Raw genomic sequence first — 41,160 nt, 5'->3', positions numbered from 1 at the left:
GCAGCATCTTAAGTAATGCGGCTCTGCGTTCAGGTGAATAGTACGGCACGACCAGTCTCTTTCCGCCCCCGATATGCTTTTTTTGGAAAAACCGGAGAGGCGACAACTATCCTGACACCGGGGGCTTATCGCGAAATCAGTTGGACACACCTACAGGCGGGCACGTGCGGTTTTAGCCATTGGGGAAATGAAGATGAATGAGGATTCGTGTGACATCAACGACGTTACCCATGCCGCTTCAGACCTTATTGCCTTTGGGTGCCATTTAGGCGCAACCCAATTGTACGACAGCTTCGCGCAACTAAGATTTAGCGAGATTGTTGTTGGTTTTGCGAATAAAGTTATCGGGGCAGTTAATGATGGCATTGTTAGTGCCAAGCAAGGGTTGCAAGCACTTAAAGAGGAACACGCCGACTTATCAAATAAAACATTGTTCTACGCCCAGAACGGTGTGGGTGCTGCGGCGGGGATTATGCAGATTCAAACAGGCGCTATCGTAATTGCGAGCACGCGCGGTGGAGCCATGCCATTAGGTGTACTTTATTATGCGCATGGCGCAAACAACGTTTATGAAGGGGTAGGAAATATCTACAATGGCCCGACCGAGCCAGCGTTAGTGGGACCTATCCGAAAAGGTTACCAAGCTATTTCTGGCGACACTTCCACCGGAAATACACGCTATTACCTTGTAGACCTCAGCCTTTCGGGAATAGGAGTTTTTTTTCCTGTCCGCAAGACTGGCTCGATAGAGCTTTTCAACCGAGACCCCTTAAATTATGAGCGCGCATTTAAAAGCGCGGGAAAGCTAGCACTTTCACTTGAAATACTGGCCGACATGATTACGATCAAAAATATCAAAGACGCCCCAGACACCAAATAGTATTCAGACAGATTTCATTGAACGTTTATGGAGAAAAATGTAGGCAATCACAAATCCCGAGCCCCCAACAATTCCGCGATAAAAGTTTGAAAACATGGGCGACTCGCCAACGACAAGATCATACATCTGAATAGCTACCTCCGCGCAGAACACAGAAGACATGAAGCTAAAACAACAGACAACCAGCCACGGGGTTTTCCGAATAAGAAAAGGGCGCTGAAGAACTTTAAGAATCAATTCGAAAAACAAATAACGAAAATTCAAAATCAACAAGAAAACAAATAACACAGCCCTGACAATATACCCGACAAATTCATCTAGCTGGAGCATTTTTTCAAATTCATACACCAACAATACTGCATAAAAAGCCGAAATAGCGAAACTTGCGAAACACAGCTTTATAACAACATACACCTTTACTAAAATCCCCATCAACAAGAACCACCTTAGCCTATATTGCTAGCATTCAGAATGCACAGCCCACACTTTGATCCCAAAAACACAAAAAACGTCTAACAATATACATACTCACAAACCATCGAGCGCCACACAAAAAACATCATCATTACACACTCATACTTTCCTTACACCGCTATGCGAATCATCCTACGAAATTTTCCTAGCGCCTAAAAAAGCCCTAAAAAACAAATAAACCCTAATAAGGGCCACCCATAAAAATCGATACACGAGCAAAAAAAATCCGACACCCAAACAGGTATCGGATCATTCAAAACTCACAAAAATTGAACACTTACACCAATCAAAAGTTAGCAGGCGTATTCGCACTAATTATCTCAGCCTCATCCGCCCCGATATTCCGGAACTTATGCGGCAACGTCGTCGGAAAGTAATACCCATCCCCGGCATTCAAAACACTCACCGACCCATCCACCGTCAACTCAACAGTCCCGCGCGTAACAAGCCCACACTCTTCACCTTCCGCGTGAACAATCGGCTCTTCCCCGGAGCTCGCGCCCGGTGCGTATTGCTCGCGCAGCAGGCGCATCTGGCGGCTTGGGACCGAGGCTCCGATCAGCAGCAGGCGCAGGCCGTGGCGGCCGAGGTCGGGTTGTTCGTTGGCGCGGAAGACGTATTGGTGTTCGCGTGGGGGCTGGTCGAAGGTGAAGAAGTCGGCCAGGGACATCGGGATGCCTTCGAGCAGCTTTTTCAGTGAGCTGACGGAAGGACTGACGCGATTCTGTTCGATCAGGGAGATGGTGGCATTGGTCACGCCGCTACGCCGGGCCAGCTCGCGCTGGGAGAGTTTGTAGCTTTCGCGTACTAGTTTGAGTCGAGAACCCGTATCCATGACTGCCTTATGTGAGAACGACTTAAGGGCGATGGGGGTGGGTGGCGGGTGCCGCGCAGGTCGCGCGGATCACGTTGCTCCCGTGTCCCGGAACCGTGAAAGGCGGCTATTAAATCACGTTTGGTGGTGTTGCTCAGCAGGTTCGATGGATGGTGGGGAAATCGCTACAACGTGCTGATCGTCGGTTTCACCATCGCCGCCCTGGTGCCGGTGCTCGCGCCCACCCTGTTCAAACAATTACCCGAATGGTCGCAGCCGTTCCTGCACAGCAGCGTGGTCACCGCCTGCCTGGTGTCGGTGCTGCTCAATGCCGCGCTCAATGGCGTCAGCGCGCCCGAAACCACCGCCGGTAAATCTGCCTCGCACATCCTCTGACTGGAGCCTGCCCATGACTCAACTTCAAAACATCCTGATTAAAAATCCGCTCGCGGTGATGACCGGTCTGCGCGGCCCGCGTGCCCTACCCGCGTTTGAACCGGTTCACGCCGCAGTTGGCAAGGATCGCTGCAAGGTCAGGCATGGTCGAGTTGCTGCTGTGCGGCGTCACCACCTGCGCCGATCACCACTACCTTTATCACGCCCACGGCAGCACCGAGACCGGTGACTTGCTGTTAGATCTGGCAGATGAGTTCGGTCTACGCTTTGTGCTGTGCCGAGGCGGTGCACTGGAGTCAGCCAGCGCTCATCCGGGCCTCTCGAAAACCGCGCTGCAACCGGAAAGCCTTGAGCAAATGGTCGGCGACATCGAGCGACTGAAATCGCTGTATCACCAGAACACGCCGGATGCGATGCGCCGTGTGGTGATCGCGCCAACTACGCCGACTTTCTCGCTGCCACCGACCTTGCTGCGTGAACTGGCCCATACCGCACGCGGGCTCGGTTTGCACCTGCACACGCACTTGTCCGAAACGCAGAACTACGTGAATTTCTGCCGCGAAAAATACAACTGCCTGCCCGTAGAGTTCGTCGCCGAACACGAATGGCTCGGCCCCGACGTCTGGTTTGCCCACGCCGTGCACCTGCAACCCGGCGAAATCCGCCTGCTCGCGCAGACCGGCACTGGCATATCCCACTGCCCGGTGAGCAATGCGCGCCTCGGTAGCGGCGTCGCACCCGTGGTGGCGGGCGAACCGATCACGGTGAAATACAGCCTGGTCGGCGGCCGTGTGGTGGTGATGGACAACGGCGTGATTCCGGGGCTGGATATCGAACACATGCGCACGGAGGCGTGGGAAGGCGTGCAGCAGTTGATGAATGTTGACGATTGGCCTTGTGCCCACCGAGTAATCCTGTAGGAGCTGGCTTACCAGCGATGGCGGACTGTCAGTCAAAGCAATGTCAACTGACCCACCGCTATCGCTGGCAAGCCAGCTCCCAAAAAAGCAGGTGCATTAGCCGCTTCCCGATTTCTCGACTAAAGTTACTCCCGCATCGGACAGAGCCCCTGCCAGCCACACCGGGCTCTTGATCAAGGAGAGACTGATGACATCGCGCCCCAACTTCGAACAGACCTACCGCACCTGGTCCAGCCCGATCCTGCTGGAACTGAAAAAACGCGAACACCAGATGGCGCCGGTCGAGCGTCAGGCACTTGAGAATGTATTAGTGGAAAGAAGGTTGCTGGACATTGGCAACCCCGACGGTATTGAGCGCCGTCAGGGCAAGTCAGGATCGTGAATCTGCCAGGTGTGAGGCGCAGCATTTAAGCACGATTGGCGCAGCACACCTGTGGCCGTCATTTGAAGCGCATGGCTCAGATCGGAGAAATTGTCGCGAGCAGGCCGATCAGAATGGTCAGTACCAAAAATCCACCCAGAAAAAACGCCATCTTGTTCATGTTGCTCTCCTCAATGCTGAGTTTGCGGTGCACTGGACGCTTCGGGATGAAGGACTGTCGCGAGTGCCCGAACTGCCGGGGCATTTTGAGCGGATGACTGAGCTGGTTACAGAGGCAGATAAAGCAGAAAAATACGGATCAGATGAAGATCTGATCCGTTTGAGCGATTAACCGACATTCAGATCGGCACACAAAGGTCCCGTTTCGTCATGGTTGATCTAGAGTCATTGCCGTCGCATGAAGAACAACAAAAATCCAGGAGTGCAAATGACTGACCTGAACTTGCAACCCAATGTCGCCGAATCCCTGCGAAGTTGGCACGAGATGATTCGCACCGGCGACTTGAGTGCGCTGCCCGGACTGCTTGATCCGCAAGCCGTGTTCCGCTCGCCGATGGCGCACACGCCCTACCCCGGCGCACCGGTGGTGGCGATGATTCTCAACACAGTGTTCGAGGTGTTCGAAGACTTTGAATATCACCGAGAACTGGCGACCGCGGATGGGCTGAACGTGATTCTGGAGTTCAGTGCCAAGGTTGGCGCTAAAGAGCTCAAAGGCATCGACATGATTCGTTTCGATGAACACGGGAAGATTGTCGAGTTTGAAGTGATGGTGCGACCGTTGAGTGGGTTGCAGGCGTTGGGCGAAGAGATGGGACGGCGGGTTGGGGCGTATCTGGCAACCGCAAAAGCCTGAGCACACAACAACCCGGCGGCAGTTAAAGGTTTGGACCACAAAAAAACCCACTGACCGTCGCCGGTTCAGTGGGCTTTGTGTGTCAGGGTTCTAGTTACAGAGCCATGTCACGTGCAGCGTTTTCCTTCGGTGCAGCAGCCTTGTCAGCGGCAGCCTCTGCAGCCGGAGCCACAGCCTGACCGATCACTGGAGGCGTCGGCAGTTCGAGGATCTTGGCGGTGTAAGCCCACTCTGCAGCCACTTTGGCTGGATCGCTGTTCAGCTGAGTGCCGTAGCTTGGAACGATCTGGTGCAGCTTGGTTTGCCATTCTGGGGTGGCGACTTTGTCTTTGAAGACTTTCTGCAGCACGCTCAACATGATCGGTGCAGCGGTCGACGCGCCTGGCGATGCGCCCAGCAGGCCGGCGATGGAGCCGTCTTGTGCAGCAACGATTTCGGTGCCCAGTTTCAGCACGCCGCCAGCGGCTTCATCACGCTTGATGATTTGCACGCGTTGGCCGGCTTGCCACAGGCGCCAGTCTTCGGCTTTGGCGTTCGGGAAGTATTCCTTCAGCGAGTTCATGCGGTCTTCATCCGACAGCATCAGTTGGCCAGCAAGGTACTCGACCAGCGGGTATTCCTTGATGCCGACCTTGGTCATCGGCCAGATGTTGTGGGTCGTGGTGCTGGTCAGCAGGTCCAGGTACGAACCTTCTTTCAGGAACTTGGTGCTGAAGGTGGCGAACGGGCCAAACAGCAGGACGCGTTTGCCGTCCAGGACACGGGTGTCCAGGTGCGGCACGGACATTGGCGGAGAGCCAACCGACGCTTTACCGTAGGCCTTGGCCAAGTGTTGCTCGGCGATGGTCGGGTTTTCAGTCACGAGGAACGAACCACCCACCGGGAAGCCGCCATACTCCTTGGCTTCTGGAATGCCCGACTTCTGCAGCAGGTGCAGTGCACCACCGCCGGCGCCGATGAACACGAACTTGGCGTCGGTTTCGGTTTTGGTGCCGTCTTTCAGGTTTTTGTAGCTGACGCGCCAGGTGCCATCGGCATTCTTGGTGATGTCCTCGACTTCGCTCGACAGTTTCAGATCGAAGTTAGGCTTGGTCTGCAGGTGCGCAGCGAACTGGCGGGTGATTTCACCGAAGTTCATGTCGGTACCCAGCGGGCTCCAGGTGGCCGCGATTTTCTGGTTCGGGTCACGCCCTTCCATCATCAGCGGGACCCACTTCTTGATCACAGCCGGGTCTTCGGAGTACTGCATGCCGGCGAACAGCGGGCTTGCTTGCAGGGCTTCGTAGCGCTTTTTCAGGAACTTGATGTTGTCATCGCCCCACACGAAGCTCATGTGCGGCGTGGTGTTGATGAACGAACGAGGGTTCTTCAGCACACCTTGCTGAACCTGCCAGGCCCAGAACTGACGGGAGATCTGGAACGCTTCGTTGATCTCGACCGCTTTGGGAATCACTACTTTGCCGGTTTCATCTTCCGGGGTGTAGTTCAGCTCAGCCAGAGCCGAGTGACCGGTACCGGCGTTGTTCCAGCCGTTGGAGCTTTCCAGGGCGACGCCGTCAAGACGCTCGACCATTTCCATCGACCAGCTTGGTTCCAGCTCGTTGATCCACACACCCAGCGTGGTGCTCATGATGCCGCCGCCGATCAACAGCACATCAACTTTCTTTGCCTCTTCCGCCTGAGCGGACGACAGCCCCATCGACAAAGCCAGCCCTAGCAAGGCTGTGTTCACTTTCTTAAACATCCGTTGCACCTATGATAAAACGCCTTCCGCCCGCCGCTGTTATCTGCATGCGATCCGCTTTGATGACGCTCAGGCTGGCGTCGCAGATTCCGGCACACTTCAATTTTGACGGGTGGGCACACAAGGCCGACATGCTGCATCGACCTCAGTTAATGTCCCTTCTGAACTGACTTTTTATCATTATTGGCTTCAGCTACTTGAGCGACAGGGATTCCGTCAGCCCGCCCGAAGGCAAGCAAACTGAATAAGGTCAAACCAAGTCGGCGCGCAGAATATCACGTCAGGGCAAACCCGGGCGTCTGTTCCTGACTTGATAGTCTTTTGTGCTCAGGGACTTATCGGCCGTCTGATACTGAACATGACACCGGTGAGGGCCAGTGATTGTGGGTGGGGCGCGGGCGTTCAGGTGTTGATGTTGTGAATACGCCCGTGTTGACACAGCAAAACCCTGTGGGAGCGGGCTTGCCCGCGAGGGCGTCAGTCCAGCCACCTCACGGGCAGGGCTCTACCCCACTGTCATAACCGAAACCGATCCACCGACTGCGCCAATTGTCCCGCCAGCGTCGACAGTTCATCCGTGGTGTCGGCGGTTTGCCCGATCACCCGGCTATTGCCCTCGGACATTCCCGCAATCATTTCCACTTGATGGGCAATCTCATTGCTGGCCTGGCTTTGCTCGCCAATGGTGCGGGTTATGTCGTTGACCAGTTGCGTGGTGCTCAACGTCGCCTCAAGGATCTCGCGGATCGCGCGCTCGACATCGGCCGTCACCGCCATCCCCTTATCGACCTGAGCCACACCGGCCTCCATGCTGCTGACCGCCTCACGGGTGCTGTGCTGGATGCGCGCAACCATTGTGGCGATTTCCTGGGTGGAGGCGCTGGTCCGGGCAGCAAGGTTGCGCACTTCGTCAGCCACCACCGCAAAGCCCCTGCCCTGTTCGCCTGCCCGAGCGGCTTCGATTGCGGCGTTGAGCGCCAACAGATTGGTCTGATCGGCAATACTCTTGATCACCTGGATGATATTGAAGATGCCCTCGGAGTCCTGATCCAGGGTGCGGATGACCTGCGCCGACTGCTGCGCAGAGCGGGCGATGTCGTCCATGTCACTGACCACTTGATGAATCACACCGCCCCCCTCCTTGGCCAGGGCTTCGGCCTGATTGGCCATGCCCAGTGCGCGTTGGGCATGACGAGTGATTTCCTCGATGCTTGCGGTCATCTGGCTGGCCGCTGCGGCCATGGTCCCCGCGGCGACACTTTGTTGCTGGCTGCTGTCGGCGACCTGATGACAGCCGTGGCTCAACTTCTCGCTCATGCCGCTGACGCCGTGGGCGTTGCGCCGCACCACATCAATCATGTCGCGTAGATCCCGCTGCATGGTCGCCAGCGTTCGGATCAAGGCACTGGCCTCGTCCTTGCCGGTCGGTTCGGCAATCGGCTCGCTGAGGTTGCCGTGGGCGATACTTTCGGCGATACGGCTGGCGGATTTCAGTGGCCCCGTGATGCTCAACATCACCCAGCGCCCCTGCACCAGCAGCAACAACAGACTGGCAACCAGCACCGCTGCGAGCGCGAGATTGGCGTTGCGGATCGCCGCCTCGGTGCCCTCGGCGGTTTGCCGGGTATTGGTTTCGATCAGCTCGCTTAAAGCCGCCATTTGCGTTTCGAGCTGACTGAACGCCGTGTTGAACGTCCCGAGTTCCTGCTGCGCCGCATCCGGGCTGTCGAGCGCCAACCCGACAATCCGCTCACCCGCGTTGATGTACGTATCGAGACTCGGTTTGACCTGCTCCAGTGCGCTACGCAGGGTCGGGTTGATCGGCAATTTGAGGTTCTCATCGAGCACCTCACGAAAATGCCCGGCATGTTCATTGATCGAATCGCGCACTTCGGCCGCCGTGTCGGCACTTTTGCCCAACCCCACCAGCATTGCCGAATAGACATCGGCGCGCAGGGCGTCGTGCATCATGTCGGCCTCCATGTGGTTACGCAGCGCACTCATGCTGACGGCATTGTCGCTGACCGCCGACGCCATTCGCAGGTTGCCGATGTAACTGACCAGACTCACGATCAAGGCTGTCAGCAGGCTGGTCGCAATCAGCAACACCAAACGCAGTTTGATCGACACTTTCCAGTCCTCCCCGGGCACGCGTAAATGCGCTCGTCAGGGTTTGAGTTAAGCCTATTTGCGCGCGAATGCAGCCAGCACGCTGCCAACTGACGAGGCCGATGAAAAACACTGGCAAACGCTCAGGATTGTTCACCGCACGGAACTCCCTCCCACTGCGCCCCTCTCACACTATGTAGTACTTCCCTTTTGCTTCGCGCTTGTGGAGGAATACCGTCATGCGCAAGTCAGTCCTCATTTCTTCTTTACTTTTGTGCCTGCCCGTCGGTTCGGCGCTGGCCCGCGTTGATGCGGGTGATGTCGCCACCTCGGCAGGTGTCTCCGCGTCGCTGTACTCGACCTTCAAGGATCACAAAATGGTGATTCCGGCCCGTGACGACTTGTCTGCATTTGTCGCCAGTGGCGGGGCCATTCGTGGGGTTTATCTTGAGTCGGTGCTGCAACAGGTTCGCCAGGACAATCCAGGCATCAACGCCAGCGATGAAGACCTCGCCAACGCGATTCTGGTGCATTACGAAGGCCTGAATCAGTAGCTGCCTGGGATGAAGCGGCCGATGGATGGCACCTGACAGCGCATAGGCAAAATTGTCCGCCGGCCTCTATCATGGAGGCCATGACGACTTCTGCGCCGTTGCGCTCACCCTGCCCGCCCGGCGCCTGCATTTGCGGGCGCGATCCGTTGCTGGAGACGCCCGGCTCGGATTTGCGCATCCTGCGCCTGACCCGCGAGGAAGAAAAACGCTTGCTCGCGCGACTGGAAAGGCTCAAAGACCTTGCCGATCTCAAGCACCTGCAACAACGCATGTATGAGCAACTGGGTATCCGCGTCGAGGTCGTGCCCGGTTTCAACGAAGTGCGGACCATGCGCGGCATCGCCATTCACATCGATGAATTACCCGGCCTGTGCCGCAAGACCCGGCAGGCAATCCCGGCGGCGATTCGCCGGGGGTTGGAGAGTCACCCGCAAATCGCTTTCGAACTGCTCAACGCCCACGACTTGCTGCGCGACACCTGATCGTAGCTTCATGCCGCCCCGTTTATGCATCTGGGCGGGACCGGATTTGGCTTTGGTCTATTGATTGTGCGTCAGGCCACACCCTTGGCCTGCTGCTCCAGGTGCACCTGCAAATCGGGATCGATCTGCAACGCCGCCGCCAGTTCGTCCAGATAACGGCGTTCGGCGTCTTGCTGATCGTCCACCAGCATCACGCTGGCCAGGTACATTTCGGCGGCCACTGCCGGATCGCCCTGCGCTGACTGGGCCACTTCAGCGGCATCCAGTGGTTTGGCGACTTCGGCATCCAGCCATTGCTGCAATTGCGGATCATCGGTGTGTTTGCCGATTTCGCTGCCGATCATTCGTTTTTCAGCTTCGTCGATGCGCCCGTCAGCCTTGGCTGCCGCGATCAGTGCGCGGAGCACGGCATGGCTGTGCTCTTCAATGTCTGGCCCGGCGAGCAGGTTGGCCGTTTGTGGCGTTTGTGATGGCGCGGCGCTGGCCTGGCTGCGTTGCCAGGCTTGATACGCCTGGTACGCCATCATCCCCAGCGACGCCAGCGCAGCGTAACGGGTGCCGCCGGAACGGCTTTGAGTACCGCCCCCTGCACCCAGCGCGCCACCCAATGCGCCGCCCAAACCACCAGCGCCACCGCTCCCCAGCAAGCCACCGAGCAAACCGCCCAACCCGCCAAGCCCGCCGGCCGCTGAGCCTGCGCGGGTACCCGAGGAGTCCGCGCCGCCAAGCAGACCGCCCAGCAACCCACCGAGGCCACCCAGACCATCATCGGCCGAGGTGCCACTTTGTTGTCCCGCCGAGGCTCGGCCTCGCAGCAGTTGTTCAAGCAAATCACTGGTGTTCATGACGTCGTCCTCAGGCATAGGGATTGACTGCGTCTGGCAACGATAGACCGCTGCGGCCATTGCGCCAACACCGTTGGGCTGCTGCCAAATACGCTGGCAGATTTCGCCCGCGTATTTTTTCCGCGGCCAGCTAAGATTCAAGGAGGGTGAACCTTATCCCGGCCAGACCGGTCGATAGCTGCAACCCCGACCCGGTTTGCCGGCGCCCTTTGCCCGAGGGTGGTACCCGGCTTGCTTCACTTTCTGGAGAACGCCCCCGTGATATCGACCGTCCACCTTGCCAGGCTCAAGGCCTGGGGCGCCCATGGTTTTACCGCGACCGGCGTGGTCACCGCGTTCCTGGCCACCCTTGCGCTGCTGGAAAATCAGCCAACCCATTGCCTGATGTGGCTGGGTGTGGCGCTGATCGTCGACGGCCTCGACGGCGCGCTCGCACGCAAGGTCAATGTGCAATCAGTGTTGCCCAGCTTCGACGGTTCGATCCTTGACCTGGTGATCGATTACCTGACGTACGTCTTCATTCCGGCACTGTTTATCTATCGCTATATTCCCCTGCCCGATTACACGCTGCTGCTGACGGTGTCGCTGATTCTGGTGTCGTCGCTGTTCTGTTTCTGCAACGTAAACATGAAGAGCAAGGACAACTATTTCGTCGGTTTCCCCGCCGCGTGGAATGTGGTTGCTCTGTGCCTTTACATAATCGGCCCCGGCCCGTGGATCACCTTGGTGACCGTGATCGGTCTGGCGCTGCTGACGGTGACGCGGATGAAATTCCTGCACCCGTTTCGCGTACGCCGGTTCATGCCGATCAACATTGCGGTGACGGCAATCTGGCTGCTGTGCAGCCTGTCACTGGTGCTCAATCACCCGGTGATCAATCCGATGGTGATGGCTTTGTGGCTGCTGATGTCGGCTTACTTTCTGGGGATCTGTATCTGGCGGACGGCGCTGGAGTGGCTGGATCGATCCCCTGTGAAATAAGCCATTGCACACGGTGGGCGCGGGCTTGCCCGCGGATGTGGTGGGTCAGTCCAAGATGTTTCGACTGATTTACCGTATTCGCAAGCAAGCACGCTCCCACAGGGGAAGTCGCTTGAACGCGGACTAGCGTTTGGTAATGACCACTTCCAGATACTCACTCGGCACCACCAGCGAGTCCTCCCCCGCCCGATTCGACCGGTTGAGCAAATCCGCCAGATCACTCTCCAGCGCCTGACAGCTTTGCGGCGGTAGCGCTGCGAACGCTTTGTGCATCGGCCCATACCAATGGCGAAAGATGTCGATGAAGTGCGCCGCCGAGCGATAGCGAAAATTGAAGGTTCGGCGAGTCACCTGCACCACAAAATCGTGATCATCGAAGTGCTGGTGCAGCCACGCCTCCGTGCCCCAGTTTGACGGCGACTGGGCAATCGCTGGCGGTGGCAGATGGCGGCCCAGGGTTTTGAACATTTGGCCAACGAAGCCTTCCGGCGTCCAGTTCGCCAGGCCGATCCGCCCGCCCCGGCAACAGACCCGCGCCAGTTCGGCGCCGGCCTTGGCTTGATCAGGAGCGAACATGACCCCGAATGTCGACAGCACCGCGGCAAAACTGCCGTCGGCGAACGGCAATGCTTCAGCGTCAGCGACCTGAAACGTCACCTCCAGATGCTCGGCCCGGGCGCGATCCTGTCCACGTTCAAGCAGTGCCGCGACGTAATCGGTCGAGGTCACCAGACAGCCCCGGCGTGCCGCCGCCAGCGTCGCATTGCCGTTGCCGGCAGCAACATCCAGCACGGCTTCATCGCAGCGCAGGTCGCAGGCCTCAGCGAGGTTCTCGCCAACGATTTGCAACGTGGTGCCGATCACGGCGTAATCACCACTGGCCCAAGCGACTTTTTGGCGTTCCTTCAAAGCAGTCAGATCAATCGGGTTACCCATGAAGTCGAACTCCGCTAGAAGTGAGTACCGGCATCATTCGGCGGTGGTCGGGTCGATAACCGTCACTACCCGCGCCACGCTGTTGGCCGGGAATCCACCGAGCCTGGCGTGCTCGCGCACCTGTGCTTCATCGCGGGCGATGTACACGCAGTAGATTTTGTCGGCCGTGACATAGCTTTGCAGCCACTGCACCTGAGGCCCGAGTTCGCGCAACGCCTGACAGGACGTTTGCGACACGGCTTTGAGTTCTTGCTCCGACAGCTTACCGGCCCCTGGAATCTCGCGTTCAATCACGAATTTCGGCATGGCAACCTCGCGTTCTTATTGTTGTTCGGATTCATTGGCAGGGCCTACAGCCGCCCGGCTCGACTACTATCGCGCCGAGCCTGTCCGACGTCTTTGCCGATCGTCCGGCAAGCCAGCAAAACAGGGGCTTTGCCGATGAGTGGTGGGAATCTGTCAAGGCATTGAAACACCTTCGGCCTTGCCAGCATTCAAGGATCGGTTTCTGATGCTCAATCACCTTCGCAATGGACTGAAGCGATGTCACGGCGTCTCGATTGGCTAGCTCGGCACCTGCACCACCGCGCCACCTTTCCTGAAGGCCAAGGCAACGGTGACGAGGCCTGCCTGATCGCCCTCGACGGTGAACGTCTGGGTGGCGGTGCGGCACAAACTTACCGGGAGGCACCATGACACTGCTGGAATCCGTCACCCAAGTGTGTACACGTCTGGCGCCAGGTGGCTGGCATTCGCTGATGCTGGCGCATGGCCTGGATATTCTCGCCGTGCCGCTGGATGCCGAACTGAAAAAACCACTGACCGTCGACCGCTCGCTGGCCGGCTTTGCGGATTTCTCCTCTGGCGGCAGTCGTGCGATTGAAGCTGCGGCACCGGCCCGCAGCCTGCTTTATCACGCACTGGCCTCGCCACAAGTCACGCTCGACGAAACCGGAAAAGCGCTGCAGATTTTTCCAACCGCAGGCGAAGTTGAGAGCGTTCTGGACTATGTCTACGGCATCCGCCCGCCAACACTCGATGACCTGCAACAGCGGGCTCAGGGTGCGCCATTGGCGCTAGTCGCGTTTGCCAGTGAATATCGCTGCGCTGGCGACACCGTCAAAGGCGAGCATGCAGACCTGTGCTTCTCTCGCACGGGCATTGCCCGTGTGGGCACCGACCCCGCGCTTTATGACGCCAGATTGCGCAGCTTTATGCCTTCCGTGCATGAAGACGCACATGGCATCCGGGTAATGCCTGTACGCTACAGCGCCTACATCGCCATGCAACTCAAGGGCGACGCCGAGCGCTTCGGGCCGATGGACTTCCAGGCGGATGTCGACCCCGGGCTGGACTTCTGGGTGCCGTTGCACAAGGTATTCAATGGCCCGGAGTGTCTGGCCGACATGGATTTGACGTTGAGGCTGGACAACCATCAGATCAACGAAAAACTGCGGCACATTCATTTGCGTCACACCGGCACCGGTTGGCAGGAACCCGAGATCAGTCGGCCGCCCTTTGTCATCACCGAGGGGCTGGCCGACTGGGCGAACACCACGGATCTGGGACCCGGCCTGCTGCTGCCACAGGTCAGGCCCCGACTGGTCGAGCCGGTCGAGTTTGAGGGGCAGCCGCTGTCCTTTCTGCTGCCGCCCAACACCTCCGGCATGGTGCATGGTCGTCACAAGGTCGAAGCGGACGGCAGCATCGTCGACCTGAACGACCACGAAGGTGTGGAAGAACGGGTTCGTCTGGGCGGGTATCAAGCACTGCACTACCACGACGGTACGGCGGATGGCTGGGTTCGAGCGCGATGCGAGGTTCTCGAGAAGCTTTTGCCAACGGTGGCGGCGTATTCGGTGATCGGCCCTCCGGATTTTTTCCCGCTGTGCACCCAGCGCAAGCTGTTGCACTGGGCGGATGAGCAACCCGTCTTCCCCGCACCGGATATCTGGCACGCTCGACTGGAGGCGTTATCCAACGTCCGTTACTGCGCCAATCTGGACTTGAAAGACCAGGTGTTCTCACCGCTGGACCGCGGTGTTACGGCGATTGTCGCCCTGCCGACTGAAACAGGGTCTTCGCACCCGCGCCAGACAGCGTCCGCCGTCTCGCGCCCAACCTCGCTGCCCGATGGCGCGGCCGGGGTTTTCGGCCCTGGATGGGAAGTAGGCTGGGTTCGCCAGCGTGGCGCGGACGATGCCTGGATCAACATCCTCGCCGGTTATCAGATGGCGAGCCCTTTTCCCGAAGACGCCAAAATCTGTGCGGCTCTGGGCTCTTTCTGGCCAGGGGTGGCGCCAGATTCGGCGCGTATCTTCGAGCCGCGCTCAAGCCTGCACACCGTTATCCCACTGACCGATCAGGAAATCGGCCAGGAGGGTGGCATGGCCTGGGATAACCAGCCACCCCCCCGGCTGATACCGCACGAGGATCGTGTGATCGTTCAGTACCGTGCCTACGCCCATGCCGATTACACACAAGTGGCCCTCGATCACCGCTTCTGCGTGCAACAGACCGGCAGCACCTCACAATCGGCGTATGAAAACCGCGTACTGTCGATGTATCGGGTGTACACCGTGCTCGGCGCCGCCAATGACAAACCGCTGCGCAACAGGTGGCCGGTGTTGTCCTTCCTCGAAGTGAAGCAGCCCAATGGCGAAGTGGACGCCGCGCAGCAGCAAACCGGCATCACGCTTCACGGCTGGATTCATCGCTACTTGATGTTTGAACGCGGCGCTATCTGGACGCCGGAAGGTGACTTCAAGTTGCGCAATGTCGAGGTCAAGCAGCAGGTGACTTTTCTCGTCAGCGCCGAAGCAATCCTGATCAAGCGCGAAGACACGCCATGGCAGATTGCTGTTGAAATGCTTTGATGTGGTAGTGGTCGGCGCCGGCCCTGCCGGATGTGCCGCAGCAATCAGTTGCGCCCAGCGCGGCTTGCGTGTGGCACTGATCGAACGTCAGCGCTTCCCAAGGTTTCGCCCCGGTGAGAGCCTGCACCCGGGCATTGAACCGCTTCTGCAACAACTGGGCGTGAATACGCTGTTGTTACATCAGCAAGCCATGCGCTTTGCCGGCCACTGGGTGCAATGGAACGGGCCGGCGCGTTTCCACGCTTTGGGTAGCGATGAACACGGTCCATGGCGGGGTTTTCAAATGGCCAGAGCGCAACTGGATGCGACATTGTTGCGCCAGGCCGAAGAGCTCGGGGTGACTGTGCACCAACCATGTCAGGCCCAGCACGTCCTCAAACAGGACAATCGCATCGTTGGGCTGACTACCACTCACGGGCCGTTTTCTACCTCCTGCCTGATCGATGCCAGCGGAGCAGCGAGTTGGTTGAGTCGCCAGCTCCACCTCAAAACCCAAGTGTGTTCACCGCCAATGGTGGCTCGCTACGGCTATCTGCAAGGCTGTATCGCGCCTTATGAAACCGCGCCGCACTTGCTGGCCCATGCCAGAGGCTGGACATGGATTGCGCAAGTCCAGAAACAACGGCTGCACTGGACACACCTGGACTTCGAAACACCCCGTTCAGCCCCACAAAAAGACGTTAGCCGAATGCTTCCCCAGGCACTGCAAACACTGCCACCTATCGGCCCGATTCGCGGTGCCGACGTGACCTGGCGGATCAGCACCGCAGCGGCCGGCACCGGATATTTCATGGTGGGCGATGCCGCCAGCGTGCTCGATCCGGCCTCTTCACATGGCGTACTCAAAGCCTTGATGACGGGCATGCAGGCAGCGCAAGCCGTGTTCGATTGCCTTCGCCAACCGGCGTTGCAAGCATCGGCGCCAACGCACTATTGCCAATGGCTGAACCATTGGTTCGAACGTGACAGTGAACAACTCCGCCATTTCTACCGCCAACACCCGTACCCTCCCCGGTGGTTGACCGAGACCTGAATCAGGCGACGTCGGTCACTGCCCTCACCCCAACCATTAACCGACCTGTTTGTTCAGTGTCAGTCTCGCAAACGCAGCTAGACTCAAACAGTACCCAGTCGAGGGGGACGCAGGACTCAGGCTGTGCCCTGCCCGTTTCCATGACCACCGCCCGGTGGCGCATGCCTCGACCCTCAACGCCGCCGGACTGTGATCCTGTTTCAGGAGCACACCTGATGGACGAGGCCCGACTCAACGACTTCATGGGCAAACTGGTCAACGACATGGGCGGCGCGGCGATGCTGGCCAATGTCATCGTCGGCGAAGAACTCGGGCTCTACCGGGCGATGGCCGACAGTCAGCCGATCAGCCCCGAAACCCTCGCCACAAAAACCCGCTGCAACCCGCGTCTGGTACGCGAATGGCTCAGCGCGCACGCCGCCTCCGGCTACATGGAGCACCACGACGGCCAGTTCCGCTTACCGGAAGAACAGGCCCAGGCGCTGGCCGTCGAAGACTCGCCGGTGTACATCGCTGGCGGCCTCGGGGTGGTAGCGTCGTTTTTCCATGACAAGGACAAACTGGTCAAAGCCATGCGCAGTAACGGCGCCCTGCCCTGGGGTGATCATCATCCGTGCATGTTCACCGGCACGGAACGCTTCTTCCGCCCCGGCTATAAAGGTCACTTGATCGCCGAATGGTTACCGGCCCTGGACGGTGTGGTCCCCAAGCTCGAGACCGGTGCGAAAGTCGCCGACATCGGCTGCGGCCACGGCGCCTCGACGGTGATCATGGCTCAGGCGTTTCCCAATTCGCGCTTCGTCGGCTACGACTATCACGCACCGTCGATCACCGTCGCCTCCCAACGCGCCGAAGAAGGTGGTGTCAGCAGCCGGGCGAAATTCTTCGAGGGCTCGGCAAAAAGTTACCCTGCCAATGACTACGACCTGATCTGCTATTTCGACTGCCTGCACGACATGGGCGACCCGGTCGGCGCCGCACGCCATGCCTACGACGCGTTAAAAGACGACGGCACGGTGTTACTGGTCGAACCGTTTGCCAATGACACGCTGGACGACAACATCAACGCGGTCGGGCGTTTGTTTTATGCCGCATCGACGTTCATTTGCACCCCGAACTCCCTGTCCCAGGAGGTTGGCCTGGGCCTCGGTGCGCAGGCCGGTGAAGTGCGTCTGCGCAAAGTGTTTGCCGAGGCTGGCTTCAAGCGGTTCCGACGAGCGACGCAAACGCCGTTCAACCTGATTCTGGAGGCGCGCAAGTAAGCAGCGCGTATCGCGTGCTAACCTGCTGGCACCGTCCTCCCCGGAGCGCTGACCATGCTCGACAGCCCGATCCGCGAACACTTCGACACGCTGCAACAAGCGATGGCCGAAGGCAACTTTCTGGTACTGACCGGCGCCGGCATCAGCACGCCGTCGGGTATCCCGGATTACCGCGACAGTGACGGTGTGCGCCGTGGACGCCAGCCGATGATGTATCAGGAATTTCTCGCCGCCCCAGAATCACGCCGCCGCTATTGGGCGCGGGCGATGCTCGGCTGGCCGCGCGTGCGCCAGGCGCGACCGAATGCGGCGCTCGAAGCGCTGGCCCATTTGCAGACGCAGGGGCGGATCAGCGGCTTGATTACGCAGAATGTCGACACCTTGCACGATCAGGCCGGCAGTCCTGACGTCATCGAATTGCACGGCAGCTTGCATCGGGTGCTGTGCCTCGATTGCGGACAGCGAAGTGAGCGCGATGCGATACAGCGGTTGATGGAAATGCACAACCCGTACCTGGCCGGCGTCGATGCGGTGCAGGCGCCGGACGGCGATACCCTGCTCGACCCGGCGTTCGAAGCACGTTTTCAGGTACCGCTTTGCCCTCATTGCGCAGGGGAGCGAATGAAACCGGACGTGGTGTTTTTCGGTGAGAACGTCGCGCAACACACGGCGGAACGGGCCATGACAGCGGCGCGAAATGCGGCAGGAATGCTCGTGGTGGGTTCTTCGTTGATGGCCTATTCGGCGTTTCGCCTGTGCCGGGTCATCGCGGATCGCGGCAAGCCGTTGCTGGCGATCAACCTGGGCAAGACCCGGGCGGATGAATTACTGGATCTGAAGGTTGAAGGGTCGTGCGAGCAACTTTTGCCCCTACTGACACAGCGCCTGACCACCTGAACACGCACAGCCCGCTTCCACAGGGTCAGTATTTTTCCCTCAAAATATCGAACAACGCCTGCGCCGCCGCCGACAGTTCATTGCCCGGTTCGGTCAAAACGCCAATCGCCCGTTCCACCGAGTCATTCAACGTCAGGCACCGGGCCCCCAGTTCCTGCATCTGCTCGGCACACAACGCCGGCACCGCACTGACTCCCAGCCCACTGGCAACCATCCGCCCGACCGTCGACAGTTGATGGCTTTCGAATTCCACCGGTAGCTTCATGCCGCGAGCCTGCAAATGTTCTTCGAGCATCACCCGCACGGTCGACGGCCGCTGCAAGGTAATGAACGGCTCGAGCAACAAGGTCTGCCAGTCAATCTCGGTGCGTGCGGCCAGCGGTGACTCCTGCGAGACCACCGCCACAAACCGATCCATATAGAGCGGTGTAAATGTCATCGAGGTGTTCTGCATCGGTTCGAACGCCACGCCCAACTCCACTTGCCGGTCGCGGACCATTTCCAATACTTGCTCGTTGATCACGTCGTTGACCGTGACGCTGACGTTCGGATACCGCGCCCGAAAGGTCTTGAGGATCGGCGGCAGCAGATTTCCGGCAAACGACGGCATCGCCGCCAGCGTGACTCGCCCGCGTTGCAGGCTGAACCGTTGGCGCATTTCGTCTTCGGCGTTGTCCCAGTCGGCAATCAGGCGCCGGGCCAGCGGCAGCAAGGATTCACCCTCCGCCGTCAGCGCCACATTGCGGGTGTTGCGGCTGAACAGACGCCCACCGAGCCCCTCTTCCAAGGCTTTGATGGTCAGGCTCAGCGCCGATTGCGACAGGTGCAACCGCTCGCAGGCGACGGCAAAACTCAGGCTTTGGGCCACGGCGAGGAAGGCGCGGATCTGCTTGATGGTCATGAACGCTATGCTTCCGTATCAGAATCCAATGGATTATTGATCTTTATCAATCAATCAACCTTAAAAATCAACTTAACAAATATATCCTTCAGCGAGACACTCCAGTCATTCGGCTAGCCAGCCGCCCGCAAATAATAAAAGAGGTGCATATGGCAGGTTTCGACAAGCGCGTGAGTTCCTACGAGGAAGCCCTGGCCGGGCTTGAGGACGGCATGACCGTCATCGCCGGCGGCTTTGGTCTGTGTGGCATTCCGGAAAACCTGATCGCCCAGATCAAGCGCAAAGGCACCCGCGACCTCACCGTCGTGTCCAACAACTGCGGCGTCGATGGCTTTGGTCTCGGCGTACTGCTGACCGACCGCCAGATCAGCAAAGTCGTTGCCTCCTACGTCGGCGAAAACAAGCTGTTCGAAGAGCAACTGCTCAAAGGCGAAATTGAAGTCATCCTGACCCCGCAAGGCACTCTCGCCGAAAAAATGCGCGCAGGCGGCGCCGGCATTCCGGCCTTCTTCACCGCCACGGGCGTCGGCACGCCGGTGGCCGAAGGCAAGGAGGTGCGTGAATTCAACGGTCGCAAGTACCTGATGGAAGAGTCCATCACCGGCGACTTCGCCATCGTCAAAGGCTGGAAAGCCGACCATTTCGGTAACGTCATCTACCGGCACACCGCGCAGAACTTCAACCCGCTGGCCGCCACTGCCGGCAAGATCACCGTGGTCGAAGTCGAAGAAATCGTCGAACCCGGCGAACTGGACCCCGCCCATATCCACACACCGGGCATCTACGTCGACCGGGTCATTTGCGGCACGTTCGAAAAGCGCATCGAACAGCGCACCATCCGCAAATAATCCAGGCTGACGGAGAATAAAAACATGGCACTTTCCCGCGAACAAATGGCTCAGCGCGTCGCCCGCGAAATGCAGGACGGCTACTACGTGAACCTTGGCATCGGCATTCCGACCCTGGTCGCCAACTACATCCCCGAAGGCATGGAAGTCATGCTGCAATCGGAAAACGGCCTGCTTGGCATGGGACCTTTTCCGACAGAAGAAACCATCGACGCCGACATGATCAACGCCGGCAAACAAACCGTGACCGCGCGCATTGGCGCGTCGATCTTCAACTCCGCCGAATCCTTTGCGATGATCCGCGGCGGTCATGTCGATCTGACCGTTCTGGGCGCGTTCGAAGTGGACGTTGAAGGCAACATCGCCTCGTGGATGATTCCCGGCAAACTGGTCAAGGGCATGGGCGGCGCCATGGACCTGGTGGCGGGCGCAGACAACATCATCGTCATCATGACTCACGCCTCCAAGGACGGTGAGTCCAAACTGCTGTCCAAGTGCAGCCTGCCACTCACCGGTGCCGGGTGCATCAAGCGGGTGCTGACCGACCTCGCCTATCTCGAAATCGAGAACGGTGCGTTCATTCTCAAAGAACGTGCGCCGGGCGTCAGCGTCGAAGAGATCGTCGCCAAAACCGCCGGTAAACTGATCGTGCCTGACCACGTACCGCAAATGCAGTTCGCTGCCCAGTGAGGAATTCGAAAATGCAAGACGTCGTCATTGTTGCCGCCACGCGTACCGCGATCGGCAGTTTCCAGGGCTCTCTGGCCAGCGTTAGCGCGGTTGATCTGGGCGCGGCGGTGATCCGCCAGTTGCTCGAACAGACCGGGCTGGACGGGGCGCAGGTCGATGAAGTGATCATGGGCCAGGTGCTGACGGCCGGCGCCGGCCAAAACCCGGCGCGTCAAGCGGCAATCAAGGCTGGCTTGCCTCACGCCGTGCCGGCCATGACCCTGAACAAGGTCTGCGGCTCAGGCCTCAAGGCCCTGCACCTCGGCGCACAGGCCATCCGTTGCGGCGACGCTGAGGTGATCATTGCCGGTGGCCAGGAAAACATGAGCCTGTCCAACTACGTGATGCCGGGCGCACGCACCGGTCTGCGCATGGGTCATGCGCAAATCGTCGACACCATGATCAGCGATGGCCTGTGGGATGCGTTCAACGATTACCACATGGGCATCACTGCCGAGAATCTGGTCGACAAATACGACATCAGCCGCGAACAGCAGGACGCCTTCGCGGCCGCCTCGCAGCAAAAAGCAGCCGCAGCCATCGAGGCTGGGCGCTTCGTTGATGAAATCACCCCGATCCTGATTCCGCAGCGCAAGGGCGATCCGGTCGCGTTCAAGGTTGATGAACAGCCACGCGGCGAAACCACTGCCCAATCCCTGGCGAAACTGCGTCCGGCCTTCAAAAAGGACGGCAGCGTCACCGCCGGCAATGCTTCATCGCTCAACGACGGCGCGGCCGCCGTGATCCTGATGAGCGCCGAAAAAGCCAAAGCGCTCGGCCTGCCCGTGCTGGCGATCATCGCCGCTTACGCCAACGCCGGTGTTGACCCGGCGATCATGGGCATCGGCCCGGTCTCAGCCACCCGCCGCTGCCTGGACAAGGCGGGCTGGTCGATTGAGCAACTGGATCTGATCGAAGCCAACGAAGCGTTCGCCGCACAATCGCTGGCGGTGGCCAAGGATCTGCAATGGGATCTGGACAAGGTCAACGTCAACGGCGGCGCCATCGCCTTGGGTCACCCGATCGGCGCCTCGGGTTGCCGCGTACTGGTGACCTTGCTGCACGAAATGATCAAGCGTGATGCGAAAAAGGGCCTGGCGACCCTGTGCATCGGAGGCGGCCAAGGCGTCGCTCTGGCACTGCAACGCGCATAAAGAGCAATACAGACAGCGGGCGGATCCACGACATCCGCTCGCTGTCTCCCACCCTGTTTCGGGGACAGACCCAAATCTCGTATCCACCACCATCCCCCTGTGGGAGCGGGCTTGCTCGCGAAGGCGTCCGGCCAGCCAACATCTCCGGCGACTGACACACCGTTTTCGCGAGCGACAGCGGGTCAGCCCCGCCAGCAAAGCTCTAAGGCTTGCGCAGCAAATACGTATCCATGATCCACCCATGCTCAGCCCGCGCGGCCTTGCGCACCTGCTCGATTTGATCCGCGACCTCCCCGAGTTTGCCGCTGATGAGAATTTCATCCGGCGTTCCCAGGTAAGCCCCCCAGTAAATCTCGGTCTGCGGATCGGCTACCCGGTGGTAGGCATCTTCGGCATCAAGCATGACCACCAGACTGTCCGCATCACTCACCTGCCCTGCCGCCAAACGCCGGCCCGTGGAGATTTCAATCGAGCGACCAATTGTGTTCAACGGCACTTTGTGCTGCGCTGCCAATGCCTGAACGCTGGTGATGCCGGGAATCACTTCGAACTCGAACTCACAGGCACCGCACGCCAGAAGCGCCCGCAGGATACGAACGGTACTGTCGTACAAAGCCGGATCGCCCCACACCAGAAAACCGCCGCACTGGCCGTCAAGCAGCTCTTGATTGATCAGCCGTGCAAAGATTTGCTGCTTCGCCCGGTTCAGATCATCAATGCTGGTGGCGTAGTCCGCGTCGCCACGCTCACGCTCCGGGCTGTGGACTTGGGCGAAGCGGTAGGCGGGATCCGTGATGTAGCGCTCGCAGATCTCGCGGCGCAGATCCATCAACTTGTCCTTGCTCTGGCCTTTGTCCATCAAAAAGAACACATCCACCCGATTCAGCGCCTTCACCGCTTGCATCGTGATGTAGTCCGGGTTGCCAGCGCCAATGCCGATGACCAGCAGTCGTTTCATCAGACAGCGCCTCCATCATCGAGACTGGGCAGACGCAGGCGCCAGCGCTCGGTGAAACGCAGTTCGACCACTGACAGTGGCTCGACATCGATGTCATGAAAGGCCGAGCCGCGCATCATCTGGATCAACGCGGCGCGGATGATAAACGGATGGGTCACTGCCACGACGTGTCCCGGCGTGGTTTGCAAACTGACCAGCCATGCCGCCACTCGCTCACACAGATGCGCAACCGACTCACCTCCGTGGGGCGTGGCGTGTGGGTCCTGGAGCCAGGCGTACAGCGCTTGTTCCTGTTTAAGTTGCAGGTCCTTGATCGACTGGCCGTGCCAGCGCCCCCAGTCACAGTCACGCAGCACCTCGTCAACTTGCGCATCCGCGCCGAACCACGCCGCCGTCTGGCGGGTGCGCAATTCAGGGCCGCAAATCAAACGGCGGGCGGAACTGAAACGTGAGGCCAACGCATCAGACGCTGACCGGATATTTTCAACAGGCTCATTCGTAGGAAAACGCGCCAATTTCTGTGAGACGGTTCGCGCATGGCAAATCAGTGTCAAACGGGTGGTCTGCACAATGAATTCCTCTGTCGAGCACCATGAAATCAACGGCCTGATGCCGAAGTGTTGGCAATTGTGCCGTAAATAAAGGGCTCCAGGGCTGCCCGATGAAATACCGCGATACCCGCCGACACTGGGAAAGCTGCAATATCTGACACCTCCACGGGCAATGGACTACAAGACACGTCGACTTCCGTGTAGCCCTTGTTACACGGGCATCCTGCCCTGTTTTGGGGCCGTTTCAACAGGATAAAAAATTCACTAGACATGTAGCGTAAGTTACATAAATACTGTTTTAGCGAATTGTGAAGCAAATTCGACACCTTCATCCAGCAGGAGCCAGGATGCCCCCTCTCAGAGACCTGATCACCGACCCCGACCTCGATCTCACGCCGTCGGAGCGCAAAGTCGTTCGCGCCTTGCTTGATCAGTACCCGCGCAACGGCCTGGGGCCCATGGCACGACTGGCCGAGCATGCCGGTGTCAGCGACCCGACCATTGTGCGCCTGGTAAAGAAACTCGGCTTCGGCGGTTATGCCCAATTCCAGGATGCGCTGCTCAGCGACATGGATCATCGCCTGCGCTCGCCGCGCACCCTGTTGCAACCCCGCGCGCACCAGAACAAGGATGACGCCTGGAGCCACTACCTGAGCGACAGTCATCGTCTGCTGGTCGAAACCCAATCGCTGACTCAACCCGAAGATGTGCGCATTCTCACGGACTGGCTGCTCGACGTTCGGCATCAGGTGTACTGCTTTGGCGGGCGCTTCTCCAGCCTGATGGCGAACTACCTGCTCAATCACCTGCGCCTGCTGCGCCCTGGTTGCTTTGCCCTGGATGACAATGCGCAACTGCCCGATCGCCTGTTCGATCTGCAGCGCCAGGACGTCGTGCTGGTGTTCGACTATCGCCGCTACCAGACCCAAGCCCTGCGCGTCGCTAGCGCAGCAAAAAACAATAACGCGCGCGTGGTGCTGTTCACCGACATCTACGCCTCGCCGCTGCGCGAACTGGCCGACCTGATCATCAGCGCCCCGGTGGAGTCGGCTTCGCCGTTCGACACCATGGTGCCAGCACTGGCTCAGGTCGAAGCGCTGATAGCCTGTCTGACCCTGCGCAGTGAGAATCTGGCCGATCGCCTGGAAGGCATCGATGCCCTGCGCAATGACTTCAACACCCACCTGCTGGAGGATAAATAAGGATGTTCAGCCTTCCCCACCGCTCGCCGCGGGACTTGCCATTTGTCACTGACCACACCGCGTTGCTGCTGGTGGACATGCAGCGTGCCTGGCTCGAACCGCAGTTCGACCCGCACCTGAACGGCCCGGACGCCGAGTACTTCCTGACCCGCACCCACATGCAGGTGGTGCCCAATCAACGCCGGTTGCTCAGTGCCTTTCGTCAGACGCGGCAGAACGTACTGCACACCCTGATTGAAAGTCTGACCGCCGATGGCCGCGACCGCTCGCTTGACCACAAGCTCTCGGACATGCACCTGCCCAAAGGCAGCTCACAGGCGCGGATCATTGATGACCTGACCCCGGTGGAAAACGAAATCGTCCTGCCGAAAACCTCTTCCGGGGTCTTCAACTCGACCAACATCGACTATGTGCTGCGCAATCTGCAAACCCGCCATCTGATCATCGCCGGTATCGTTACCGACCAGTGCGTCGACATGGCGGTGCGCGATGCCGCCGACCGTGGCTATCTGGTGACCCTGGTCGAAGACGCCTGCGCCACTTATAGCGCCGAGCGCCATCACGCCTGTCTGAACGCGATCAAGGGGTATTGCTGGATCACCGACACCGACACCGTGCTCGCCCGGTTGCAGGAGATGCAGCCATGAGCCCCCGCCTGACACCGCTGCCGATGACCACTATCGTCACCACCGACCTGATCGGCATCACCCGTGGCCGCTCGTTCCCCACCGACGAACTTGAGCACTACCAGGCCGCCGGTTGTGGCTGGGTGCCCGCCAACAGCGCCTTGACACCTCAGGACATCATCGCCTCGACCAATCCATGGGGCGCCTATGGCGACCTGCGTTTGATCCCGGATCTGGCCAGCCGCGTGATTGTCGGCAACGGCCCGGATGCCGACGCACCGGCGCTGGATTTCATTCACGGCGACATCCGCGAAACCGATGGCCGTCCGTGGGGGGCCTGCCCGCGTACGCTGCTGCGTGATGAGGTGGAACGTTATCGCGACCAGTTGGGTTTGCAGGTCAACGCCGCGTTTGAACACGAGTTCAATCTGCACGCCGGTTTTGTCGAACATCTGGCGTTTTCCCTCGAAGCCCAGCGTCAGGGCGCCGAATTCGGCGGCTGGCTGCTCAGCGCCTTGCGCGCCGGTGGCGTCGAGCCGGAAATGTTCCTGCCCGAATACGGCAAGCACCAATACGAAATCACCTGTCGGCCGACCCTGGGTGTCGCCGCCGCGGATCGTGCGGTCAACGTGCGCGAAATCACCCGCGAGATCGCCCGGCAGATGGGCCTGGACCTGAGTTTCGCACCGAAGACCTCGGCGGACGCGGTGTGCAACGGCGTGCACCTGCACGTCAGCCTGCTCGACCAGGCCGGTCAGCCAATGCTCTACGACGCCGGCACCCGCAACGGCTTGTCGACCCTCGGCCAGCATTGGGCGGCGGGGGTTGTGCATTATTTGCCGGCGCTGTGTGCGTTCACCGCGCCAACCCCGGTGTCGTATGAGCGCTTGCAGCCGCACCACTGGAGCGCGTCCTATGCGTGCCTTGGCCAGCAGAACCGTGAAGCGGCGTTGCGTATCTGCCCGACCGTGACACTGGGCGGCAAATCCGTGGCCACACAGTTCAACCTTGAATTCCGGGCGATGGACGCCACCGCCTCGCCGCACCTGGCAATGGCTGCACTGCTGATCGCCGGCCGCTTGGGGATCGAACAGCGTCTGGCGCTGAACGCGATCACCGATGACATTCCCGATTCACTCAACGACGAGCAACGCAAGGCCCGGGGTATCGTTGCCCTGCCCGCCTCGCTGGCCCAGGCGCTGGATTGCCTGCGCAACAGTGCAGCCTTCAATGAATGGCTGCCCAAGCCGTTGCTCGACACGTATCACGCCCTTAAAACCGAGGAACTGGCGCTGACGGAACAGCTCTCGCCCGCTGACCTGTGTGAGCACTATGCACGCCTGTACTGAGCCCGCCGAGCTTGGGTTGTATACCCGACCGGTCTACAACCTGAGCCGCGCCGACTCGACGCATCCGGTGATCCTGGTGTGCGAGCACGCCAGCCATTACATCCCCGCGGCCCTGAACAACCTGGGCCTGGACGATATCGCCGCGCGTGAACACATCGCCTGGGACATCGGCGCATTGCAACTGGCCGAGCAGTTATCGCAAACACTCGGTGCAACGCTGTTGAGCGCCAACTATTCACGTCTGTTGATCGACCTGAATCGGCCACGGCACGCCCGGGACAGCATTCCGGCGCAAAGTGAGATTTATCAGGTGCCGGGTAACCGCGAGCTGGACGAAGCCACTCGCGAATACCGGCGCCAGGCACTGTTCAAACCGTTTCACACGCGCTTGCAAATGTTGATCGACGAGCGGATTGCGCTGGGCCAACCGGTACGGGTGGTGGGAATTCACAGTTTCACGCCGGTGTATTACGGCCAGCCGCGAACGGTGGAGGTCGGCGTGCTGTTCGGTCAGGCCAAGGTGTATGCCCAGCGTCTGCTCGACGGTCTGGAGCAACATCCGTTGAGCGTGGCCGGCAATCAGCCGTACAGAATTGACCCACTGGGCGACATGACCGTGCCGGTACACGGCGATGCCCGGGGCCTGGATTCAGTGCTCATCGAGGTGCGCAACGACTTGCTGCACAGCCCCGAAGCCGTATCGCGCTGGGCCGGATACCTCGCACCATTGCTGTAAAGAAACACTGCTGACGCTGTACATGATGGACCGATAGAACAACTAAAAAATGACCGACTGGCTGACAAGGAGTTGCGCTTCATGGAAATTGAAGAATTCGGCTACAAGCAAGAGTTGAAACGTAGCCTGACACTTACTGACCTGGTGGTGTACGGGATGATCTTCATGATCCCCATCGCCCCGTTTGGCGTGTATGGCTACGTCAATGCCGAGGCGCCCGGGATGGTGCCGCTGGCCTACATCATCGGCATGGTGGCGATGCTTTTTACAGCGTTGAGCTACGGCAGCATGGCCCGAGCCTTTCCGATTGCCGGATCGGTCTATTCCTACGCGCAACGCGGCTTGAATCAACATGTCGGCTTCATCGCCGGCTGGCTGATGCTGCTCGACTACCTGCTGATTCCGCCGTTGCTCTACGTCTACGCGGCGATGGCACTCAACCATTTGTACCCGGATATTCCGAAAGTCGGTTTCATTCTGGCCTTCCTGGTCAGTGCGACGTTCGTCAACCTGCGCGGCATCACCTTCACCGCACGGATGAACATCATCTTCCTGCTGGCCCAACTGGTCGTTCTGGGCATCTTCCTCTTCTATGCCTGGACGGCCCTGCACAACGGTGGCGGTAACGGCGAACTGACGTTGGCGCCGTTGTACAACGCCGAGACCTTCAACTTCGCCCTGCTGATGCAAGCGGTGTCGATTGCGGTGCTGTCCTTCCTGGGCTTCGACGCGATCTCGACCCTGGCCGAAGAAATCAAGGGTGATCCGGGCCGCAGTGTCGGCAAAGCGGCACTGATCACGCTGGTGGTGATGGGCGTGATTTTCGTTGCCCAAACCTGGATTGCCACTGACCTCGCCGCCGGCATGGGCTTCACGTCCGCCGACACTGCGTTCTATGAAATCGCCGAAATCGCCGCTGGCAGCTGGCTTGCCACCCTGACCGGTGTCGCGACCGCCCTGGCTTGGGGTGTAGCGGTGGCAATCACCTCGCAAGCGGCTGTATCGCGCCTGCTGTTCGGCATGGCCCGCGACGGCAAACTGCCGAAAGTGCTGGCCAAGGTCCACCCCAAACACAACACACCGTACTTGAGCATTTATCTGGTGGCGGTGCTGTCGCTGGTGATCTGCTACCTGTTCATCAACTCGGTCGACACCCTGACGTCGCTGGTCAACTTCGGCGCGCTCAGCGGCTTCATGCTGCTGCACCTGACCGTGATCAACTACTACTGGCGTCGGCAGAAGTCCGGTCAGATCGTGCGCCATCTGATCTGCCCGGTGATCGGTTTCATCATCGTCGCGGCCATCATGTACAACATGGGCGTCGATGCACAGAAACTCGGCCTGATCTGGATCGCTCTGGGCCTGGTGTACCTGTTCTTCCTCAACAAACTCGGGGCTAGCACCGCGCTGCCGGACCCAAGCAACGGCTGACAAGAAAAAGAGCAGCGTCTGACAACAAATCAGGCGCACGCCGATTTAACGCGTGGAAACCGACAGTGATAGTCAGGTTCGGTGAATTCGCCGAACCTTTTGATACAGGAGTACATCCATGCTGGCCTTACGCCCAGTCGCGCAGACTGACCTGCCCCAGCTACAACAACTGGCCCGCGACAGTTTGGTGGGCGTGACGTCCCTGCCGGACGACAGCGACCGTTTGCGTGAAAAAATCGCCGGTTCCTGCGCTTCGTTTGCCGCAGACGCCACCGCCCATGGCCCGGAGAACTACTTCTTCGTGCTGGAAGACCTCGACAGCCAACAACTGCTCGGTTGCTCCGAAATCCTCGCCACTGCCGGTTTCGACGAACCGTTCTACAGCCTGCGCAATCGCCATTTCACCAGCGCCTCGCGAGAGCTGAACATCGAACACGGCGTGCCGGCGCTTTCGTTGTGCCACGACCTGAACGACCACACGCTGCTGCGCGGTTTCCACATCAACGCTGCGCTGGTGGGGACGCCGTTTTCCGAATTGCTCTCGCGGGCGCGCCTGCTGTTCATCGCGGCCCATGCGCAACGGTTCGCCGAAGCCGTGATTACCGAAATCGTCGGCTACAGCGATGAAAACGGCCATTCGCCCTTCTGGGACGCGCTGGGCAAGCACTTCTTCGACCTGCCCTATGCCGAAGCCGAGCGTCTGTGCGGATTGCAGAACCGTACGTTTCTGGCTGAACTGATGCCGCAATACCCGATCTACGTGCCGATGCTGCCGCAGGCCGCACAAGACTGCATTGGCCGCATCCACCCGGACGGTCAGGAAGCCTTCGACATTCTTGAGCGTGAAGGCTTTGAAACCAACAGCTACATCGATCTGTTCGACGCCGGCCCGACCCTGTATGCACGCACAGCGACTATCCGCTCGATCGCCCGCAGCCAGACGGTACACGTGCGGCAACAGTCGCAAATCGATGCGCGTGGCCGTTATCTGCTGAGCAACGATGCGTTGCACGGTTTTCGGTGCATCGTCGCCGAACTCGATTACCACCCCGATCAACCGCTGTCTCTCACCCCTGCAATGTGTGCGGCGCTGAATGTGACCGATGGCAACCCGATCCGGCTGATAGCCCTGTGAACCGCGCCCGGCTCCGCACCCAACGACAGTGCCCGAACAGGCGCGCAGAAGGAGTTACAGCATGATTGTCCGCCCGGTTAAAGTCAGTGACCTGCCCGCCTTGATGGCGCTGGTACAACAGGCCGGCCCGGGGTTCACCACCCTGCCGGTCAACGAAGATCGCCTGGCCCACCGCGTGCGTTGGGCGCAACGTGCATTCGCCGAGCAAGTGGAACGTGCCGATGCCGACTATCTGTTTGTGCTCGAAGACGATGACCAGCGCGTGGTCGGTGTCAGCGCAATGGCCGGAGCGGTCGGCCTGCGCGAGCCCTGGTACAACTATCGGGTCGGTTTGACGGTGAGTTCGGCGCCGGATCTGGGCATTCAACGCCAGATTCCCACGCTGTTCCTGAACAACGAATTGACCGGCCAATCGGAACTGTGCTCGCTGTTCCTGCGGCATGACCAGCGCCATGGCAGTAACGGTCGGCTTTTGTCGCTGGGGCGCTTGCTGTTCGTCGCCGAATTTCCGCATCTGTTTGGCGAAAAGATGATCGCCGAACTGCGCGGCAGCGCCGATGAACTGGGGTGTTCGCCGTTTTGGGACAGCCTGGGCCGGCATTTCTTCCAGATGGACTTCAGCCACGCCGATCACCTGTCGGGGCTGGGCAACAAATCGTTCATCGCCGAGCTGATGCCACGCCAGCCGCTCTACACCTGCCTGCTCACTGAGCAGGCCCAGGCCGCTATCGGTCAGGCGCATCCCAATACCGAGCCGGCGCTTAAAATCCTTCAGGCCGAAGGTTTTGCGCACAAAGGCTATATCGACATTTTCGATGGTGGCCCGGTGATCGAAGCACCGATCCGAAACATCCGCACGGTGCGCGACAGCCTTGAGCTGACCTTGAGCCTCGGCAGCCCCGACGAGCAGGCCCCCTTGTGGCTGATCCACAACCGTCGCCTGGAAAACTGCCGCATCACCGTCGCCCGCGCCCGTTGCGTCGGCAGCAGCCTAGTGATCGACCGCCTCACGGCCAAACGCCTGCAACTGCAACCAGGCAACTCGGTACGGGCGGTGATGCTGCCCAATCAACAGCGGCATGCCGTGGCGGCATGAACCGGCCATGGAAATCTGCCGCCAAAGATGAATCCTTTCAGCCAAAGGCGCATGTTTAACCCCAGCCCCGCAAATTCGTCATGATCCTTGACCCATTCGCGTGATAGCCTTTTCATCCTTCGGCGTTGACACCTTTGCTCAAGCCCTTCCATTCCTTTGTATTGGTGGAACTCGTATGACCAGGCTTTCTCATCAAGATTTGCGCCGTAATTTCCGTCAACTGCTGGCATCCGATACCTGCTACCACACGGCTTCGGTGTTCGACCCGATGTCGGCCCGCATTGCCGCTGACCTGGGTTTTGAAGTGGGGATTCTCGGTGGTTCGGTGGCCTCGTTGCAGGTGCTCGGCGCCCCGGACTTTGCCCTGATCACCCTCAGCGAGTTTGCCGAACAGGCCACCCGCATTGGCCGCGTCGCCCAATTGCCGGTCATCGCCGACGCCGACCACGGCTACGGCAACGCCCTCAACGTGATGCGCACCATCGTCGAACTGGAACGCGCCGGCGTCGCCGCCCTGACCATCGAAGACACCTTGCTGCCCGCGCAATTCGGGCGCAAATCCACCGACCTGATCACGGTCGCCGAAGGCGTCGGCAAGATCCGCGCCGCACTCGAAGCCCGGGTCGATTCGGAAATGGCCATCATCGCCCGCACCAACGCCGGCATCCTGCCGAACCAGGAAATCATCAGCCGCACCCGTCAGTATCAGGCCGCAGGCGCCGATGGTATCTGCATGGTCGGGGTGCAGGATTTCGATCAGTTGGAACAAATCGCCGAACACCTGACCGTGCCGCTGATGCTGGTCACCTACGGCAACCCGGCGCTGCGTGACGACAAGCGTCTGGCCGAACTGGGCGTGCGCGTGACCATCGATGGCCATGGCGCTTACTTCGCGGCCATCAAGGCCACCTACGACAGCCTGCGCGAACAGCGGCAGATTTTCACCCAGGCTTCGGACTTGAGCGCGACCGAACTGACGCACACCTATACCCAGCCGGAGGAGTACATTCTCTGGGCGAAGGAATACATGAGCGTCAAGGAGTAACGCGGTGGCCGGACTGACGTCAGCCGCTAAACCGGCGCCTTGTACGCCACCTCCCGCTGCATCGCCCGCGTCAGAATTCGCTCTATCGCGGATGCAACATAGAGGGACTCAGACCGAGTCGAGCAATGGCTGCCTGGGCAGGTTGTCGCAATTGCAGATCACCCGATTCCGCCCGCCGGCCTTGGCTTCGTACAACGCCTGATCGGCATCATTGAGCCAGCGCGTCGCATCGGCATGGGCCGGTTCGTACGCCGCCAGGCCAATACTCAAACTGACCTTCAACGCCGGATTCTGCTCGTAACCCAGCGTCGCGAAGCGCTCACGCAACGCCTCCATGGCCTGGGCGGCGTTGAACAGCGGCAACTCCGGGAGGATCACGCAGAATTCATCGCCCCCGTAACGCCCTGCAATGTCGGTCACGCGCAGGTTTTGCTTGAGCATTTTGCTCAACTGCCGTAGCACGATGTCGCCGGCCACATGGCCGTAGGTGTCGTTGATCGCCTTGAAATGGTCAATGTCGATCAACGCGATCGCCGCGCCCTGCTGCTGCCGTTTGCAGCGCTGAAAGGCAATCTCCAGTTGATCCTTCCACGCGCCGTGGTTGAGCAATCCGGTGAGGCTGTCGGTGCGGCTCAGGGCCAGCAATTCGCGTTTATGCAGGCCCAGCGTGTAGGCCTGACGAAAGCAGATCCAGCCCAGCGCCAACGGATACAGCATCAGCAATGGCAGGCAGGCATATAACTGCAAGGGCGTTGTCTGGGGAATGAACACCGGGGCAAACACCACCAGACCGACACACACACCGAGAATCTGCGCCGCCGTGCCGGCCAGCAAAAAACGCAAACCGCCGATGGCGACGTTATTCATCGCCATCATCGAAATGGTCGTGGCGCTGGGTAGCGGATTGAACTGCATCGCCGCAACCCAGAAACCGCCGAGAAACGCGTCGATCAACAGGTTTCGGTGTTCGGCGTAGTAAGGCACTTTGGCCCGACGCGCCCACTGAAACGCCAGATGTGGCCAGAGCAAGCCGTTGAACAGCATCAGGGCCCAAACCCACAGCGACGGATCGAGCGGGTACATCGCCATGCTCACGCATAACAACCCCAACGCCAGACCGAGGATTCGCGATGTATAAAGCCTCCTGGCCAATGAAAGTCCCTTTCCCCCGGTGTTTCTCATAAGGGCCTCGTTCGTTTAAAAGAACCTTGGCGCACCGTCAGACGGATGTGTCTGGAGTCTATCAGGGCGACGTTAAATAGCCATCGCCGGCCCGCGAGCTCGACCCGGTACACAAACCCGCTCCCACAAAGCAAATATTTGGCTATACATGAAAGGAGGAAAACGGAAAAACAACTATAAGAAGGAGGCCCATGCAGATCTGCCAAGTGTTGATCATCGGCAGCGGTTTTGGTGGCCAGTGCGCGGCAGTCAATCTGCTCAAGGCCGGGATCGACGATTTTCGCCTGCTGGAACGGCGCGACTTCTTCGGCGGCACCTGGTGCCAGAACACCTACCCGGGCGCTGCAGTGGACGTGCCGTCGCCACTGTATTCACTGTCGTTCGCGCCGTACCGCTGGTCGCAGATGTTTGCCGGACAAGCGGAGTTGCACCGTTACACCGAGCATGTGATCGACGAGTTCGGCCTGCGCGAGCGGGTGGAACTGCAAGCCAATGTCGAACGCATCGAATGGGACGACACTGAAAAGCACTGGGCGGTCCACACCGGCACCAAGGGCACGTTCTACGCGCGGTTCCTGATCAACGCCACCGGCCCCTTGAGCCAACCGGTGATCCCGCACTTCCCCGGGCAGGAGCGCTTTGAAGGCAAGACGTTTCATACAAACCATTGGGATCACAGCTACGACTATCGCGGTAAACGCGTGGCCATCGTCGGCAGCGGTGCCAGCGCGGCACAGGTGATTCCGGCCATTGCGGCGCACGTCGAGCGACTGCATGTGTTCCAGCGCACGCCGCACTGGGTGTTGCCTCGCGCTGATCGCATCTTCGGGCCGGTTCAGCGTTGGCTACTGGGTTTGAAACCGGCTTACAAACTCCTGCGCTGGCTGATCTACTGGCAATTCGAAACCCGGGTCATCGCCTTCAAATACTCGAAACCGGCGATTCACCTGGGGCAAAAGCAAGCGCTGCGCTTTCTCAAACGCCAGGTAGCGGATCCAGAGCTGCAAGAAAAACTCACTCCCGACTTCATCATCGGCTGCAAGCGGGTACTGGTTTCGAGCACCTACTACCCGGCACTGACCCGACCCAACGTCACGCTGCACACCCGTGAGCAAGGTATCGCCTCCATCGATGAAACCGGGATCAACACCCAGGACGGCCAGCATCTTGATGTCGACCTGATTGTCTGGTCGACCGGTTACGACGCCACCGATGGCGTTATTTCCTACTCGGCCAGCGGAAAAAACGCCGTGCGACTCAGAGATGTCTGGGCCGAGTATCCCCGCGCCTACCTCGGCACCAGCCTGCCGGACTTCCCCAATCTGTTTATCGTCACCGGCCCCAACACGGGCATCGGCCACACTTCGGCGCTGTTTATTATCGAGTCGCAGATGAATTACATCCTCGACTGCATCCGCACCGTGCAAGCCAATGGTTTGCGCAGCATCGAAGTACGCCCCGAAGCGGAACGTACCTACACTGAGATGATCCACCGGGAGATGGAGCGCACCGTCTGGAAGTCCGGCGGCTGCCACAGTTGGTATCAAAGCAAGAGCGGTCATGTGATCGCGATGTTTCCCGGCTTCAGTTTCAGCTATTACCGGTTGACCCGGTCGCTGAAACCGGCCGACCACATTCTGTCCTGAACACGTAAAAGGAAGACGTCGATGCTTTTGCTGTTTGTCGCCCTCGCGGTTTTCGTGGCCTGGAGCTGGTTGAGTTATCCGGCGGTCGGTCATTGGCTCTATGACTTGAACATGGCCATCGAGGCCAAGTGGTACAAGCTGCACAAAATTGAAGTGCCCATCGCCGAGATGACGGTGTCGACCTGGCAGGGCGGGCCGTATGAGGCCGCCAGCGCGATCCTGATGCTGCACGGCTACAGTGGCGACAAGAACCTGTGGCTGCGCTTCTCCCGGCATTTTGTGCGTCAGTATCGGGTGATCATTCCGGACCTGGCCGGCCACGGTGAAACCGGCTTCAAGGCAGGAGGCGGTTACGACATTGCGCTGCAGGCCAAACGCATGATCCAGTTGCTCGACGTCTGCGGCGTGGAGAAGGTCCATGTGATCGGCAATTCAATGGGGGGCTACATTGCTGCGTGGCTGGCGGCGACGTATCCGGATCGCATTGCCTCGGTGGCGCTGATCGACCCGGCCGGTGTGACGGCACCGCAGGCCAGCGACATGGAGCGTCATCTGGCCCGAGGGCATAACCCGTTTTTGATCAACTCCCGGGAAGAATTCCGCCAGTTTTATGCCATGACCATGGCTTCGCCGCCGTGGGTGCCGAACCTGGTGCTGGATGCCATCGCCCAGCGCTACGAGCAGCAACGCGATGAACTGGAAGAGATCTTCCGCGACTTGCGCGCCAGCCCGCCGATGGAGCCGAAACTGGCCGACATCAAATGCCCCGCCCTGCTGCTGTGGGGGCGCAAGGATCGCTTGATCGACGTCAGCAGCGTGCCGGTCTGGAGCAAGGGCATCGCCAATTTGCGGGTGGACGTGTGGGATAACGTGGGGCACATGCCGATGGTCGAGCAGCCGGGGAATACCGCACGGTTGTACCGGGAGTTCTTGGGAAATCAGCGATGAACATCCTCTACGACGAGCGCCTCGACGGCCCGTTGCCTGAGGTGAACAAAGCTCAATTGCTCAAGGCCTTGCAGCAAGCCATCCCGGATCTCGACGTCTTGTGGCGCGATGAAGAGCTCAAGCCTTACGAATGCGATGGTTTGTCGGCTTACCGCACCACGCCCATGCTGGTTGCCCTGCCCCGTCGTCTTGATCAGGTGCAGGCGCTGCTCAAACTCTGCCATCAACAAAACGTCCCCGTTGTTGCCCGTGGCGCTGGCACCGGTTTGTCCGGCGGGGCCTTGCCACTGGCAAAAGGGCTGTTGCTGGTGATGGCGCGCTTCAACAACATCCTGCACATCGACCCGGCCGCGCGCACCGCACGAGTCCAACCGGGCGTGCGTAATCAGGCGATCTCCCAGGCTGGCGCACCGTTCGGGTTGTATTACGCGCCGGACCCATCGTCGCAAATCGCCTGCTCGATTGGCGGCAATGTTGCCGAAAACGCCGGGGGCGTGCACTGCCTCAAGTACGGTTTGACCGTACACAACGTGCTGAAAATCGAAGTCCTGACCATCGAGGGCGAACGCCTGACCCTGGGCTCTGACGCCCTCGATGCAGCGGGTTTCGACCTGCTCGCGCTGTTCACCGGCTCCGAAGGTTTGCTGGGGATCATCACCGAAGTCACGGTCAAACTGCTGCCAAAACCTCAAGTGGCGAAAGTGCTGCTGGCCAGTTTCGATTCCGTGGAAAAGGCTGGCCGGGCGGTGGCCGACATCATCGCGGCGGGAATCATTCCCGGCGGTCTGGAGATGATGGACAACCTCGCCATCCGTGCCGCCGAAGACTTCATCCACGCCGGTTACCCGGTCGACGCCGAGGCCATTCTGTTGTGTGAACTCGACGGCGTCGAAGCCGATGTCCACGACGATTGCCTGCGCGTGCGTGAGGTCATGAGTAAGGCCGGCGCCACCGAAGTACGCCAGGCACGCGACGAAGCCGAGCGCGTGCGCTTGTGGGCAGGACGCAAGAACGCGTTCCCGGCCATTGGCCGATTGTCGCCGGATTATTACTGCATGGACGGCACCATACCGCGCCGCGAACTGCCCGGTGTGCTGCAAGGCATCGCCCGCCTCGGCACCGAATATGGTTTGCGCGTGGCCAACGTATTTCATGCCGGCGACGGCAACATGCACCCGCTGATCCTGTTCGACGCCAATCAGCCCGGCGAGCTGCACCGCGCCGAGGCCTTGGGCGGCAAGATCCTCGAATTGTGCGTGCAGGTGGGCGGCAGCATCACCGGCGAACACGGGGTCGGCCGCGAGAAGATCAATCAGATGTGCGCGCAGTTCAACAGCGCTGAACTGAGCCTGTTCCACGCCGTAAAAGCCGCGTTCGACCCGCAAGGCTTGCTCAACCCCGGCAAAAACATTCCAACCCTGCACCGCTGCGCCGAATTCGGCGCCATGCACATTCATGCCGGGCAACTGCCATTCCCCGAGCTGGAGCGTTTCTGATGGCCGAATTCGATGCCGCCAGCGCCCTGCTCGATCAGGTCAACGAGGCGCGGAACAGTGCCACGCCACTGAAAATCCAGGGCGGCAACAGCAAAGCGTTTCTGGGGCGCGAGGTGGCCGGCGAGGTACTCGACACCCGTGAGCATCGCGGCATTGTTCACTATGAGCCGACCGACCTGGTGATCACGGTTCGTGCCGGCACGCCATTAGCCGAACTGCTCGCGACGCTGGACGCTGCCGGGCAAATGTTGCCGTGCGAGCCGCCGGCGTTTGCTGAAAGCGCCACGGTCGGCGGCATGATCGCCACAGGCCTGTCCGGGCCCCGGCGGCCATGGTCGGGCTCGGTGCGCGATTTCGTCCTCGGCACTCGGGTGATCACCGGGCTCGGCCAGCACCTGCGTTTTGGCGGTGAAGTGATGAAAAACGTCGCCGGTTATGACCTGTCGCGGCTGATGACCGGCAGTTTCGGTTGCCTCGGCGTACTGACTGAAGTCTCGCTCAAAGTCCTGCCCAAACCTCGGCAATGCCTGAGCATCCGCCTCGACATCGACTGCGCCCGCGCCTTGGCCAATCTGGCCGAATGGGGCCAGCAACCGCTGCCCATCAGCGCGGCGTGTCACGATGGCGACAGTCTGTACCTGCGTCTTGAGGGAGGCGAAGGCTCGGTGACGGCGGCGCATCAACGCTTGGGCGGAGAGCCGCTGGACTCGGTGTTCTGGCGCGATTTGAACGAGCACCGTTTGCCGTTTTTCGACGAAGGCCTGCCGTTATGGCGCCTGTCATTGCCGAACAATCTCGGGCCACTGGACTTGTCCGGCAAGCAATTGATCGACTGGGCCGGCGCGCAACGCTGGCTCAAATCTGCCAACGAAGGCATTCACGCCCTCGCCGAGGGCCTTGGCGGCCACGCCACTTGCTTCACCCACGGCCACGACACGCCGTTTCAGCCCTTGGCGCCGGCACTGCTGCGCTATCACCGGCAACTCAAAACGCAACTCGACCCGCAAGGGCTGTTCAACCCCGGTCGAATGTACGCAGAGTTCTAGCCATGCAAACCACCCTCAGCGAGCAATCCCGCCAACTGCCCCGCGCCGCCGAGGCGGAAAAAATCCTGCGTACCTGCGTGCATTGCGGTTTTTGCAACGCAACGTGCCCGACTTATCAACTGCTCGGCGATGAACTCGATGGCCCGCGTGGGCGTATCTACCTGATCAAGCAAGTGCTTGAGGGCGCGCCGGCGACTGCGCAGACACAACTGCATCTGGATCGCTGCCTGTCGTGCCGCAACTGCGAAACCACCTGCCCGTCCGGCGTCGATTATCACAACTTGCTCGACATCGGCCGGGCAGTGGTCGATCAGGCGGTGCCGCGCCCGGTGGCGCAACGCATGCTGCGTGAAGGGTTGCGGGCACTCGCGCCGAATCCCGGTTTGTTTAAAGGTTTGTTGCGAGTGGGCACGACATTCCGGCCGCTGTTGCCGCGCATGATTGAAAGCAAACTGCCGCAGCACCTGCCGAGCTCGGGTGTGCGCCCGTCCCCACGGCATGCGCGCCGGGTTCTGCTGCTGGAAGGCTGCGTGCAACCAGGTTTGTCGCCCAATACCAATGACGCAACGGCGCGGGTGCTGGATCGCCTGGGGATCAGCATCACCCCGGTGGCCGAAGCCGGCTGCTGCGGCGCGCTGGACTATCACCTCGACGCCCAGGCCAAGGGCCTCGACCGCGCCCGGCAAAACATCGACGCGTGGTGGCCGCATCTGCAAAACGGCGCTGAAGCCATTGTGCAGACCACCAGCGGTTGCGGCGCGTTCATCAAGGATTACGGGCATTTGCTCAGGGACGATCCGCGCTATGCCGACAAGGCACGGCGGATCAGCGAGCTGACCTTGGATCTGGTGCAAGTGCTTGCGCAAGAACCGCTGGAGCAGGTCTGTGCCGCCAGCGAACGACGGATCGCCGTGCATTGCCCGTGTACGTTGCAACACGCACTGAAACTCGGCGGCGCGGTGGAAGCCGTGCTGACGCGTTTGGGTTTCAACCTCACGGCCGTGCCGGACGGGCATTTGTGCTGCGGTTCGGCAGGCACCTACTCGCTGACGCAACCGGTGCTGGCCCGGCAACTGCGTGATAACCGCCTCAACGCGCTGGAAAGCGGCCGCCCGCAACTGATCGTCACTTCAAACATCGGTTGTCAGAGCCACCTGGCCAGTGCTGGACGCACACAGGTTTTGCACTGGGTCGAATGGGTGGATCAGTCGTTGGCAGAATGAAGTCCGTAGGATTCTTCGTTTGCCCGCGCAGGCGAAGGCTGCGATCTTTTCCTCCATCCATTACGTGACCGTGGCAGGAATTTTTTTCATGACAGTGCAGCCTTTCGTCAGCCCCGACCTGATTCGCCAACGCTTCTCCAAAGCGATGTCCGACATGTACCGCGAAGAAGTGCCGCTGTACGGCGCACTGCTGGCACTGGTGGAGCAGACCAACCGCGATGTGCTCGCACGTCAGCCAGACATCGCCCGACAGCTCAACAGCACGGGTGAAATCGAACGGCTGGACATGGAGCGCCATGGCGCGATCCGCGTCGGCACCGCGACTGAACTGGCCACCCTCGCCCGCCTGTTCGCCGTGATGGGCATGCAACCGGTGGGTTATTACGACCTGACGCCGGCGGGCGTACCGGTGCATTCCACCGCGTTTCGTGCGGTGCATGAAGAGGCGCTGCAAATCAGCCCATTTCGCGTGTTTACCTCGTTGTTACGCCTGGAGTTGATTGACGATCCTGAACTGCGCGCCTTTGCCGAATCGGTGCTGGCCAAGCGTTCAATCTTTACTGAGGCGGCATTACGTTTGATCGCACAGGCTGAGACGGCCGGAGGACTGAATGAGGCAGACGCCGCGGAGTTTGTCCTACAGGCACTGGAGACCTTTCGCTGGCATCACAGCGCAACCGTCACCGCCGCGCAGTACCAGACGCTCAGCGCCCAGCATCGTTTGATCGCTGACGTCGTCGCGTTCAAAGGCCCGCACATCAACCACCTGACACCGCGCACACTGGATATCGACAGCGTGCAGGCGCAGATGCCAACCCACGGCATCACCCCAAAAGCGGTGATCGAAGGCCCACCACGCCGGCAGTGCCCGATCTTGCTGCGTCAGACCAGTTTCAAAGCGTTGGACGAACCAATCGCCTTCACCGACCAGCGTGAAACCCGCGGCAGCCACAGCGCCCGTTTCGGCGAAATCGAACAACGCGGCGCAGCGCTGACGCCCAAGGGCCGGGCGCTGTATGACCGTTTACTGAATGCCGCCCGCGACGAACTCGGCGACTTCCCCAATGAAGCCAACGCCGCACGCTACAACGCGCTGATGACTCAACACTTTGGCGAATTTCCTGACAGCGTCGAGGGCATGCGCGAACAGGGCCTGGCGTACTTTCGCTATTTCGCCACGGAAAAAGGCGTGGCGGCGGGTAGCCTAAATGCCGCTTCTTTGGAGGATTTGTTACGCGACGGTTATGTGAAAGCTGAACCGCTGGTGTACGAAGATTTCCTGCCAGTCAGTGCGGCGGGGATCTTTCAATCGAACCTTGGGGATGCAGCGCAGGCCCACTATGGCGAACATTCCAACCGACAGGCATTCGAGCAGGCGCTGGGACGCTCGACGATTGATGAATTGGGGTTGTATGCG

General features: G+C 59.9%; 41 protein-coding genes and 2 pseudogenes. 31 read left to right on the top strand and 12 right to left on the bottom strand.

The features are described from left to right. Positions 1–193: 193 nt before the first annotated feature. Positions 194–880 carry a DUF4225 domain-containing protein gene (locus AACY18_RS26195; RefSeq protein WP_339466597.1) on the top strand — a complete coding sequence of 229 codons (687 nt, stop codon included), beginning with the start codon at positions 194–196 and terminating at the stop codon, positions 878–880. Between the two features lie 3 nt (positions 881–883). Here AACY18_RS26195 and AACY18_RS26190 read toward each other — a convergent pair whose 3' ends face one another. After that, positions 884–1,312: a hypothetical protein gene (locus tag AACY18_RS26190; protein WP_339433904.1), complete on the bottom strand. Its 429-nt coding sequence runs from the start codon at positions 1,310–1,312 to the stop codon at positions 884–886. 328 nt (positions 1,313–1,640) lie between these two features. Further along, positions 1,641–2,189: a cupin domain-containing protein gene (locus AACY18_RS26185; RefSeq protein WP_007950154.1), complete on the bottom strand. Its 549-nt coding sequence runs from the start codon at positions 2,187–2,189 to the stop codon at positions 1,641–1,643. A gap of 129 nt (positions 2,190–2,318) precedes the next feature. Here AACY18_RS26185 and AACY18_RS26180 point away from each other — a divergent pair, with 129 nt between their 5' ends. The 5 genes and pseudogenes from AACY18_RS26180 to AACY18_RS26160 all read left to right on the top strand — a co-directional run bounded on the left by AACY18_RS26180 (position 2,319) and on the right by AACY18_RS26160 (position 4,722). Further along, on the top strand, positions 2,319–2,564 hold the full coding sequence (locus tag AACY18_RS26180; RefSeq protein ID WP_339466596.1) for a hypothetical protein: 246 nt from the start codon (positions 2,319–2,321) through the stop codon (positions 2,562–2,564). 74 nt (positions 2,565–2,638) lie between these two features. Next, a pseudogene (locus AACY18_RS26175) lies at positions 2,639–3,484 on the top strand (amidohydrolase family protein); the annotation flags it as partial. 187 nt (positions 3,485–3,671) lie between these two features. Further along, positions 3,672–3,866 carry a hypothetical protein gene (locus AACY18_RS26170; protein WP_221733894.1) on the top strand — a complete coding sequence of 65 codons (195 nt, stop codon included), beginning with the start codon at positions 3,672–3,674 and terminating at the stop codon, positions 3,864–3,866. Further along, on the top strand, positions 3,817–4,197 hold the full coding sequence (locus AACY18_RS26165; protein ID WP_339466594.1) for a hypothetical protein: 381 nt from the start codon (positions 3,817–3,819) through the stop codon (positions 4,195–4,197). Before AACY18_RS26170 ends, AACY18_RS26165 begins: the two co-directional genes overlap by 50 nt. A gap of 96 nt (positions 4,198–4,293) precedes the next feature. Beyond that, complete coding sequence (locus AACY18_RS26160; RefSeq protein WP_339433907.1) at positions 4,294–4,722, top strand: nuclear transport factor 2 family protein; 429 nt, start codon at positions 4,294–4,296, stop codon at positions 4,720–4,722. Between the two features lie 94 nt (positions 4,723–4,816). Here AACY18_RS26160 and mqo read toward each other — a convergent pair whose 3' ends face one another. The 3 genes and pseudogenes from mqo to AACY18_RS28205 all read right to left on the bottom strand — a co-directional run. After that, positions 4,817–6,466 (bottom strand): malate dehydrogenase (quinone), encoded by a 1,650-nt coding sequence (mqo, locus tag AACY18_RS26155; RefSeq protein WP_339433908.1) that lies wholly within the window; start codon positions 6,464–6,466, stop codon positions 4,817–4,819. A 516-nt stretch (positions 6,467–6,982) separates the two neighbouring features. Then, entirely contained in the window at positions 6,983–7,708 is a 726-nt protein-coding gene (locus tag AACY18_RS28210; protein WP_445261489.1) for a methyl-accepting chemotaxis protein, read from the bottom strand. 129 nt (positions 7,709–7,837) lie between these two features. Further along, positions 7,838–8,596 (bottom strand): annotated as a pseudogene (locus AACY18_RS28205) (MCP four helix bundle domain-containing protein); the annotation flags it as partial. Between the two features lie 218 nt (positions 8,597–8,814). Here AACY18_RS28205 and AACY18_RS26145 point away from each other — a divergent pair. Both AACY18_RS26145 and AACY18_RS26140 read left to right on the top strand, forming a co-directional pair. Then, positions 8,815–9,129, top strand: a complete 315-nt coding sequence (locus AACY18_RS26145) for a DUF2388 domain-containing protein (protein WP_221733806.1) — start codon at positions 8,815–8,817, stop codon at positions 9,127–9,129. Between the two features lie 80 nt (positions 9,130–9,209). Beyond that, on the top strand, positions 9,210–9,611 hold the full coding sequence (locus tag AACY18_RS26140; RefSeq protein ID WP_339433911.1) for a hypothetical protein: 402 nt from the start codon (positions 9,210–9,212) through the stop codon (positions 9,609–9,611). Positions 9,612–9,682: 71 nt separating this feature from the next. Here the strand turns inward: AACY18_RS26140 and AACY18_RS26135 are convergent, their stop codons facing one another. Then, the gene (locus AACY18_RS26135) at positions 9,683–10,456 is read right to left on the bottom strand and encodes a tellurite resistance TerB family protein (protein WP_339466591.1); all 774 of its coding nucleotides are present in this window, start codon (positions 10,454–10,456) and stop codon (positions 9,683–9,685) included. 258 nt (positions 10,457–10,714) lie between these two features. Here AACY18_RS26135 and pcsA point away from each other — a divergent pair, with 258 nt between their 5' ends. Beyond that, the gene (gene pcsA / locus AACY18_RS26130; RefSeq protein ID WP_221733809.1) at positions 10,715–11,437 is read left to right on the top strand and encodes a phosphatidylcholine synthase; all 723 of its coding nucleotides are present in this window, start codon (positions 10,715–10,717) and stop codon (positions 11,435–11,437) included. A 123-nt stretch (positions 11,438–11,560) separates the two neighbouring features. On the opposite strand, the gene AACY18_RS26125 is transcribed toward pcsA, so the two are convergent. Next, positions 11,561–12,373, bottom strand: a complete 813-nt coding sequence (locus AACY18_RS26125) for a class I SAM-dependent methyltransferase (RefSeq protein ID WP_339433913.1) — start codon at positions 12,371–12,373, stop codon at positions 11,561–11,563. Positions 12,374–12,406: 33 nt separating this feature from the next. Beyond that, complete coding sequence (locus AACY18_RS26120; RefSeq protein WP_339466590.1) at positions 12,407–12,679, bottom strand: DUF4242 domain-containing protein; 273 nt, start codon at positions 12,677–12,679, stop codon at positions 12,407–12,409. A gap of 237 nt (positions 12,680–12,916) precedes the next feature. Between AACY18_RS26120 and AACY18_RS26115 the strand changes: the two genes are divergently transcribed. The 5 genes from AACY18_RS26115 to AACY18_RS26095 all read left to right on the top strand — a co-directional run bounded on the left by AACY18_RS26115 (position 12,917) and on the right by AACY18_RS26095 (position 18,441). Next, positions 12,917–13,069 (top strand): hypothetical protein, encoded by a 153-nt coding sequence (locus AACY18_RS26115; protein WP_339466589.1) that lies wholly within the window; start codon positions 12,917–12,919, stop codon positions 13,067–13,069. After that, complete coding sequence (locus tag AACY18_RS26110) at positions 13,066–15,249, top strand: hypothetical protein (protein ID WP_339466586.1); 2,184 nt, start codon at positions 13,066–13,068, stop codon at positions 15,247–15,249. Before AACY18_RS26115 ends, AACY18_RS26110 begins: the two co-directional genes overlap by 4 nt. Further along, positions 15,236–16,282, top strand: coding sequence for an NAD(P)/FAD-dependent oxidoreductase (locus tag AACY18_RS26105; RefSeq protein WP_339466585.1), 1,047 nt, complete (start codon positions 15,236–15,238; stop codon positions 16,280–16,282). The genes AACY18_RS26110 and AACY18_RS26105 overlap by 14 nt, the downstream gene beginning before the upstream one ends. Before the next feature lie 215 nt (positions 16,283–16,497). Continuing rightward, positions 16,498–17,544 (top strand): class I SAM-dependent methyltransferase, encoded by a 1,047-nt coding sequence (locus tag AACY18_RS26100; RefSeq protein WP_339466583.1) that lies wholly within the window; start codon positions 16,498–16,500, stop codon positions 17,542–17,544. 54 nt (positions 17,545–17,598) lie between these two features. Then, positions 17,599–18,441 (top strand): NAD-dependent protein deacetylase, encoded by an 843-nt coding sequence (locus tag AACY18_RS26095; protein ID WP_339466581.1) that lies wholly within the window; start codon positions 17,599–17,601, stop codon positions 18,439–18,441. A gap of 25 nt (positions 18,442–18,466) precedes the next feature. Here AACY18_RS26095 and AACY18_RS26090 read toward each other — a convergent pair whose 3' ends face one another. Beyond that, positions 18,467–19,342 (bottom strand): LysR family transcriptional regulator, encoded by an 876-nt coding sequence (locus AACY18_RS26090; protein ID WP_339433920.1) that lies wholly within the window; start codon positions 19,340–19,342, stop codon positions 18,467–18,469. Positions 19,343–19,491: 149 nt separating this feature from the next. On the opposite strand from AACY18_RS26090, the gene AACY18_RS26085 reads away from it, so the two are divergent. Genes AACY18_RS26085 through AACY18_RS26075 form a run of 3 tightly spaced genes read left to right on the top strand, consistent with a single transcriptional unit; the run spans position 19,492 to position 22,073 of the window. After that, complete coding sequence (locus AACY18_RS26085; protein ID WP_339433921.1) at positions 19,492–20,190, top strand: CoA transferase subunit A; 699 nt, start codon at positions 19,492–19,494, stop codon at positions 20,188–20,190. 24 nt (positions 20,191–20,214) lie between these two features. Next, positions 20,215–20,880 (top strand): CoA transferase subunit B, encoded by a 666-nt coding sequence (locus AACY18_RS26080; RefSeq protein ID WP_339433922.1) that lies wholly within the window; start codon positions 20,215–20,217, stop codon positions 20,878–20,880. 11 nt (positions 20,881–20,891) lie between these two features. After that, positions 20,892–22,073 carry an acetyl-CoA C-acetyltransferase gene (locus tag AACY18_RS26075; RefSeq protein ID WP_339466579.1) on the top strand — a complete coding sequence of 394 codons (1,182 nt, stop codon included), beginning with the start codon at positions 20,892–20,894 and terminating at the stop codon, positions 22,071–22,073. Between the two features lie 202 nt (positions 22,074–22,275). Here AACY18_RS26075 and cobF read toward each other — a convergent pair whose 3' ends face one another. Beyond that, positions 22,276–23,031, bottom strand: coding sequence for a precorrin-6A synthase (deacetylating) (gene cobF, locus AACY18_RS26070; protein WP_339466577.1), 756 nt, complete (start codon positions 23,029–23,031; stop codon positions 22,276–22,278). Beyond that, on the bottom strand, positions 23,031–23,600 hold the full coding sequence (locus AACY18_RS26065; protein ID WP_339433925.1) for a histidine phosphatase family protein: 570 nt from the start codon (positions 23,598–23,600) through the stop codon (positions 23,031–23,033). Before AACY18_RS26065 ends, cobF begins: the two co-directional genes overlap by 1 nt. Positions 23,601–23,929: 329 nt before the next feature. On the opposite strand from AACY18_RS26065, the gene AACY18_RS26060 reads away from it, so the two are divergent. From AACY18_RS26060 to AACY18_RS26025, 8 genes are all read left to right on the top strand, one after another. Beyond that, positions 23,930–24,784, top strand: a complete 855-nt coding sequence (locus AACY18_RS26060) for a MurR/RpiR family transcriptional regulator (RefSeq protein ID WP_339433926.1) — start codon at positions 23,930–23,932, stop codon at positions 24,782–24,784. A gap of 2 nt (positions 24,785–24,786) precedes the next feature. Continuing rightward, the gene (locus AACY18_RS26055) at positions 24,787–25,431 is read left to right on the top strand and encodes an isochorismatase family cysteine hydrolase (protein WP_339433927.1); all 645 of its coding nucleotides are present in this window, start codon (positions 24,787–24,789) and stop codon (positions 25,429–25,431) included. Then, the gene (locus tag AACY18_RS26050; protein ID WP_339466576.1) at positions 25,428–26,759 is read left to right on the top strand and encodes a glutamine synthetase; all 1,332 of its coding nucleotides are present in this window, start codon (positions 25,428–25,430) and stop codon (positions 26,757–26,759) included. The genes AACY18_RS26055 and AACY18_RS26050 overlap by 4 nt, the downstream gene beginning before the upstream one ends. Next, on the top strand, positions 26,743–27,495 hold the full coding sequence (locus AACY18_RS26045; RefSeq protein WP_339466575.1) for an N-formylglutamate amidohydrolase: 753 nt from the start codon (positions 26,743–26,745) through the stop codon (positions 27,493–27,495). Before AACY18_RS26050 ends, AACY18_RS26045 begins: the two co-directional genes overlap by 17 nt. Positions 27,496–27,576: 81 nt before the next feature. After that, complete coding sequence (locus tag AACY18_RS26040) at positions 27,577–28,926, top strand: APC family permease (protein WP_339466573.1); 1,350 nt, start codon at positions 27,577–27,579, stop codon at positions 28,924–28,926. Positions 28,927–29,044: 118 nt separating this feature from the next. Continuing rightward, positions 29,045–30,061: an arginine N-succinyltransferase gene (locus AACY18_RS26035; RefSeq protein WP_339466572.1), complete on the top strand. Its 1,017-nt coding sequence runs from the start codon at positions 29,045–29,047 to the stop codon at positions 30,059–30,061. Between the two features lie 61 nt (positions 30,062–30,122). Further along, complete coding sequence (astA, locus tag AACY18_RS26030; protein WP_339466570.1) at positions 30,123–31,157, top strand: arginine N-succinyltransferase; 1,035 nt, start codon at positions 30,123–30,125, stop codon at positions 31,155–31,157. 175 nt (positions 31,158–31,332) lie between these two features. Continuing rightward, positions 31,333–32,202, top strand: a complete 870-nt coding sequence (locus AACY18_RS26025) for an isocitrate lyase/PEP mutase family protein (RefSeq protein WP_221733829.1) — start codon at positions 31,333–31,335, stop codon at positions 32,200–32,202. Positions 32,203–32,310: 108 nt separating this feature from the next. On the opposite strand, the gene AACY18_RS26020 is transcribed toward AACY18_RS26025, so the two are convergent. Further along, complete coding sequence (locus AACY18_RS26020; RefSeq protein ID WP_339466568.1) at positions 32,311–33,384, bottom strand: diguanylate cyclase; 1,074 nt, start codon at positions 33,382–33,384, stop codon at positions 32,311–32,313. Between the two features lie 191 nt (positions 33,385–33,575). Between AACY18_RS26020 and AACY18_RS26015 the strand changes: the two genes are divergently transcribed. The 6 genes from AACY18_RS26015 to hglS form a co-directional block, all read left to right on the top strand. Then, positions 33,576–35,030, top strand: a complete 1,455-nt coding sequence (locus AACY18_RS26015; protein ID WP_339466567.1) for a flavin-containing monooxygenase — start codon at positions 33,576–33,578, stop codon at positions 35,028–35,030. A 21-nt stretch (positions 35,031–35,051) separates the two neighbouring features. Then, positions 35,052–35,978, top strand: coding sequence for an alpha/beta fold hydrolase (locus tag AACY18_RS26010; RefSeq protein WP_339433934.1), 927 nt, complete (start codon positions 35,052–35,054; stop codon positions 35,976–35,978). Beyond that, a complete protein-coding gene (glcD, locus tag AACY18_RS26005; RefSeq protein ID WP_339466566.1) occupies positions 35,975–37,474 on the top strand; it encodes a glycolate oxidase subunit GlcD in 1,500 nt (499 codons plus the stop codon). Before AACY18_RS26010 ends, glcD begins: the two co-directional genes overlap by 4 nt. Continuing rightward, positions 37,474–38,520 carry a glycolate oxidase subunit GlcE gene (gene glcE, locus AACY18_RS26000; RefSeq protein WP_339466565.1) on the top strand — a complete coding sequence of 349 codons (1,047 nt, stop codon included), beginning with the start codon at positions 37,474–37,476 and terminating at the stop codon, positions 38,518–38,520. The genes glcD and glcE overlap by 1 nt, the downstream gene beginning before the upstream one ends. A gap of 2 nt (positions 38,521–38,522) precedes the next feature. Beyond that, positions 38,523–39,743, top strand: coding sequence for a glycolate oxidase subunit GlcF (gene glcF / locus AACY18_RS25995; protein ID WP_339466563.1), 1,221 nt, complete (start codon positions 38,523–38,525; stop codon positions 39,741–39,743). An 88-nt stretch (positions 39,744–39,831) separates the two neighbouring features. After that, the coding region (hglS, locus tag AACY18_RS25990; protein WP_339466562.1) for a 2-oxoadipate dioxygenase/decarboxylase HglS at positions 39,832–41,160 on the top strand (1,329 nt) is incomplete at its 3' end.

Source organism: Pseudomonas sp. EA_65y_Pfl2_P74, assembly GCF_963970575.1.
In the GTDB taxonomy this organism is placed as follows: Bacteria; Pseudomonadota; Gammaproteobacteria; order Pseudomonadales; family Pseudomonadaceae; genus Aquipseudomonas; species Aquipseudomonas baetica_A.
Note: the sequence above shows the minus strand (reverse complement) of the source record. Positions and strands in the feature narration are given on the sequence as shown.

Coding starts and splice junctions, on each gene's coding strand:
- AACY18_RS26195 (WP_339466597.1), top strand. CDS start 194: ATGAATGAGGATTCGTGTGACATCAACGACGTTACCCATGCCGCTTCA.
- AACY18_RS26135 (WP_339466591.1), bottom strand. CDS start 10,456: ATGAACACCAGTGATTTGCTTGAACAACTGCTGCGAGGCCGAGCCTCG.
- AACY18_RS26035 (WP_339466572.1), top strand. CDS start 29,045: ATGCTGGCCTTACGCCCAGTCGCGCAGACTGACCTGCCCCAGCTACAA.
- AACY18_RS26120 (WP_339466590.1), bottom strand. CDS start 12,679: ATGCCGAAATTCGTGATTGAACGCGAGATTCCAGGGGCCGGTAAGCTG.
- AACY18_RS26025 (WP_221733829.1), top strand. CDS start 31,333: ATGACCAGGCTTTCTCATCAAGATTTGCGCCGTAATTTCCGTCAACTG.
- AACY18_RS26080 (WP_339433922.1), top strand. CDS start 20,215: ATGGCACTTTCCCGCGAACAAATGGCTCAGCGCGTCGCCCGCGAAATG.
- mqo (WP_339433908.1), bottom strand. CDS start 6,466: ATGTTTAAGAAAGTGAACACAGCCTTGCTAGGGCTGGCTTTGTCGATG.
- astA (WP_339466570.1), top strand. CDS start 30,123: ATGATTGTCCGCCCGGTTAAAGTCAGTGACCTGCCCGCCTTGATGGCG.
- glcE (WP_339466565.1), top strand. CDS start 37,474: ATGGCCGAATTCGATGCCGCCAGCGCCCTGCTCGATCAGGTCAACGAG.
- AACY18_RS26090 (WP_339433920.1), bottom strand. CDS start 19,342: ATGACCATCAAGCAGATCCGCGCCTTCCTCGCCGTGGCCCAAAGCCTG.
- AACY18_RS28210 (WP_445261489.1), bottom strand. CDS start 7,708: ATGGCCGCAGCGGCCAGCCAGATGACCGCAAGCATCGAGGAAATCACT.
- AACY18_RS26010 (WP_339433934.1), top strand. CDS start 35,052: ATGCTTTTGCTGTTTGTCGCCCTCGCGGTTTTCGTGGCCTGGAGCTGG.
- AACY18_RS26145 (WP_221733806.1), top strand. CDS start 8,815: ATGCGCAAGTCAGTCCTCATTTCTTCTTTACTTTTGTGCCTGCCCGTC.
- AACY18_RS26125 (WP_339433913.1), bottom strand. CDS start 12,373: ATGGGTAACCCGATTGATCTGACTGCTTTGAAGGAACGCCAAAAAGTC.
- AACY18_RS26185 (WP_007950154.1), bottom strand. CDS start 2,189: ATGGATACGGGTTCTCGACTCAAACTAGTACGCGAAAGCTACAAACTC.
- AACY18_RS26110 (WP_339466586.1), top strand. CDS start 13,066: ATGACACTGCTGGAATCCGTCACCCAAGTGTGTACACGTCTGGCGCCA.
- AACY18_RS26075 (WP_339466579.1), top strand. CDS start 20,892: ATGCAAGACGTCGTCATTGTTGCCGCCACGCGTACCGCGATCGGCAGT.
- AACY18_RS26190 (WP_339433904.1), bottom strand. CDS start 1,312: ATGGGGATTTTAGTAAAGGTGTATGTTGTTATAAAGCTGTGTTTCGCA.
- AACY18_RS26060 (WP_339433926.1), top strand. CDS start 23,930: ATGCCCCCTCTCAGAGACCTGATCACCGACCCCGACCTCGATCTCACG.
- AACY18_RS26160 (WP_339433907.1), top strand. CDS start 4,294: ATGACTGACCTGAACTTGCAACCCAATGTCGCCGAATCCCTGCGAAGT.
- AACY18_RS26140 (WP_339433911.1), top strand. CDS start 9,210: ATGACGACTTCTGCGCCGTTGCGCTCACCCTGCCCGCCCGGCGCCTGC.
- AACY18_RS26095 (WP_339466581.1), top strand. CDS start 17,599: ATGCTCGACAGCCCGATCCGCGAACACTTCGACACGCTGCAACAAGCG.
- cobF (WP_339466577.1), bottom strand. CDS start 23,031: ATGAAACGACTGCTGGTCATCGGCATTGGCGCTGGCAACCCGGACTAC.
- glcD (WP_339466566.1), top strand. CDS start 35,975: ATGAACATCCTCTACGACGAGCGCCTCGACGGCCCGTTGCCTGAGGTG.
- AACY18_RS26020 (WP_339466568.1), bottom strand. CDS start 33,384: ATGAGAAACACCGGGGGAAAGGGACTTTCATTGGCCAGGAGGCTTTAT.
- AACY18_RS26040 (WP_339466573.1), top strand. CDS start 27,577: ATGGAAATTGAAGAATTCGGCTACAAGCAAGAGTTGAAACGTAGCCTG.
- AACY18_RS26100 (WP_339466583.1), top strand. CDS start 16,498: ATGGACGAGGCCCGACTCAACGACTTCATGGGCAAACTGGTCAACGAC.
- AACY18_RS26015 (WP_339466567.1), top strand. CDS start 33,576: ATGCAGATCTGCCAAGTGTTGATCATCGGCAGCGGTTTTGGTGGCCAG.
- AACY18_RS26170 (WP_221733894.1), top strand. CDS start 3,672: ATGACATCGCGCCCCAACTTCGAACAGACCTACCGCACCTGGTCCAGC.
- AACY18_RS26085 (WP_339433921.1), top strand. CDS start 19,492: ATGGCAGGTTTCGACAAGCGCGTGAGTTCCTACGAGGAAGCCCTGGCC.
- AACY18_RS26045 (WP_339466575.1), top strand. CDS start 26,743: ATGCACGCCTGTACTGAGCCCGCCGAGCTTGGGTTGTATACCCGACCG.
- AACY18_RS26050 (WP_339466576.1), top strand. CDS start 25,428: ATGAGCCCCCGCCTGACACCGCTGCCGATGACCACTATCGTCACCACC.
- AACY18_RS26115 (WP_339466589.1), top strand. CDS start 12,917: ATGTCACGGCGTCTCGATTGGCTAGCTCGGCACCTGCACCACCGCGCC.
- glcF (WP_339466563.1), top strand. CDS start 38,523: ATGCAAACCACCCTCAGCGAGCAATCCCGCCAACTGCCCCGCGCCGCC.
- AACY18_RS26055 (WP_339433927.1), top strand. CDS start 24,787: ATGTTCAGCCTTCCCCACCGCTCGCCGCGGGACTTGCCATTTGTCACT.